The sequence below is a fragment of the Lacinutrix algicola genome (assembly GCF_001418085.1).
In the GTDB taxonomy this organism is placed as follows: domain Bacteria; phylum Bacteroidota; class Bacteroidia; order Flavobacteriales; family Flavobacteriaceae; genus Lacinutrix; species Lacinutrix algicola.
On the sequence record NZ_LIQH01000036.1, the window covers coordinates 57,672 to 115,342 of the forward strand.

Consider the following 57,671-nt stretch of genomic DNA (forward strand, 5'->3'; position numbering starts at 1 on the left):
TATTTCTATAATTTTAGAGGTAATTATATTGTAGGAATTAGTGTATTAATTGTATTTTTAGCCCTTGTTTTTCAGCTTGAAAAAAAAGAATTAAAACAATTATTAAGTAAAAAATAATATGTCATTCAGAGTAAAATCATGAATTTCATAAAAACAGTTTATTCCCTTTAGGAAAATAGAATATAAAATGGATATTAAAATTATAAATAAATCTGCTCACGCTTTACCACATTACGAAACTGTAGCATCTGCAGGAATGGATTTAAGAGCAAATATTAAAGAAAGCATTACATTACAACCAATGGAACGTGCAATTGTACCAACAGGGTTGTTTTTAGAGCTTCCAATAGGTGTAGAAGCACAAGTACGACCAAGAAGTGGTCTAGCCGCAAAAAAAGGCGTTACAGTGCTTAATGCTCCAGGAACAATAGATGCAGATTATAGAGGAGAAATAGGTGTAATTTTAATTAATTTATCTTCTGAAACATTTATTGTAGAGAACGGAGAACGTATTGCACAATTAGTAATTGCTAAACATGAAAGAGCAGAATGGCAGCAAGTAGAAACACTTTCTGAAACCGATAGAGGTGAAGGCGGTTTTGGAAGTACAGGAATAAAATAAGAGGAAATTTGTAAATACGTTTCGCTTAGCGGAAATAAAAATAATATAAGATGAAAATAATAGTACCAATGGCAGGTAGAGGATCTCGACTGCGCCCACATAGTTTAACAGTACCAAAACCATTAATTCCAGTTGCTGGACAGCCTATAGTACATCGTTTAGTAAAAGATATTGTAAAAGTATTAAACCAACCCATAGAAGAAATTGCTTTTGTTTTAGGTGATGCTGCTTGGTTTGGAGACGATGTTGTAAAAAGTTTAGAAGCATTAGCTACAGGTTTAGGTGCAAAAGCATCTATTTACAGACAAGACCAGCCATTAGGAACAGGACATGCTATTATGTGTGCAAAAGAGTCTTTATCTGGACCAGCAGTAATTGCTTATGCCGATACACTTATTCGTGCAGATTTTAACTTAGATCCAGAAGCAGATGCCGTTATTTGGGTGAAGCAAGTAGACAAGCCTGAAGCTTATGGTGTGGTTAAATTAAACGAAAATAAAGAAATTGTAGAACTTGTAGAAAAGCCAGAACAGTTTGTTAGTGATCTTGCAGTAATTGGTATTTACTATTTTAAAGAGGTTTCTGCTTTAAAAGACGAATTACAAAAAGTACTAGATAATAACATTATTAATGGTGGTGAATACCAAATTAATGACGGAATTAAAGGTATGATGGCCAATGGTAAAACCTTTAAAACTGGTGAAGTTAGTGAATGGATGGACTGCGGAAATAAAGCTGTAACGTTAGAAACCAACCAACGTATGCTTGGATTTTTAAAAGCCGACGGAGAGGAGCAATTAATAGCCGATTCAGTTAAAAACGAAAACTCAACTATTATAGAGCCTTGCTATATTGGAGAAAATGTAATCTTAAAAAATGCAACAGTAGGACCTCATGTTTCTATTGGAAATAATTGTATTATCGAAGACAGTACAATTAAATATAGTTTGATTCAGAATGAAACTACAATTAAAAACGCTAATTTAGATGAAGCCATGATTGGTAACCATGTTAAGTACGATGGTAAATTTACTAAAATTAGTATTGGAGATTACTCTATTTTAGAATAATCTAGTTCCTGAAAAATCAGGAATATTGTAATTTTTTGGAATAATTTTTGAACTGTAATTCAGAGCGAAAGCGAAGAATCTAACATAAATGAATAAACTAAGCTATATATTACTTTTTATCTTCGGAGTACTCCTATTTCCGGTAGTTACTTCTGCGCAAGTAGACTTTAATGCAACACCAAATGACGATTTAGGAAATGTATCGGATGAGTTTCAGGAATTATTCTATAAAGCATTACAAGAAAAGGCAATCGAGAACTACGATAAAGCCATTAATGCATTGCAAAAGTGTATTGAAATAGACGATTCGGAATCTATTTTATATTTTGAGTTAGGTAAAAACTACAATAAACTTAAAAACTTTGGAGCAGCAGAAGATGCACTTAAAAAGGCAGTAAGCAAAGAACCAGATAACGAGTGGTATTTAGACGAGCTTTACGAAAGTTATGCACAGCAAAAAGATTACGACAAAGCCATAAAAACAATAAAGCAATTAGTGAAATATCATCCTGATTATAAGGAAGACTTAGCTTCATTGTACGTAAGGACTAAAAAATACAAAGACGCTTTAAAAGTATTGGATGATATAGATGAGGAAATGGGTGTCTCAGACGAAAGAGACCGTTTAAGGAATCAAATTTATAATGCTACTGGGCAAAAAAAACAGCAAATAAAAACGCTAGAAGAACGTGTAGACGAAAATCCTGAAGCCGAAAAAAACTACTTAGCTTTAATTTTTAGATACAGCGAAAGTAACGATACTAAAAAGGCATTTGAAACAGCTAAAAAACTATTAGAGGTTCATCCAGAATCGCAATTAGTGCATTTAGCATTGTATAAATTCAATTTAGATGATGGTGAAGCAGCAATGGCTATAAAATCGATGAAAGTAGTTTTAAATAGCAGGCAAATTAAACCTGAAGCTAAGTTAAAAGTGCTTGCAGATTTTGTAAACTTTGTAAATAAGAATCCGCAGTACGAAAAAGATTTAGTTGAAATAACATCTTTGGTTAGCGAAAGCGCTGCCGATACCAAGACTTTTATCGAGATTGCTCAATATTATTTAGCTAAAAAAGATAAAACAACGGCGATAGAATATTACACAAAAGCTCAAGCTCTTGAACCTGATAATTTTGGAATATTAAGGAATATTATTTTATTGCATATCGATTTAAAAGCCTTTGATAAAGCGGAACAAAAAAGTAAAGAAGGATTAGAAAAATATCCTTCGCAACCAGTACTTTATCTTACTAATGGTGTTGCTTTAAACCAATTAGCTAAATACGATAATGCTATCGAAACACTTGAAACTGGCTTAGATTATATTATAGAAGACAATAAAATGGAAGCCGATTTTTATAAACAGTTAAGCAAAGCTTACACTGGTTTAAACAATTTAGCTAAAGCAAAAACGTTTAGTGATAAAGCCAAAAAGTTAGAAACTCCTAAGTAAATGACATTTAAACCTCAAATAGTATCGCTAATACTTATACTTTGTATTGGTTTAGTAAGTTGTAGATCTGCTAAAACAATCACAGATAATGGTACCTTAAATGCTAATTTTTCTGCACGTCAAATTATAAAAAACAACGATAAGAGTAATTCGAATTTTAATACGTTAAGTTCAAGATTAAAAATTGAATCTACCGATGGTGATAAGTCACAATCTGTTTCGGTTTCTTTAAGAATGGAAAAAGATAAAACCATTTGGATGAGTAAACTCGGTATAGTAAAAGCATTAATTACACCAAAAAGAGTTGCGTTTTATAACAAGTTAGATGGTACTTATTTTGATGGAGATTTTACTTATTTAAGTGAGCTATTAGGTACAGAATTAGATTTTTATAAAGTACAGGCTTTACTTTTGGGAGAGCCTATATTTAAGCCAAATACAAAAGACTACGAAGCTTCAGTTTATGAAAATTCGTATATGCTACAGCCTAAAAACCAAGAAGATTTATTTGAAGTCTTTTTATTGTTTAATCCTACCCATTTTAAAATGGATTCTCAACAAATAGCGCAATCTAAAGAGCAACGTCATTTAGAGATAAACTATTTAGCATATCAAGAAGTAGAGAAAGAAATTCTTCCTGAGCGCATTAAAATTATTGCAATCGAAAACGATAAAGAACTAAAAATTGACCTTGAATATAAAGGTATACAATTAAACCAAGATCTAAGGTTTCCGTTTAAGGTTCCTTCAGGATACGATCTAATAGAATTAAAATAATGCGAGAGTTTCAACATAAAATATTAGTGTTTAGCGTGCTGTTTTTTTGCAGTGCTTTTGTTTTTTCGCAAAGTGGAAAGCAAAAGGAATTAGAGGCTAGACGTATAGAATTGTCGCGAGAAATTCAGCAAATAAATGCACTGTTAGCTTCAAATAATTCTAAACAAAAATCGGAAGTTTCACAAATAGAAGATCTTAATCATAAGGTTAGTGTTCGAGAGAATCTTATTAAAGTAACGAACCAGCAAGCAAATTTATTAACGCGAGAAATTAATACCAATCAAAAACAAATTACAGCAAATCGTGATGAGCTAACGGTTTTAAAAGATGGTTATTCTAAAATGCTTCAGAAAGCATATAAAAATAAGAATAAGCAAAGTCGTATTATGTTTTTATTGTCTTCAACAAACTTTAAACAAGCCTATAAACGTGTTCAGTATTTAAACCAATATGCAGATTACCAAAAGGAGCAAGCCGATAAAATAAAGCTTAAAACCATTGCACTTCAAGAAGCAAACACCAATCTATTAGTTCAAAAAGAAGCAAAGAGCAAACTAATTACAGAAAATAAAAAAGAACAAAAGACTTTAGAAATTGAGCGTAAGCAGCATGAAGTTATTATGGCGTCTATTAAAAAAGACTTAAATAAATATACGGCTCAAATTAAAGCTAAGCAAAAAGAAGCAAAAAGAATAGATAACCAGATAGATAAGTTAATTAGAGATGCTATTGCAGCTTCTAATAAAAAAGCTGGTGCTAAAACAACAACAAAGTCTAAGGGTTTTGCATTAACAGCAGAGGCTAAGGCGCTTGCTGCAGACTTTTTAGGTAGTAAAGGGAAGTTGCCTTGGCCTGTGGAAAAAGGTGTTGTAAAACTACGTTATGGTAAGCAGCCGTCTCCTGTAGATAGAAATTTAACTATTAATAGTAATGGTGTAAGAATTTCTACCGAAAAAGGAGCGAAGGTGCGTGCCGTGTTTAATGGAGAAGTTATGGGTATTTTAAAACCTAAACGTAGTAATCCTATTGTAATGGTAAAGCATGGTAACTATATTACTACGTATCAAAATCTTGGTAAAATATTTGTTAAGACTGGCGATAAGGTAACTACTAAACAGGAAATTGGAGAGGTTTTTACTAATCCTACAACAGGTGAAACCATTTTAAAATTTAGGATTGATAAGGATAATAAAACTCAAAATCCTTCGAGTTGGATTTTTAAGATGTAGCATTCCTGAGAACGGAGCAATATTATCCTTTTTATCTTAATTTATTATCAAAATATTTTAAAGCTATATTTCTACTCAAATAAAGCCTTCAGCTCTGTTGCATCATGTGGCTTCATTTTTCCAGCTAAAACTAAACTTAGTTGTTTGCGTCTTAAAGCGCCTTCAAAACGTTCAATTTCTAATTCTGTTTCGGGAGTTAATTCTGGTACACGAACAGGTCTTCCTGTTTCGTCTACAGCAACAAAAGTATAAATAGCTTCGTTAGCCTTTGCTTTTACACCAGATTCTCTATCTTCTATCCAAACATCTATATAAATTTCCATAGAGCTTTTAAAAGCGCGAGAAACTTTTGCGTCTACAGTAACAACACTTCCTAAAGGAATAGCACGATTAAAAGCAACATGATTAACCGATGCTGTTACTACAACACGTCTAGAGTGGCGACGCGCACTAATACCTGCAGCACGATCCATTCTTGCTAATAGTTCGCCACCAAAAAGGTTATTAATTGGGTTGGTTTCACCAGGTAAAACCATATCCGTCATTATTGTTCTTGAGTCTTTTGCTGTTCTTGCTTCCATAATATTCCCTGCAAAAGCAGGAATCTGTTTAATGAGTTTTTCTTAATAGACACTTTGTGAATGTAGTATTTAGAAAAATTTCAAATTTAAAAATGCAAAGGTAAGCCGATTTAAAAATTCAGCCTTAAGTTTTAGTAAATATTAAGAAAAAGAGTTTAGTTTAAGTTTTTAACTAATAACCAAGCAGATTCATTATTGTTTTGACGAATAGAATTTAACTCACGTAGCGCTTCATTTCTATCATTAAAACTAGCGTAAGCAACTTGATGTAAACCGTATTTGTTAATACCAATTTTTCTAGCTTTAAAACCTTGATCTTGAAGTTGTTTTACTTTTGTAAGACAGTTTTCTTCTACTCTAAAAGCACCTGCAACTATATGGTAATTTCCAGATTGCTTACTTACATTTAATGTTGCAGCAGGCAATGGATTACTAATAATAAATGTAGCTTCTTGAATTTTAGTTTCTAACTGTGTATTAGCTTCTTCTTGGGCAACCTGGTTTTGAGATTTAATCTCATTTACATAGTAATTTCCAGAAACTAAGCCACTAATAGTTAATGCAATTAATGCAATAGCTGCATATTTAAGATAAGGCTTTGTTTTTCGTCTTTCTGGAGTAATTGTTAAAGGAATTACTTTCTCTATTGCTTCTACTTCTTCCTTGTAAACTTCACGTGTTACAGCAGGAGAAACTAGTTGAGATAATCCAAAAGCATCAGTTAAGTAATTTAAGTTATAACTAGGGTCAAATTCAATTTTACCTTCAATATTAAGCTTTAAATCACCAATATTTTCAAGAGAAAGAGTATTACCTTCAGTTAAATTAGATTTAAGAGATTTTACACGTTTAGCAATTTTTTCGTTAGCAGTTTCAAACGGAATTTTTTCTATATCGGCAATGTAACGTGCTAATAAGCCATCGTTAGTTTGTATTTGCTCATTAAACGATAATCGTTTTTTTGGCGGATAAAAGGCATTTGTAGTTTCGTGAACAGTTGCAGATACGCGTTGTGATAAAAATGCACCAAACTCAGGTACAGTAACACATTCGTAACGGTATAATAAATCGCTTATGTAAGTCTCTAATTGCATAGAAACAAAGTTAAGATTTTTTGTTAGCCAATAAAATGTAGGCTCTATTAGTTATTAACACCGTTAAAATTCTTTTATTGTAGTCTCAAAATCAATTAGATAAAATGACGGAAAATGACTTAATATACATATTAGCGCTACAAAATGTCATTAAAATTGGTGATGTAACAGCAAAAAAACTCATATCGCACTGTGGTTCTGCTGAAGCTGTGCTTAAAGAAAAGAAACAAAATCTTTTAAAAATTGACGGCATTGGGAGTGTTACAATTTCCGATTTATTTAGTCGAAACCATTTTGAAGCAGCAGAAGCTGAGCTTAATTTTATTAAAGCTGAAGGCATAAAAACGCACTATTTTAATTCCGATTCATATCCTGAAAGATTAAAACACTGTATAGATAGTCCTATTTTACTTTTCGAAGCTGGAAATATAAACCTTAATAAAAAACATATTATTAGTATTGTAGGTGCACGTAAAATTACAACTTCGGGTATTGCCTTTTGTAAAAAATTAGTAGAAGAGCTTGCTATTTACGATCCTGTAATTGTTTCTGGTTTTGCTTATGGTACAGATATTACTGCGCAAAAGGCAGCCATAAAACACAATTTGCAAACTATTGGCTGTTTGGCTCATGGGTTAAACCAAATCTATCCTAAAACTCATAAAAAATATATGGCAGAGGTAGAAGGTAATGGTGGTTTTTATACCGACTTCTGGAGTACTGCTAAATTCGATCGTAATAATTTTTTAAAACGTAATCGCATTATTGCAGGTATTAGCGAAGCAACTATAGTTATCGAGTCTGCTAATAAAGGAGGTAGTTTGGTAACTGCTGATATTGCAAATTCGTACAATCGAGATGTGTTTGCAGTTCCTGGTCGCACAACAGATTCGCAGAGTGTTGGTTGTAATAATTTAATTAAACAGCAAAGAGCACATTTATTATCTACGCCATTAGATGTGCCTTACATACTTAATTGGCAATTAGAAGACAATAAAAAACCGGTAATACAAAAACAGTTGTTTATAGAGCTTGATGATAACGAAAAAGTAATTTACAATTATTTAAAAGATAAGGATAAAGTAATGTTAGATATTATAGCACTAAACTGTAATATGCCTACTTTTAAAATTGCTGGTTTGTTGTTAAATATGGAATTAAAAGGTGTTGTTAGACCTTTGCCAGGAAAATTGTTTGAGGTTATTTAGTTATTTGTGGGTTCCTGCCTCCGCAGGAATGACAAAATCTAATCTTCAAAATAATCCATACTTTCATGTGTTTTTTCCCATTCAGCTTTGCGAGAAAAGAATGCTTCCAAATAGGTGTTCTCAAAAGCGATTTTTTCTTCTTTGGTGAAATTAGGATGGTATTCTGTAGCAAGTTTTTTGAGCTTTACTTTATTGTCTAAAATTCTTTGGTAAGTAATAGTTTTATCATTGTCAAATAATAGAATAATGGTGTTCTTATCAATGCTTGATATTTGCATACCTGTTAGTTTTGTATTATCTAAATCAATTAAATGGAGTATATTATCTTCGTAAACATAGCTATATCCATGGCTCATTCCTATTGGGTAACTGTATTTAAAAAAAGACTCTTCGTTTATAAAAAATTCATTATAGTATAACGCTTCTCCTGAATTTGTTGCTTCAAGATACCAATTGCCAGTAATGTCAATTTCTTCCTCTTGAGCACTGCAAGAGAAAACTAAAAGCATTAATAATATTGAAAGAAATTGTTTCATAATTATCTAGTTAGTATGAATAATATATAATTTGTTACTTAAAGAATAAAATTATTAATTTTCAGACAATAGTATTTCGTTACCTCTAATAATTATTTTCTTTTTATTCGATTTTTCTATATTAACTTTCGTTTTTGTAATCACTGTAACTAGGTTGATTTCTGTGTTTTTTTCAGAAGTTTTTAACTTGTTAACTATAATTCTTAAAACAAATGTCTCATCAATTAAATAACTGTCGTAGTCTTCCGAAATTATTTTGTCATCAATTTTAAAGATAATTGGATTCTTGTTTAAATTGAGGTGTTTTGCAGAAAGAGTATTTAATGATATAAAGTTTGACTTATATCCTGCCTTCATTTTTATTAAAATCTTTCCATAATATTCTTTGCCTTCTATTTTAAAGGTCGTTTTCTCAATATTAAGACTTTCAATTTGTTCTTGATTTATAGTTATTAGTGATAAGTTAGTGCTAATAAATTTACTATTCAAAAAGACTCCTGTTGGTTTATTGTTTTTTTTATATGTTATACTATCATTATAATATACTGTTATTTCTGAGTTTTTAGAATATTTAAACTTTTTAAGTGCTTTTTTACCTGTTAGTGTTTGACTAAAGGATAAAGAAGTGATAAGTAAGATTATTAATAATGTAGTATTTCTCATTGTATTAATTTTTAACAAAGATTGAATATTTATTAAAACTAAACGAGAGCCAATGAGTGAAAGGCTCCTTTGAGTGAGTGAAAGTTTACTCCATAAAAAAAGCCACTATTTCTAGTGGCTTCTGTAAACTTGCTCCTCTTCTTAGGCTCGAACTAAGGACCCTCTGATTAACAGTCAGATGCTCTAACCAACTGAGCTAAAGAGGAGTGTTTTTCGCTATTGCGAGTGCAAATATATATTCTTTTTTAGTATCTGCAAAATTATTTTTAATTTTTTTAATTAAAAATTGCTTTAAAGATGTCATTTCCGTTCGCAAACAGCACCAGGCCTATTAAAATAAAGAAACCAGCAGTTTGTGCATATTCCATAAATTTATCACTTGGCTTGCGTCCAGAGATCATTTCGTACAGTAAAAACATAACATGCCCTCCATCTAAAGCAGGAATTGGTAATAAATTAAGTACACCTAACATAATCGATAGAAAAGCTGTAATGCTCCAGAAAGTTTGCCAGTGCCAGTAATCTGGAAAGACATTTAAAATGGCGTAAAAACCACCAACACCTTTGTAAGCACCAGTCTCTACATTTCCTATTTCTTTAAGCTGTCCAAAGTATTTACCCATTTGGCCAGTAAACTTATTATAACCTCCTGCAAAGCTCTCTCCAAAAGAGTACTCTTTAGTTTTCATTTTATAATAGCCAAGCTTCTCCATTGTTTTAGAATCTGCTCCCGAATAATATACAATACCTAGGTTAGCATTATCATCTATTTTTAATTTTTCAGTAATTAACTTTTCGTCTCTTAAAAGTGTAACCTCTACTTCTTGACCTTTTAAATCGTTTAAAACAGGTTTTAATTGATCTATATATTTTATTGTTTTTCCTCCAACAGTTCTAATAACATCTTTGTCTTTAAGGTTTGCTCCTTTATTTGCAGATGTGTCTGAAGCTTTAACAACCATCAATGGATAGCGCATTTCGAATAAATCTCTACGTTTACTATCTGAAAACTGACCTAAGAAATCTACAGGCATTGTAATGGTTTGCTCTACACCATCCCTAATAAATGTTATTGTTTTTGCTCCAATAAAATTTCCTTTTATATCCGAAACGTTTTCAACTACATAATCACCAACCTTTGTAATATTATCTCCAGTTTTAAAACCTAAATCTGTTAATAATGGATTTTCAACTAAATAACCATCTTGAATAGTGCTAGCGTCTCTAAACTGATCTCCGTAAATAAAAGACAGGAAAAAGTAAATAACATAAGCCAATACAAAGTTTACAAACACACCACCAAGCATAATAATTAAACGTTGCCAAGCTGGTTTAGATCTAAATTCCCAAGGTTTTGGTTCTTCGGCCATTGCTTCGGTATCCATGCTTTCGTCTATCATTCCCGAAATTTTCACATAACCACCAAGCGGTAGCCATCCAATTCCGTAGACAGTTTCTCCAATTTTTTTCTTAAAAAGAGAAAATTTTACATCAAAAAACAAGTAGAATTTCTCTACTCTTGTTCCAAATAATTTTGCTGGTATAAAGTGCCCAAGCTCGTGAAGTATGATTAATAGTGAAAGACCCAGTAAAAACTGAGAGATTTGTATAATAATTCCCATGTAGTTTATCTATTCATTTTTATAACGCCCAAAAGTAAGTATTTAGACTTAGTTTTAAAAGCTATTGCTTAATTGCTTTGTCTTTTAATAGCAATTTATGAGCCAAAAAAATGGGTTAAGAAACGTTTGCGTTGTATTTTTGCAAAATATCCACTAAATTTTGCTTTTATGCTTTCTTTTTTTAAAGATTATAAAAAATTTGCGATTGGATTTTTTATCCTCTCAGCTGTAATTGTTTTAATAATATATAACATTCTTAATGTTGAAAAACCATTACCTATCTACCAACCCAATAACGTTGAAACGACTTTGGTTGACAGTACAATTCAGCATGTAAAAAGGTATCATAAAATAGCCGATTTTAGTTTAATAAACCAAAACGGAAAAACCATCACCCAAAACGATTACAAAGATAAAATTTACGTAGCCGATTTCTTTTTTACTACTTGTCAGACTATTTGTCCGATAATGACAGATCATATGGGTGTTATTCAAAAAGAAATATTAAAAGATGATGATATTATGTTGTTATCTCATTCTGTTACTCCGGTTATCGATAGTGTTGCTCAGCTTAAAAAGTATGCAATAAAAAAAGGAGTTAACGATGCTAAGTGGAACCTTGTAACAGGAGATAAAAAACAAATTTACGAGCTTGCAAGAAAAAGTTACTTAGCTGTAAAATCTGTAGGTAACGGAGATAAGTACGATATGATCCATACCGAAAATTTTATGCTTATCGATAAAAAACGTCAAATTCGTGGTTTTTATGATGGCACAGATCCAGAAGCCATTTCTCAGCTCTTAAATGATATAGAAAAGTTAAAACGCATGGAAAAACAATAGTTTTTAGGTTTTAAATTTTTAGCTTAAGTTTTTTCTCTTACTTTTGCTTCTTTAAAATCAATCTAAATAAGCTTGCAACATACAATAGCACATTTAAAACGCGGAGAAAAAGGAATAATTACAGATGTCTCATCAGTATTAATACCTTTAAAACTTCTTGAAATGGGATGCCTTCCTGGTAATCTTGTCGAGTTAGTACAAGTTGCACCTTTTTCAGATCCATTATATCTAAACATTAATGGAAGTCATTTAGCAATTAGAAAAGAGACTGCTATTCACATTTTAATAGATAGAATAGATGAGTAAGCAATTAAATGTAGCCTTAATAGGAAATCCTAATACCGGAAAAACATCAGTTTTTAATGCTCTTACTGGTTTAAACCAGCAAGTTGGTAACTATCCAGGTATTACCGTAGAGAAAAAAGAAGGTATTTGTAAGCTACCACGTGGCGTAAAAGCTCACATTATAGATTTACCGGGTACGTATAGTTTAAATGCATCGTCTTTAGACGAAAACGTAGTTATAGAATTACTTTTAAATAGAAACGATAAAGATTTTCCAGACGTAGCTGTTGTTGTTAGTGATGTAGAAAATCTTAAACGTAACCTTTTACTTTTTACACAAATTAAAGATCTCGAAATTCCTTGTTTGCTAGTGGTAAACATGGCGGATAGAATGCGTAGAAAAGGTATTACCTTAGATATCGAATATTTAGAACAGCAATTAGAAACTAAAATAGCGGTTATTAGTACGCGTAAAAACGAAGGTATAGATAACTTAAAACAACAAATTGCTAATTATAAAGAACTCTCTATTAAGCCTTGTTTAAGCGCATCGGATATTGATGTAGAGTACTTTAATAGATTACGTAATGCTTTTCCTAATCAACTGTTATATAAATTATGGTTGGTTATTACTCAAGATGTAAATTTTGGTAAAACAGATAGAAAAGTTATAGATGCCATTGCTAGTTTTAAAACAAAATCTGAAGGTGACTTAAAAAGACTTCAGCAAAAAGAAACTATAAAACGCTATCAGTTTATTAACAATGTTCTTAAAAAAGGACAAACTATAGATGCGTCTCAAGCAACAGATGTACGTGCAAAATTAGATCGTATTCTAACGCATAAAATTTGGGGATATGTTATTTTCTTTTTTATTCTTTTAACTATTTTTCAAGCTATTTACGATTGGTCAAGTATACCTATGGACTGGATAGATTCCTCTTTTGCATCATTAAGTAATTGGGTGAAAGATACCTTCCCGGGAGGAGGGAAGGTAACAGATTTAATTGCCGAAGGTATTATTTCTGGGCTTGGTGGAATTGTTATTTTTATACCTCAAATTGCATTCTTATTCCTTTTTATCGCCATCTTAGAAGAAAGTGGGTATATGAGTCGTGTGGTATTTTTAATGGACAGAGTCATGCGTCGTTTTGGACTAAGCGGTAAAAGTGTTGTGCCCTTAATTTCGGGTACTGCTTGTGCTATTCCTGCAATAATGGCAACACGAAATATAGAAAGCTGGAAAGAACGTTTAATTACCATTTTAGTGACGCCTTTTACAACCTGTTCTGCGCGTTTACCGGTATATTTAATTATTATTTCATTAGTTATTCCGGAAGGACGAATATTAGGTTTAAGCTATCAAGCATTAACATTAATGTTATTGTATTTAATAGGTTTTGGTGCAGCAGTTGGTTCGGCTTGGGTTTTAAATAAAATTCTAAAAATAAAAAGTAAGTCGTTTTTCGTTGTCGAAATGCCAAACTATAAAGTGCCACTTTTAAAAAACGTAGCATTAACGGTTTTAGAAAAAACAAAATCTTTCATCTTTGGTGCGGGAAAAATAATTTTAGCAATTTCAATTGTCCTTTGGGTATTGGCTTCTTATGGGCCAGGTGAACAATTTAATAATGCCGAAAATATTATAACAGAACAATACGCTCAAGATAATTTAAGTACAGACGATTTAGAACATAAAATAGCATCACACAAACTAGAACATTCTTTTATTGGTATTGCAGGACATGCTATTGAGCCAGCCATTAGACCTTTAGGTTACGACTGGAAAATTGGTATTGCCATTGTAAGTTCTTTCGCAGCACGTGAGGTTTTTGTAGGTACGCTAGCAACTATTTATAGTGTAGGTAGTGATGACGAAGAAACCATAAAAAACAGAATGGCAGGCGAAATAAATCCAATTCTTGGCGGACCATTATTTAATTTTGCTTCAGGAATTTCACTACTATTATTCTATGCTTTTGCCATGCAATGTATGAGTACTTTAGCAATTGTAAAAAAGGAAACCAATAGTTGGAAATGGCCAGTTTATCAATTTACAATCATGACGGCTATTGCATATATTTTTGCATTAATAGCATATCAATTCTTAAAATAATGAGCACAACACTTCAAAATATTATCGTTTTAATAATCTTAAGTTTTGCTGTAGGATTTCTTGTAAAGAAGTATTTCTGGAAAAAGAAGTCTAAAAAAACTTGCGGAACAGATGATTGCGGGTGCCACTAAACAGTTCAAAAAAATAGAATAACATTTTTTTTAAGCTATAAGTTTTGGGCGTTTTAACAGGCTGTCACTACTCGCTTTTTTTGAGAAAAACAAAAAAGAGCTCAAACAGACCGTTCCATCCTTAACGCACTTACTCAAACATAAAAAAACCTCATAAGTTTTAAGCTTATGAGGTTTTTCTATTTTATTTAAATAAAAATTAGTTTCTAATATCTAATTGAATATAGTAGTCTTCAGGCTTAATTTTAATATTATGTTTTGGATACGGAGCAATATTTAATCCAGAAATGTTAAGTGTTTCAGATGAAAATAAATTACCGGTTAAAATTTTTTTTCTATTAGGAAAAGTAATTTTCTTTTGTTCTAATTTTTGACCATTTTTATAAACATCTACTATTGCTATAGCTTCACCAGCCCAAACACATTGCACGCCTGTAGGGCAGCGAGAATCGCTTTCTAAACTAATAAATTTTAATTCTAAATCATCTATACTAATGGTTTTACCATAGATTAATTTAGAAACAATTTTAGGTGTTTTTACTTTAACCGTTGTAGAGTCTTGAGCAAACGAAAATAGCATGGTAAAAAATACTAAAACGGAAAGTAAATATTTCATAATTAAACAGTTTTTAAAAATAGATTTTTAGCAACATTTTGAGAGACTGTAATTTCACGATTATTTATTTCAATTTTAATAGACTGATCAAAAGGTTCTTTATGTAGTAATACAATTTCTGTTCCTAAAGCTATAGCATTAGCGTCTAAATAATTTAAAAAAGCAGAAGATGTATCTTTAACACCAACACATTTGTATTTGTTTCCTAAAATGGCTTGTGATAATAATATTTTTTCAATTTGTTTAAAATTACCATCTCTATCTGGTATTGGGTCACCATGTGGATCGTGAGTTGGGTGTTTTAAATAAGCATCTAATTGGTCAATTAGTTTTTCAGATTTTATATGCTCTAAATCTTCAGCAACTTGGTGCACTTCATCCCATTTAAAATTTAGTTTTTCAACTAAAAAAACTTCCCAAAGGCGGTGTTTTCTAATAATGCCTATTGCAATTTTCTTTCCTTGTACAGTTAAATTTACACCTTGGTATTTTATGTAATCGGCATAACCTTTCTCTGCTAATTTCTTTAACATATCTGTTACCGATGAGGCTTTAGTTTGTAAAGCTTCTGCAATAGCATTTGTATTTACCGTTTCTACACCTTGTTTTCCAAGGTGATAAATAGCTTTAATATAATTTTCTTCAGTAAGTGTAATCATAGGTTTATATAACAGAAACAAATATAGTAATATAATTTTCTAAAATTTAAATTTAGATTAGTCTAAATTTTTATTTACATTTGTGCAAAATATAAATTTCATGAAACGAATAACTACTTTTATTTTTTGTTTAGGCTTGTTTTGTCAAGCTCAAAATACAGTCGCTATTTCTGGAGTAATAACTTCCGAAGGAGAAACATTACCATATGCTAATGTTTATTTACAAGGCACAACCTTAGGAACAACAAGCGAAGAGGATGGTTCTTTCGAGATTAAAAATGTGCCTTCAGGAGAATATAAAATTATTGCTTCGTTTACAGGTTTTAACTCAAGAAAAAAAAGTATAATTGTTTCTAATGCTAATAGTATTGTTAATTTCGATTTACTAGAAAATCAAGCTTTAGGTGAAGTTGTAATAACAGGAACGTTAAAAGCGGTTAGTCGTTTAGAAAGTCCGGTGCCTGTTGAGGTGTATACACCTGCTTTCTTAAAAAAGAATCCAACGCCAAACATTTTCGAAGCACTTCAGAATGTAAACGGAGTAAGACCACAGCTAAATTGTAATGTTTGTAATACTGGAGATATTCATATTAATGGTTTAGAAGGGCCTTATACTTTGGTTTTAATCGACGGTATGCCTATAGTAAGTGGTTTATCTACTGTTTATGGTTTGTCAGGAATTCCAAATTCTTTAATCGAACAAATTGAAATTGTAAAAGGTCCTGCGTCATCACTTTACGGCAGTGAAGCTGTTGGTGGTTTAATAAATATAATTACAAAACTTCCAGAGCATGCGCCTATTGTTTTTGCAGATAGTTATGTTAGTGGTTGGGGAGAAGTAAATGCAGATATTGGTTTTAAAACAAAAGTTGGTGAAAAAGCGACACTTTTGTTTGGTACAAATTATTTTAAATATGATAATCCAATAGATAATAACAACGATAATTTTACAGACTTAACGCTGCAAGACCGTATTTCGGTATTTCAAAAATGGAGTTTTAGTAGAGAGAGTAAAAAGAAATTTTCTCTTGCAGGACGTTTTTTTTACGAAGACCGTTGGGGAGGAGAATTACAATGGAATAAAGGTTTTAGAGGTGGAGACGAAGTTTATGGTGAAAGTATTTATACCACACGATACGAGTTGCTTGGAGAGTACCAATTACCAGTAGAGGAAAACATGAATTTTCAGTTTTCATATTCAGATCATGACCAAAATTCGGTTTATGGTAATGTGCCTTATTTAGCACAGCAGCGTATAGGTTTCGGGCAGATAACTTGGGATAAACCTTTAAAAAATCATGATTTACTTTTTGGCGTTGCAGGACGCTATAATTATTATAACGACAATACTACAGCAACTGTAGAAGCAGATAATATTATAATTCCATCTGTTTTTGTGCAAGACGAAATTACCTTAACTAAAAAACAAAAAGTACTTTTAGGACTGCGTTATGATTACGATAAACGTCATGGTTCTATTGTAACGCCGCGAGTGGCATATCGTTATAAACCTACAAGCGATGATATTTTTAGAGTAAACGCAGGAACAGGGTTTAGAGTGGTTAACTTGTTTACCGAAGAGCATGCAGCCTTAACAGGTTCTCGTGATGTTATTGTAGAAGAGGAGTTAAAACCAGAGCAATCGTTTAATGTAAATGTTAATTACTTAAAAAAAATATACACTAAAAATGGAATGCAATTTACAATAGATGCTTCTGCTTGGTATACTTATTTTTCTAATGCTATTATTCCAGATTACGGCACCAATCCAAATCAAATTATTTACGATAACCTAGATGGTTTTTCAGAGTCAAAAGGTTTTAGTTTAAATGTTGATGCAGTTTTTGGTAGTGGAATATCAGGAGGTTTGGGTGTTACGGTTCAAGACGTTAATCAAACAGAAAATGATGTAAAAACTAGGTAAATATTAACAGAACGCTTTACAGGTACTTGGTCGTTTTCTTATAAAAATTATCCAACAAATTTAACGTTCGATTATACGGGAAATATTTATGGCCCAATGCGATTACCAACTTTAGGTGATTTAGATCCAAGACAAGAGTATTTGCCAACATGGAGTATTCAAAACATTCAAGCTACGTACGATGGTTTTAATAATTTTGAAATATATGGTGGTGTAAAAAATATTTTAAATTGGACACCAAATAATAATAATCCATTTATTATAGCAAGAGCAAATGATCCTTTTGATGAAGAGGTGCAGTTTGACAATCAAGGAAACGCACAAGTAACAGCTAATAATCCTTATGCGCTTACTTTTGATCCTTCGTATGTTTATGGACCAAACCAAGGGAGACGTGTTTTTCTTGGTCTGAGATATACTTTAAACTAATTGCATCATTTTTAGTACCTTCACAACAAATTTTTAGACTCATGAAAAAAAACATAATAATATTACTATTAGCCGTCATTACATTTGCTTGTAAAAACGATGTTAAAGAAGATACAGGTAAACTAAATGTGGTCACTACAACAACAATGATAACCGATTTGGTTAATAACATTGGTGGCGATTTAGTAAATACACAAGGTTTAATGGGAAGTGGAGTAGATCCGCATTTATTTAAAGCAAGTGAAGGTGATGTGTCTAAATTAGTAAATGCAGATGTTATCTTTTATAATGGCTTACATTTAGAAGGAAAGCTGGTTGAGGTTTTCGAGAAAATGGGAAGCAAAACTACAAATACAATAGAGCTTGGTGCAGCTTTAGATAAGTCTCAATTAATAGGTTCGGAATATTTTGCTTCAAATTACGATCCGCATGTGTGGTTTAATATTGCTTTTTTTAAGCAATTTGCTAAAAAAGTTACTGCGGTTTTATCTGAAAAAGATCCTAAAAATGCTGCTACTTTTTTAGAAAATGAAACACTATTTCTTAAAAAATTAGAAACGTTAGAAGAAAAGGTTTTAACAACTATAGAAACACTTCCAAAAGAAAAAAGAATACTTGTTACTGCGCATGATGCTTTTAATTACTTTGGGAAAAATTACGGTTTTAATGTTGTCGGTCTTCAAGGTATAAGTACAGCTACAGAAGCCGGAGTACAAGATGTTCAAAAATTAGCTACCTTTATAATAGAAAATAAGGTAAAAGCTATTTTTGTAGAAAGTTCTGTGCCAAAACGTACTATTGAAGCATTGCAAGCAGCTGTTAAATCTAAAGACCACGAAGTTGTTATTGGAGGTACTTTGTATTCTGATGCGCTTGGTAGTGCAGGAACTGTAGAAGGAACTTATATAGGAATGTTTGAGTATAATGTGAATACAATTGTAAATGCCTTGAAATAAATTAATGAAAATAATTTTTAAATTACTAGTTTGTATTGTTTCTATGTTTGCCTATTCACAAGAATATACTTGTGATGTAGATTCAAACATTTTAGATCTACATGAATTTGTAAATTTAAACTTAGATTCTATTCAGAAATATTCTAAGGTTAAAATAATTAAAGCTACAATTGAGTTTGATGCTGAAGGTGGGAATACAATAGATTCTGTTTCTTATTTAGGTTTTTCAGATTTGAAAATAAATGAGAGTAGCTTATCTTTAGAAGTCAAGATTTGGAGAAAGTTAGATTTATATATAAGGCAACAATATAGATTTTGTCCTAATTTAAATATGGATAATGAAGATTCTCATATTAGTAATATTGAGTTTTACTTTACCGTAGATAAAAGCGAGTTGCCAAATGCTATAGCTAGTATAAAAAAGAATTATAAAGGAACAAATGAGTATTATAGAAACGAAATCAAAGAGGTTTTCAAAGACAGTCGTTATAAATTAAAAGTAAAGGAGTTTTTTATTAATAGAGATAATAAAGGCTTCAGTTTAGACAGTCAGCTAGATTTTTACAATTCTAAAGTATTAGAAATAGCTCCAAATTATTTCGTTCTATTCAAGATAATTATTACTTCAGAAGACGGAATACTAAGTCAATATTTAGATTATAAATTATATAAAGCAGGAGCAAACTTCTCTAATTTAATATATAAAGACTCTGTATCTGTTAATGAATCTAACTTAGCAATACTAGAGTACGGAATGAGGAATAAGAATGCTAAAGAAAGATTTCAAATTGAGATTAATTTTGAATAACATGAGTAAACAAATAGCAGTTAAGGTAGACGATTTAACAGTAGCTTACAACTATAAACCTGTACTTTGGGATATTGATTTAGAAATTCCGGAAGGTGTTTTAATGGCTATTGTTGGACCAAATGGTGCTGGAAAATCAACCCTTATAAAGTCTATTTTAGGTATTTTAAAACCTATTGCAGGTAGTGTTACTATTTATGGTAAACCATACCAAAAACAGAGGCAATTAGTTGCATACGTACCACAAAAAGGAAGTGTTGATTGGGACTTCCCAACTACAGCCTTAGACGTTGTTATGATGGGAACGTATGGAAGTTTGGGGTGGATTAAAAGACCAAGACAAAAAGAAAAAAAAGCAGCTTTAGAAGCTTTGGAAAAAGTTGGAATGTTAGCCTTTAAAAATAGACAAATTAATCAGTTGTCTGGTGGACAACAACAGCGTATATTTTTAGCACGTGCTTTAGTGCAAAATGCATCTATTTATTTTATGGATGAGCCATTTCAAGGTGTTGATGCAACAACAGAAATTGCTATTATTAATATTTTAAAAGAATTAAGGAAAGCAGGTAAAACCGTAATTGTTGTACATCACGATTTACAAACGGTTCCTGAATATTTTGATTGGGTAACGTTTTTAAATGTAAAGAAAATTGCTACAGGTCCAGTTAAAGACATTTTTAATGATGATAATTTAACAAAAACCTATGGTATTAATTTTAAAGTAAGTGTTCAAGAATAATGGATATCCAAGAATATTTTTCATTAGTCTTTAGTGACTATACACTAAGAACCATCACACTAGGAACTGCAATTTTAGGAGCAGTAACAGGAATGCTTGGTAGTTTTGCAGTGCTTAGAAAACAAAGTTTACTTGGTGATGCTATTTCGCATGCCGCTTTACCAGGAATTGCAATCGCTTTTTTAATTACTGGAGCAAAAGATTCTAATACATTGCTTTTAGGTGCTTTGGTTAGTGGCTTAGTTGGTACGTTTTGGATTAGAAGTATCGTTAAAAAAACACATTTAAAAAGTGACACCGCTTTAGGTTTAATTTTATCTCTATTTTTTGGTTTTGGTATGTTATTATTAACGTTTATACAAAAACAACCTAATGCTAATCAAGCTGGTTTAGATAAATATCTTTTTGGACAAGCAGCTACTTTAGTAGAAAGCGATGTTTGGTTAATGGCTATAGTTACTGGCTTGTGTTTGTTTGTTTTGTTATTGTTTTGGAAAGAATTTAAACTTTTATTATTTGATGCAGATTACACTAAAACATTAGGTTTCAATACTAAATTTATAGATATATTAATTACTAGTTTTATTGTATTAGCCATTGTTTTAGGTTTGCAAACTGTTGGTGTAGTTTTAATGAGTGCTATGCTTTTAGCACCTGCTGCTGCGGCAAGACAATGGACAAATAGTTTGGCAACAATGGTGTTTTTGGCTGCTATTTTTGGAGCTTTTTCTGGTGTTTTTGGAACAGCAATTAGTGCAAGCCAAACCAATTTATCTACAGGACCAGTAATTGTGTTGGTAGCTTCGGTTTTTGTATTGTTTTCTTTTGTGTTTTCACCAAGTCGTGGATTGCTATTTAAGCAAATACGATTTATTAAAAACAGACGCGATTTAGAGTTACATAAAACGTTAGCCTTTATGCATCATATTGCAGAAACACATGAGAATGTTTCGCATCCTCATGCTATTAAATTATTAAATAGCTTTCAAGGTTATACGCGTAAAACACTTCAGAAATTAGTTGAAATGGATTATGTAGAACTAGAAGGAAATATGTGGAGTTTAACCAAAGTTGGTTTTGAAACTGCCGAAAATTTATATACTAAACAATCTACAGAAGATGAATAACGCTCAAATAGAAATACAGCTTATTGCGAGTTTAGTGGCCATTGCCTGCGCTATTCCTGGTACATTTTTGGTGTTACGTAAAATGGCGATGATAAGCGATGCTATAAGTCATTCGATACTTCCGGGTATTGTTATTGGTTTTTTTATAACACAAGATCTTAATTCGCCTTTATTAATTTTATTTGCTGCTTTTACTGGTATTATTACAGTTGTTTTGGTAGAGTATATTCAAAAAACAGGATTGGTTAAAGAAGATACTGCTATTGGTTTAGTGTTTCCTGCACTGTTTAGTATTGGTGTTATTTTAATTGCCAAAAATGCCAATGATGTGCATTTAGATGTTGATGCAGTGCTTTTGGGAGAATTGGCTTTTGCACCTTTTGATAGGTTATTAATTTCTGGAGTAGATGTTGGACCAAAAGCGTTATGGATTATTGGTGTTATTTTGTGTATTACGGTTGCGCTTCTTATTGCTTTTTTTAAGGAATTAAAAGTAAGTACGTTTGATGCTGGTTTAGCTGCTTCTTTAGGGTTTTCTCCTGCAATTATTCATTATGGGCTTATGAGTGTAGCTTCGGTGACAACTGTTGGTGCTTTTGATGCCGTAGGTGCTATTTTAGTAGTCGCTCTTATGATTGCACCTGCTGCTGCTGCCTATTTGTTAACTACCGATTTAAAGAAGATGTTAGGGCTCGCTATCACTTTTGGCGTTATGAGTGCTATTTCTGGTTATTGGTTTGCGCATTGGTTAGACGCTTCTATTGCTGGTTCTATTACTACTATGTTAGGTTTATTGTTTTTGCTCGTGTATTTGTTTGCACCAAGTAAAGGTATAATTGCTGTTATGTATCGCGAAAAGCAACAACGTACTGAGGTGTCTTTATTAACGTTTTTACTGCATTTAAAAAACCATAATGAGTTAGAAGAAAGACATGTTAATCATTTACGAGAACATATTAATTGGCAAAAAGTACGTGCCAAAACTGTTTTGGAATTAGCACTTAAGAATAATATGATTGTTGTGGATAAAAATATTGTTTCACTTACCAAAAAAGGTGATACGTTTACCTCTAAAGCGATTGATTATATTATTACCAATGAAGATACCCAGATTGAAGACATGAAAGATGACTTCTTTTTGTTTAGAGGTTAATTAATGCTTTTACAAATAAAAAACCAGCTACAAAATTGTAACTGGTTCTAATTTATATTTACTGTCCTTGGTCTGCGTTAGCGATTGAAGCATTGTTGAAGCTCCTCGCAGAGAGCGACTGCGGAAAGCGCGACCTTTAGGTAACGCCCAAATTATTTTTATTTATCCGAATAAATACTGTATTACTGCGACTGTAAATTGCTTACTAAATTTCCGTAACTCTTAATGTGTTTACCATTCCTTTTTCTTGAATTGGCATGGCTGCAAGACTAATAAGCATGTCTCCTTTTTCAAGGTAGCCCATGTCTTGAGCTAATTTATTTACATCTTCTATCGTTTCGTCTGTACTTACAAACTTATCGTAATAGAATGCTGTAACTCCCCAAAGTAGGTTAAGTTGCGTTAAAATTCGCCTGTTAGATGTGAATACTAATATATGAGATTTTGGTCTCCAAGCCGAAATTTGAAAGGCTGTATAACCACTATTTGTTAGTGTTGATATGGCTTTTGCATTGATATCGTTTGCCATATGCGCTGCATGATAACAAATAGATTTCGTGATGTAACGTTTTGTACGAATATGTGGAGGCTCTCCGGGTACGTTAATTAAATCACTATTTTCAACGCTGCGAATAATGTTTGCCATTTGCTTAATAACTTGTACTGGGTATTTACCAACACTTGTTTCTCCAGATAACATTACTGCATCAGCACCATCCATTACAGAGTTTGCAACATCGTTAACTTCTGCACGCGTTGGCGTAAGGCTATCGATCATTGTTTCCATCATTTGTGTAGCAATAATTACTGGTATTCTTGCTTTTTTAGCACGTAATACTAATTGCTTTTGTACTAATGGTACTTCCTCTGCTGGAATTTCTACTCCTAAATCTCCACGAGCTACCATTAGACCATCGCAATAAGCAACAATTTTATCGATGTTTGCAACACCTTCTGGTTTTTCAATTTTAGCAATAATTGGAATTTTATGTTCACTATGCTTTTTAATAAGCTCTTGTAGTATCATTAAATCTTCGGCATGACGCACGAATGATAATGCTAACCAATCTACTTTTAATTCGCAAGCAAATTTAGCATCTTCAATATCCTTTTCTGTTAGAGCAGGTTGAGAGATGTTTGTGTTTGGAAGGTTTACACCTTTTTTAGACCGTAATGGACCACCTTGTATAACTTTAGCCTTTACTTCTGATACTTTATCTGAAGAAATAACTTCGAAAATTAATTTTCCATCGTCTAAAAGAATACGTTCTCCTGCTTTTGCATCTTGAGGAAACTTGTCGTAAGTCATGTAAACACGTTCTTTCGTGCCTTCAAAACGTTCTCCAGTTGCGAAAATAATTTCATCTCCTGGTTGTACGTATACTTCGCCTTTCATTACACCAACGCGTAATTTAGGACCTTGTAAATCTGCTAAAATAGAAGCGTTGTAACCAAATTCATCATTAAGTTCACGTATCATTTGTACGCGTTCTTTTACATCATCATAATCTGCATGCGAGAAGTTTATTCTAAAAACGTTAGCACCTTCGTCTAACATACCTTTTAAAACTTCTTTGCTACTTGTCGCAGGACCTAAGGTCGCTACTATTTTGGTTTTCTTTCTTAACATTAGTTGAATATTAGTTGATCTTTAGATTTTAAGCTTTCAGGAGTTATACTGTAAGCTGTAATAACTTGATCTATTTTTAGTATTTTTTCTAAAATGAGTTTTTCTTTTTTAGAATTAAACTCATTATTAATCTTTAACAAGTAATTGGCCTTGCTAAACTCTGGCACCAAATGGTGTGTTTTTGTTACAGTTGGATTAAAACTAAATAGTGAATCGGTATTGTTATCCGTTTGGCTTGTAGTTACTTTACAAGTGTTAGATACTAAATTCCAAGTTTTAAATTGTGTATCGTCCTGCCATTCAAAAATAGAAAAAGCTGTTTTATTATTGTTGTTATCGATATCATTGTCTTGCCTTACTAGCTTCAATTCTAAAGCTTTATTAAGTAAGTAAGCTAAGCGATAATCTTCAATAGTGCAATGAATACCAATAAGCGAGAAGTCTTCCTCTTCTAAAAAATCATCTAAAACGAGTTTTTTAATTGCCATATTGATACTAATTTTTTCTTTGACAGAAATGTAAATATAGTATTTAAAATGGTTTGAAGTGGCTAATTTTAGTGAATCTTAACAAGAACATAACACGAAAACGTTATAGTTCACTTTTAATTTATTTTGAAGTAAGAAAAGTAACAATAACTTATGAAAAAGCTTTCGAAATTTGATTTTGAAACACAAAAAAAGCGCGTTTTGATGCTTTTTCTTCTGCTTTCTTTTTAGAAGTTGCTCTACCTTTTGATACTATTTTATCGTCTATAGATAGTTTTACAGAAAAATGACGAATATTATCGTTGCCAGTATCTTCGTAAACATTATAATCGAACGTCTTTTTTTCTTTTTGGCACCATTCAATCAATAATGATTTATAACTAATAACCTTTCCTTCAAGCTGCTCTATATCTACAAAAGGTGTAATAACACGTTTGTAAATAAATTTCTCACAAGCTTTATAGTTACCATCTAAATAAATAGCACCTACTAAGGATTCGAATAAATTACCATGAATATTATCACCAAACTGCCCTTTTGGAATTTTACTTTCTACTAATTTGATAAGTTTTAAGTCACGACCAAGCTCATTTAAATGTTCTCTACTTACAATTTTAGAGCGCATTTTTGTTAGATAACCTTCGTCACCACTAGGCACTTCAATATACAAGTGATGCGCTATTACAGAACTTAGCATAGCATCGCCTAAAAACTCCAAGCGTTCATAATTTATAATATGACCATTCTCGTTTTTAATATTCATAGAACGATGTGTAAACGCTGTTTTAAAGTGTTTAATCGTTTTAGGTTTGTAGCCTATAATCTCTGAAATGGTTGTAAAGAATTCTCCTTTTTCTTTTTTAGATTTTGAGAATATGTTTCGAATTCTTTTCATTAAAGCTTTAATCTAACTTTTTAAATAATACACAAGCATTATGTCCGCCAAAACCAAAGGTGTTACTCATCGCGACTTTAATTTCGCGTTTCTGAGGATGGTTAAGCGTTAAGTTTAAACTAGGATCTATTCTTTCGTCAACAACTGTATGGTTAATTGTTGGAGGCACGATACCATGTTCCATTGCTAAAATAGATGCAATAGACTCAATAGCACCAGCTGCACCTAATAAGTGACCAGTCATTGATTTTGTAGAATTTATATTGATGTTTTTAGCGTGATCACCAAAAACTTCAGTAATAGCTTTAAGTTCTGCAACATCACCAAGCGGTGTAGATGTTCCATGTGTATTAATGTGGTCTACATCTTCAGGTTTTAAACCAGCGTTTTCTAAACAGTTTTTCATAACTGCAATAACACCTATTCCTTCTGGATGTGGAGCTGTCATGTGGTAAGCATCACTAGACATACCGCCACCTAATACTTCAGCGTAAATTTTTGCGCCTCTTGCTTTTGCATGTTCGTATTCTTCAAGAATAATTGCTCCAGCACCTTCACCTAAAACAAAACCATCTCTAGTTCCATCAAAAGGTCTTGAAGCTGTTTCTGGGCTTTCATTTCTTGTTGATAATGCATGCATAGCATTAAATCCGCCCATTCCTGCAATAGTTACAGCGGCTTCACTACCACCTGTAACAATAACATCGCAATGTCCTAAACGAATATAATTTAAAGCATCTATCATTGCGTTAGCAGATGATGCGCAAGCAGATACAGTTGTGTAGTTAGGTCCCATAAATCCATTTTTAATAGATATGTTTCCTGGTGCAATATCTGCAATCATTTTTGGGATAAAGAAAGGATTAAATCTTGGTGTACCATCTCCAGCGGCAAAGTTTAATACTTCGTTCTGGAACGTTTCCAATCCTCCAATTCCTGCTCCCCAAATAACACCAACTCTTAATTTGTTGATGGTATCTAAATTTAGGTTTGAGTCCGCAATAGCCTCATCAGATGCGACCATTGCGTACTGCGTAAACCTGTCCATTTTTCGCGCCTCTTTTCTATCTAGAAAATCGGTTGCGACAAAGTTTTTTAACTCACAAGCGAATTTTGTTTTAAACTTTTCAGTATCAAAATACGTTATAGGCGCAGCACCACTTTTACCTTTAAGTAGGGCATCCCAATATTCATCTTTGGTGTTTCCAATAGGTGTAAGTGCTCCTAGACCCGTAACTACAACTCGCTTTAGTTCCATAAATATTAGTGCTTATTTTGCAGCTTCAATGTATGATACAGCTTGACCAACTGTTGCTATGTTCTCTGCTTGATCGTCTGGAATTTGGATATCGAATTCTTTTTCGAATTCCATAATTAATTCAACTGTGTCTAATGAATCTGCTCCTAGGTCGTTCGTGAAGCTAGCTTCAGTTACAACTTCGTTTTCATCAACACCTAATTTGTCTACGATTATCGCTTTTACTCTTGATGCAATGTCTGACATAATTTTAATTTTTTTAGTTTTAATTAAGAGGCAAAAATAAAAAACTTTATTTTAAAACCGATCTTTCTATTAAAAAAGACTCCGAAAGTTAATAATTTATTTCGAGGAATTTCTGTTTTAGCCCGTAATTGTTAATAATTATTCTTTTTTTGTTTGAAGATTTAACATTGAATTCTAGAAAATGAAACGTGTAGTAATTTTTGCGTCCGGAAGCGGAAGTAATGCTGAAAATTTAATAAGGTTTTTTCAAAATAGCGACAATGCGTCTGTTATTCAAGTATTAACTAACAATCCGCGTGCCAAAGTTTTGGACCGCTGTAAAAAACTGAAAGTTAGCGCCTTATCTTTTAATAAAATAGCCTTTAGTGAAACCGAAGATGTGCTTAATATCCTAAAGTCTGCTAATCCAGACCTAATAGTTCTTGCGGGTTTTCTTTGGAAATTCCCAGAGAAGATCTTAAGACATTTTCCTAATAAAGTAATAAATGTACATCCAGCTTTGCTTCCAAAATTTGGAGGAAAAGGCATGTATGGAATGCATGTTCATGAAGCCGTTGTTCGAGAAAAAGAAATTGAAACGGGCATAACAATTCATTACGTAAATGAACATTATGATGAAGGTGCAATCATTTTTCAAGCAAAATGTAAGGTTTTAACTACGGATAATGCGGAGGATATCGCTAATAAGATTCATGAATTGGAAATGAAACATTTTCCTGAGGTTGTAAATAGTTTATTAATTTCAGAAAATAAATAAGATTTCCATTTTCACGGAAACGTAAGAGATGAGTAAAAAGAAAAAATATTATACCGTTTGGAAAGGACATAAAACTGGCGTTTTTAAATCCTGGAAAGATTGTAAAGTGCAAATTAAAAATTACGATGGTGCACAATACAAATCTTTTGCTACTGAAGATGCTGCTAATGAAGCTTTAAATGGAAACTATTTCGATTTTATAGGAAAAAACAAAAGTTTTAAGACAGAATTGTCTGCAGAGCAACTAAAAAAAATAGGTAAGCCTAATTATAATTCTATTGCTGTAGATGCTGCTTCAAGTGGAAATCCAGGAATTATGGAATACCGTGGTGTCGACACAAAATCTAAAAAACAACTCTTTATTCAGGGTCCTTTTGCGCAAGGCACAAATAATATTGGTGAGTTTTTAGCTTTGGTTCATGGTTTAAGTTTTCTTAAAAAACACGATAGTGATCGTATTTTATATACAGATTCTAGAACAGCTATGAGCTGGGTGCGTAAAAAAACATGCAATTCTAAATTGCAGCGTACTGCGAAAAATAAACCTGTTTACGATCTCGTTGATAGAGCTGTGATTTGGCTAAAAGAGAATGAATATAAAACTACCATTGTAAAATGGGAAACTAAAGCTTGGGGAGAAATACCTGCAGATTTTGGGAGAAAGTAGTTTAGTTAAGCCAAATTTTAAAGTCTTTTGCTCTTTCTCTACTCACTATAATTATAGTTTCGTTGTAGTTTTTTAATTCAATTTTAAATCTACTGTTTGTGTGCGTAGTTACATTCTCTATCGATTCCTTGTTGATAATAAACTTTCTATTGACTTTAAAAAACTGATTGCTATTTAATTTTGTTTCTAAGCTAGAAAGCGCATCGTTTATTATATAATTAGAATTCTCGCTCCTTAAGTAAGTGGTATTGTCTTCACTGTAAAAGCAATCAATAGTTTTAGTTTTTAATATTTTAATTTTCTTTCCTATTCTTACAGCAAATTCTGTTTTGTAAACCTGAAGGTTTTCGTTTTCAATAACCTCTTTTAAAGTCATTAATTCTTTTTCGTTTTTATAGAATGTATTAGCTTTTATTATTGACTTTTCAAGTTCATTTTTATTAATAGGTTTTAATAAATAGGAAATACTATTGTAATCGAAAGCTTTTATACTGTATTCGCTAAATGCTGTTGTAAAAACAATTGGACTCGTAATTTTAACCTGTTTAAAAATTTCAAAACATAAACCATCAGCTAAATGAATATCTAGAAACAATATATCTGGATGTTTATTATTTTGAAACCATTGTATTGCAGATTTTACCGAAACTAAACTAGCCACAATTTCATAATTAAAAGTATTTAGCATGCGTTCAAGTCTTCTGCTTGAAGCTAATTCATCTTCTATAATTACTACTTTCATTACGCTTCTGGTTTTAATAATGGTAATTTTATTGTGAATTGATTATCGGTTTTAATAATAATCACTTTTTCATCTGTAAAGTAAGCGTATCTGTTTTTAATGTTTTCTAATCCTGTAGGTTTGGAGGTTTCAATTGATATTTTTGGATGTAAAGTATTTGAAACTGTTAGAAAATTTTTTTCGATAAACAGCGTTATGGTTACTAGTTTTTCCTCACTTAGTTCGTTATGTTTTACAACATTTTCGAACACTTGTTGTAAAGCCATTGGTAGCATATAATACGATTTGGTTTCTTTTACATTAGAATTGAATATTAAAGCATTTTCGAAACGTACTTTTAACAACGCAATGTATTTGTTTGCAAAAGCTAGTTCGTCTTTTAAAGTTACTAAATCTTGAGTCTCTTGGTCCAAAAAATAACGATACACTTTAGATAAGTCTTCTGAGAATTTCACTGCTTTTTCTTGGTCTTCTTCAATTAAGCCTGTTAAAACACTAATATTATTAAATAGAAAATGCGGACTTATTTGCGATTTTAACTGTTGATATTTTAATGAAGCTTCAACACCTATTTGTTTAAGGACTTGTTTCTCTTGTTTGTTGATTAGATAGATGAAATAGGTGTGAATTGAAACAGTAATAACTAAAGGAAAAGGAATAGAAAGGGCTACAGAAAGTAGAAAACTTGTTTCAAAAATTCTAAATCCTAGAAATACAGTTGGAAATAAAATCAGATTTGCAAAATATACTATTACTATAGCTATAATTTTTTTTGACTTAAAAAAACCTTTATAAACGTAAAAAAAGGAGAAACAAGTAATTGAAGAAGTTATAAGATAAAAAAATATTGTTTTTGTTAATTGTCCATCTGCATATTTCGGCGGATTATTAGACATTAAAGGAATGCCAATAAGTATAAATATTGTTACAAGAATGATAATAATTAGGATTATTACAGAGCTAATACTTAGCTTTTTAATTTTCTTCGATTTTGTTTCGCTTTTACCTATATAAATAATCAAAATATTTAATAAAAGCATAATTACAGATCCTACAGCGTTATTTAAAGCAAGACCTGCTGCTCCATGATAAGAAGTTTTGTCATAAGGTATCATACTAAATCGTATTATTAAATAAACAGTTGCAAAACAAATTAATGTAGGAATTAAAAAATGTTTTATTCCTTTAAAACTTCTTTTCTATAAAACAGTATAGACAAGAAAGTTGGTATAAAGAAGAGGGCGATTGTTATTCTAGATATTTTTTTAAAATCTGTAATTGTAGATTCTAAGCCTGCATTACTAACAGCAGCCAAAAAACCAATTCCATTAATTACAACAGTTACAATCAACGCATAAACAAAAGCTTTTTTTAATTTTTTCATATCAAGTTTTATTAATTCAAAGCAAACATCTAAGATTTAAAGCTTCAAAAAAAATAAAGAATAGCGAACTGTTCTTTTTTGTAAGTGAATTGCTAATATCTGTAAAATAACTTAATAGATTTCAATTTTATTCCGAAAGGAAAATCAAAAAAATGCGACTAAAAAACCTATATTTGCACTTTAATTTTTAAGAACGCTTTATGAGCAAATTAGTAATAGTAGGTACAGTAGCTTTTGATGCTATTGAAACACCATTTGGTAAAACAGATAAAATTCTTGGAGGAGCAGCAACTTATATTGGTTTGTCTGCATCAAACTTTGATAACGTAGATTCTGCTGCAGTTTCTGTAGTAGGTGGCGATTTTCCGAAGGAATATTTAGACCTTTTAACCGATAGAAAAATAGATATTGAAGGTATAGAAATTGTAAAAGATGGTAAAACTTTCTTTTGGAGTGGAAAATACCATAACGATATGAATACTCGAGATACATTAGCAACAGAGCTAAATGTATTAGAGCATTTTACACCTGTTGTTCCAGAAGCATATAAGGACGCAGATATTGTAATGCTTGGGAATTTACATCCATTAACACAGCAAAGTGTTTTAGATCAAATGTCTAAAAAACCTAAATTGGCTATTTTAGATACCATGAATTTCTGGATGGATATTGCTATGGACGATTTAAAAGCAGTATTAAAAAACGTAGATGTTATTACCATTAACGATGAAGAAGCTCGCCAATTATCTGGTGAATATTCTTTAGTGAATGCTGCAAAGAAAATTCATGAAATGGGACCACAGTATGTAGTTATTAAAAAAGGAGAGCATGGCGCTTTACTATTTAATAACGGAGATATGTTTTATGCACCAGCTCTACCTTTAGCAGAAGTTTTTGATCCAACAGGAGCAGGAGATACATTTGCAGGTGGTTTTTCTGGATATCTTGCTAAAACAGGAAACATCTCTTTCGAGAACATGAAAAATGCAGTAATATACGGTTCTGCTCTTGCATCCTTTTGCGTAGAGAAGTTTGGTACAGAACGTATGCTAACTTTAACAGATGCAGAAATCTTCGAGCGCTTACAGCAATTCAAGGATTTAACACAATTCGAAATAGAATTAAAATAAAATAAAAAACGCGCTCAAAACTGAGTGCGTTTTTTATTTCATATAATTTAATAAACATTATTTTTTACAATATTTTTGTAAATTAACATACAACTCTCAACAACACAACACAACAACAATGAGTGATGCTTTAAAACACGAGTGCGGAATTGCACATATTAGGCTTTTAAAACCATTAGAATTTTATAAAGAAAAATACGGAAGCGCTTTTTACGGAGTGAATAAGATGTATTTGCTAATGGAAAAACAGCACAATCGTGGACAAGATGGTGCAGGATTTGCCAGTATTAAATTAGATACAAAACCAGGCGAACGTTATATAAGTAGAGTGCGCTCTATCGAGCAGCAACCAATTCAAGATATTTTTGCTCAAATTAATGAGCGTATTAATAATGAATTAGAAGCGCATCCAGAGTATAGTGATGATGTCGCTTTACAAAAACAAAACATACCATACATTGGCGAAGTACTTTTAGGTCATGTGCGTTATGGTACTTTTGGAAAAAATAGCGTAGAAAGTGTACATCCGTTTTTACGTCAAAATAACTGGCAACATAGAAATCTAATTCTAGCAGGTAACTTTAACATGACAAATGTAAAAGAGTTATTTAGTAGTTTGGTAGAACTTGGTCAACATCCAAAAGAATACACAGATACTATAACCATTATGGAGAAAATAGGACATTTTCTTGATGATGCTGTTAGTAAAATTTACAAGACACTTAAAAAAGAAGGTTATAAAAAAAGTGAATGTTCTCCATTAATTGCAGAGCGCTTAAATGTTGCAAAAATACTTAAGAGGGCTGCTAAAAATTGGGATGGAGGTTATGCAATGGCAGGAATGTTAGGGCATGGTGATAGTTTTGTTTTAAGAGATCCTTCTGGTATTCGTCCAGCTTATTATTATAAGGATGATGAGGTTGTTGTTGTTGCTTCAGAGCGACCAGTTATTCAAACTGTATTCAATGTAGAGTTTGATGATGTAAAGGAGTTAGATCCTGGACATGCCATTATTACTAAAAAATCAGGAGAAGTTTCTATTAAGAAAATTTTAGAGCCTTTAGAGCGTAAAGCGTGTTCTTTTGAACGTGTATATTTTTCTCGTGGTAGTGATGCAGAAATATACCAAGAGCGTAAAATGCTTGGAAGGTTGTTAATGCCAGAGGTATTAAAAGCAATTGGAAACGATACAGCAAACTCTGTGTTTTCGTATATTCCAAATACAGCTGAAACATCTTTTTATGGAATGATTGAAACTGTAGAAGAATACCTTAACGAGCGTAAAACTCAAGCGATTCTAAAAGGTGATGGAAAGCTAGCAAAACAGCAGGTTATCGATATTTTAAAAGAAAGACCACGTATAGAGAAAATAGCAATTAAGGATGTTAAGTTAAGAACGTTTATTACTGAAGATAGTAGTAGGGACGATTTAGTAGCACACGTTTATGATGTTACTTATGGTGTAATTAAGCCAACAGATAATCTTGTTATTATTGATGATAGTATTGTTCGTGGTACAACATTAAAGAAGAGTATTATTAAAATGATGGATAGATTACATCCTAAAAAAATAGTAGTAGTTTCTTCTGCACCACAAATTCGTTTTCCAGATTGCTATGGTATTGATATGGCTAACTTGGAAACGTTGGTAGCTTTTAATGCGGCTTTAGAGTTGTTGAAGGATAATGATAAATACGATTTAGTAGAAGAAGTTTATCATAAGTGTATAGCACAAGTAGATTTACCAGATAAGGATGTTAAGAATTTTGTAAATGAAATTTATAATCAATTTACACCAGAGGAAATTTCGGCTAAAATATCTCAATTATTAAGTGATGAGTCTGTAAATGCTGAAGTAGAAATTATTTTCCAATCTGTAGAAAATTTACATAAGGCTTGTCCTAAAAATTTAGGAGACTGGTATTTTACGGGAGATTATCCAACAGTAGGAGGTAATCGAGTGGTAAATAGAGCCTTTATTAACTTTTTCGAAGGAAACAAAGAGCGTGCCTATTAAAGGATTATTTCGCTTTAACTAACTTTAGTACTTTTAGTCTAAAAGATTACTTAGGTAACTATTTTTAGTATACATTTATAATACCATAACATAAGTAGGTTAAGTTCATGGTAGATTTGGGGCAAAAAAGGTGAACTCTCGTTCACCTTTTTTCATGTCTTATTGTTTGATAGATTATATCTTGCTGATAATCAATTTATTCAGAGTATTCAGTTAGGTGTTATTCATCAGGTATATTTACCATTTGTCTAAAAAAATAATTTTATTACAAACACTTCGCTATATTTGAGCTTACCATAACATAAGTAGGTTAAGTTCATGGTAGATTTGGGGCAAAAAAGGTGAACTCTCGTTCACCTTTTTTATTTGTAAAAAATTGAGATTTCTAAATGTTTTAGTAATGCACTTGGGATTATTAAAAAAGCTGCTCATGGCATAGAACAGCTTTTAAATAATTATTGATGCTTAATTATAATTGAGATACTAGATATAAGTTTAACCAACTAAATAACTTAAAAACTAAAATTTATAACTGATACCAGTATATACACCAATAATATATGGTTTAAAATTTCCTGAGGTTTCATTATAAGCATTAATTTGATACTTAAAAGTAGGAGTAAAACTAAACTTGACAGTATTGTTAAATTTATAATCTATTCCTATTCCAGCATTTGCACTAAAGCTTACGTTGTTAATATTATTTGCTTCACCAATTTTAGTTTTTCTTCCTTCTACTTCTGTTACAACTTCATTATCATTTAAAAAGAAGGTGCTAAAACCACCAATTAAGTTTAAGCCAAAACGTTTTCTTGCAACTGTGTACTCAAGTTCTAATGGTACCTCTACATAGCTTAAACGTTGACTTAGTGCTGCATTTAAGTTGTTGTTAATAACACCACTAATTTGTTGTACAGAAAAACTATTTGTGCTTAATACAGATATATTTTGGCCATTACTAGTTGGTGCAAAATTAATGTTACGCAAAGGAGAACTATTGGGAGTAGTACTAACATTCTCGTAAATAATTACGTTTGCGGTATCATAACTTAAGTTTAATTTATTAATACCAGAACGTATTTTTAATTTGTTGTTTAGAGCATAACCAACATTAATACCATAACTAGTATTAATTTCTCCATTTTTAGGGTTGTCGATAAATTGATCATGAATGTGAGAACCTTTGCCAAGAGTATTGTAGTAAACAGGTGCGATATTTGCGTTTACAGACCACCTGTTTACATTTTCTTTTTCCTCTTCATCAAGAGCTTCATTCTTGGCAAGAGCCTCTTCGATAGTGTTAGACGTGTTTGCGCTGTCTGAGTCTACCATTTTTTCTTTTTCCTTTTCACTATCTGTTGACGCAACTGTTGTATTAGACGTTGCAATATTATTTTCTAAACCATCTAATGCTTTAGTGTTTATTTCATTTTTATTATCAGCTACACGGGTATTATTTGTAGTCGTATTCTTCGAATTATTACTGTTTACAACAATGTTTTTTGTAGCTGTATTGCTGTTATTAAAATTAGTTTTATTAATGTTATAAGTAGTGTTGTTCTTATTCTTTAGAGTGTTATTTTGTGTATACTCCTGCGTATTGCTCAAAGAGTTTTTAATATTTTCTTTTTCTGAATTATCAGCAATGTTATTCCTATTATTGTTGGCGTTATTTTTATTTGCTAGAGATGTGTTGTTACTTTCTTTAGAATTGTTTTCAGTGTTATGCAATTGAGAACTTAGGTTGTTACTTCTCTCTTTATTTATTTTTGATGTATTATTATCTAAACTAATTTTGTTTGAGGTAACTACCGTATTGTTTTTTAATTTGTTTTCATTACTAACTTCATTATCTATGTTTTTCTTGTTTTTACTTGCAACAGATTTATTTGCAGTGGTTTTAACCTTGTGAAGGTTCTTTGTATTGTTGTTGGTGTCAATAACCGTTGTATTAGTGTTTTCTATGCTTTTGTTAGTAAACAGTAAGTTTCCAACTGCAAAGAGTAAAATTAATGCAGCAGCAGCAGCTCCTACAAGTCGTAACCAAATAGGAAATTTTGTTTTGGTTTCTTCTTTTGGTTGTTCTATTTTATTTTGAATATTATCCCAAACATTAGCATTTGGTTTAACTTCAAAATCCTTAAACTTTTCTTGAAAAAGTCTATCTATATGTTTTTTATCACTCATTTATAAAGATTGAGAATGTGACCTCGTTTTATACTCTGTTATTTTATCTTTTAAAATATGTCTAGCTCTAGCTAAGTTAGATTTAGACGTTCCGGTTGTTATTTTAAGCATTTCTGCTACATCTTGATGCGAATAACCATCCATTACATAAAGGTTGAATACTAGCCGATAACGGTCTGGTAATTCTTGAATAATTTGTAATAAATAATCTATCGAAATGTTATCTTCATCTTCAATTGTTATAGCCTCATCTTCAATTAAATCTTCGTTTACAATATCAAAAACACCTTGCGTTCTATAGCACTGTAGTGTTGTGTTTATAGTAACTCGTTTTAACCAACCTTCAAAAGAACCTTTGTTTTTATATTGTCCTATTTTTTTAAAAATAGTAATAAAAGCATCCTGTAAATTATCTTCAGCTTCAGCATAATTCCTTGAATACTTCAAGCATAAAGAAAATAATTTACTCGAAAAGAGTTTATATAATTCACTTTGTGCTTTAGCATCATTAATCTTACAATTATGTATGAGTTTGTCTAAGCTCAAAATTAATTACACGTTTTAATTAGTATTTATTCTAATACAGGAACTTCTATTGTTAGGTAAATGTCTTCTTCGTTATCATCTTTGCCTTGCCAAAATTTAAAAATATAAGAGCCTTCTTCTGTTGCTTTAAAATTAAAAGATGCTTCTAATTCTGTTCCCAAATCTGTACAATTACCATTGCTTTGAAAAACTGTACCAATTATAACAACAGTTCTTTCATTATTATGCTTTTTATATATAATATCGTTAAAAGCATGGCAGGTTGTAGGTCTAAGATACGTAAGGTTAATTTCGTAAATTTCATCTAACACAAACGCGTCTGGTAATACAGCCGTTTCAATAGGCATTGGGTCTTGATAGGTAACAAGAGAATCATCACTTACACTACAGGAAAAAGTCGCAAAACCAATTAATAAAATAAGGATCTTTTTCATTTTTAAATTTCGTGTTTTAATACGTGTGTTTCTATATAGATGTATAAAAGTCTGAAAGGTTGCGTCTAAAAACAAAAAAATCCCGAAAATTTTCGGGATTTTAATTAATATACTTAAAAAAGCAATAAAAAATAAGATGCAATTCTATTGCATATCGTCTTTAATAGCTTGTTTTATTTTTTGTTCAAGTTCGTCAAAAAGCTCAGGATTGTCTTTTATTATTGCTTTTACAGCATCTCTACCTTGACCTAATTTTGTATCTCCATAGCTAAACCAAGAACCTGCCTTTTTAACAATCTCTTTTTCTACTGCTACATCTAGTATCTCACCTACTTTACTAATACCTTCTCCGTACATAATGTCGAATTCAGCTAGTTTAAATGGAGGAGCGACTTTGTTTTTAACAACTTTAACTCTAGTCTTGTTACCAAGAACACCACCGTCTGTGTTTTTTATTTGAGTAGAACGTCTAATATCTAAACGAACAGATGCGTAAAATTTTAAAGCATTACCACCAGTTGTTGTTTCAGGGTTACCAAACATAACACCAATTTTTTCACGTAATTGGTTAATGAAGATTACTGTACAATTAGTTTTGCTAATTGAACCTGTTAATTTTCTTAAAGCCTGAGACATTAAACGTGCATGAAGTCCCATTTTACTGTCACCCATTTCACCTTCAATTTCACTTTTTGGTGTCAATGCAGCTACAGAATCTATTACTACAATATCAATAGCTCCAGAACGAATTAAATTATCTGCAATTTCTAAAGCTTGCTCACCATTATCTGGTTGTGAAATAATTAAGTTATCTATATCTACGCCAAGTTTCTCTGCATAAAAACGATCGAAAGCGTGCTCTGCATCAATAAAGGCAGCAATTCCACCCGCTTTTTGAGCCTCAGCAATGGCGTGTAATGTTAATGTTGTTTTACCAGAAGATTCTGGCCCGTATATTTCAATAACACGACCTCTTGGGTATCCACCAACGCCTAAAGCGATGTCTAAACCTAGAGATCCAGAAGGTATTGCTTCAATATCTACTACTGCAGCATCACTCATTTTCATTACCGTTCCTTTTCCGTAAGCTTTATCTAATTTATCTAAAGTTAGCTTTAGTGCCTTTAGTTTTGCTTCTTTTTCATTGCTCATAGTATGTTTTTTTTGCTTTTATTCGTGCTAAAATACTACTTTTTTAATCTTTTTTTTAATTTCTCACGCAACCTTTTAAACATTTTTGCATCTATTAATAAAGGTGGGAAAGTTTTGGCTATGAAAAAGAAAAATTAACCTCATTTTTTAAGAGTTCATGTTTAATTTATAAATGTAATCATGAAATATTTAAAAAAAGTACTAACATCAAATGCATTAGGCGTTTCAATTACTGTTTTACTCAACAGTAGCTGTAAAGCCGATGGAGGTTAACTCGTTTATTTTTTAGAAATAAAAAATTAATAACGAGTTAGTCTATTAAAAGTCCTTTGCAGAGCGCAAAGGACTTTTTTTTGTTTAAAATTTGATTTCATAAAATCAAACTTGGTAATATAATATAAATCAATACCTTTGTAGCTTAACCTCAAAACACTTCCTCTTTAGGTAGTTAGTTGAGAATTCTTTAACCTTAAAAACTAAGTATAGCATGCAACTGTACAACAAATTAAGCGCCAAAGAGAGGGCAGAGCTTATAGAAGAAGCTGGAAAAGACCGTTTAACATTATCGTTTTACGCCTATGCCCAAATTGGCAATCCACAACAATTACGAGATAATTTATTTATTAAATGGGATAGTTTAGACGTTTTAGGACGTATTTACGTGGCCCAAGAAGGGATTAATGCACAATTATCTCTACCGGCAGAAAATTTTGAAGCATTTAAAAACCATTTAGATAGCATAGATTTTTTAAACGGAATTAGATTAAACATTGCCGTGGAGCAAGATAATATGTCTTTTTTAAAGCTTAAAGTAAAAGTAAGAGACAAAATTGTTGCAGATGGTTTAAATGATGAAACGTTTGATGTAACAGACAAAGGTGTTCATCTTTCTGCTAAAGATTTTAATGCTATGTTGGCAAACCCAAATACGGTTTGTGTAGATATGAGAAATCATTACGAAAGTGAAATTGGTCATTTTGATGGAGCTGTAACACCAGATGTAGATACATTTAGAGAAAGTTTGGATATTATTGAAGCCGATTTACGTGAGCATAAAGAAGAAAAAAACCTTTTAATGTATTGTACAGGTGGAATACGTTGCGAAAAAGCAAGTGCATACTACAAGCATAAAGGTTTTAAAAATGTGTATCAGCTTGAAGGTGGAATTATAGAGTATACAAGACAGGTAAATGCAGACGGTATTGAAAATAAATTTATTGGAAAAAACTTTGTTTTTGATGATAGACGTGCCGAAAAAATAAGCGACGACGTAATTGCTAAATGCCATCAATGTGGTGATCCATTCGATATCCATACCAATTGTGCAAACGATGCTTGCCATTTGTTATTTTTACAATGTGATGCCTGTAAGGAGGAAATGAATAATTGTTGCTCAACAACCTGTCAAGAAATTCATGCCTTACCTTTTGAGGAACAAAAAGAATTAAGAAAAGGGCAAGGGAATAGTAACGATATCTTTAAAAAAGGAAGAGCAGACCATTTGCCTTATAAAAAGGATTTAAGGAATATTTTCGAAACCTTTAAAAAAGACTAATACATTCAATGTTTTAGATATAAACCTGAGAAAGCTTTCTCAGGTTTTTTTATATTTTATAAGTCATAATAATAATCTTATCTTTACCGTTAGATTTTATTGTAAGCTGATGGCAGAATATTTCAGCTTCAATTAAAATATTATTAATCGTCTTCTGATGTTTTAATCTAACTTTTATTAAGTGGTAAAACATTCAGAATCAATATATCTACACATATGGCTTGCGCTAGTTGCACAACTAAAGACGGCTCACCTAAGGGCTGCAAAAATAATGGTACTTGTGGTACAGACAGTTGTAATAAGTTAACCGTCTTCGATTGGTTAGCAAATATGTCTGTTCCTAACGGAGAAAAACCTTTCGATTTTGTTGAGGTTCGTTTTAAAAACGGAAGAAAACATTACTATAAAAACACTGAGAATTTAACATTAGCCATTGGAGACATTGTAGCTACTCAAGCACAATCTGGTCACGATATTGGTATGGTAACCTTAACGGGTGAATTGGTTCGCGTACAAATGAAACGCAAAAAAATCAATGAAAAGCCAGAAGATGTTCTTAAAATATACAGAAAAGCATCTCAAAAAGATATAGACATTTGGAGCGATGCACGTGATAAAGAAGAGCCAATGAAGGTTCGCGCTCGACAATATGCTATCGAGTTAAAACTTCACATGAAAATTTCTGATATAGAATTTCAAGGAGATGCTAGTAAAGCAACATTTTATTATACAGCCGAAGAACGTGTAGATTTTAGAGATTTAATTAAAGTCTTTGCTCGTGAGTTTAGAACGCGTATAGAAATGAAACAGGTTGGCTTTAGACAAGAAGCTTCACGACTTGGTGGTATAGGTTCTTGTGGTCGCGAATTATGTTGCTCTACTTGGTTAACAGATTTTAGATCTGTAAGCACCAGTGCAGCACGTTACCAACAATTATCTTTAAATCCTCAAAAATTAGCAGGACAATGTGGTAAGTTAAAATGTTGTTTAAATTACGAGTTAGACTCGTATCAAGATGCTTTAAAAGCATTCCCGAAAACTGATATCAAATTATACACAGAAAAAGGAACTGCTGTTTGCCAGAAAACAGATATTTTTCAAGGTCATATGTGGTATGCCTATGAAGGAGAATGGATGAATTGGCATAAGATAACCACAGACCAAGCCAGAGAAATTATTGATATTAATAGAAAAAAAGAAAAAGTTGCTAGTCTTGAAGAATATGCATCAGAGCTAGAAGAGGAAGTTGCTGTAGCTTTCGAAAATGTGGTTGGTCAAGATAGTTTAACACGTTTCGATGGCCCAAAAGGCAATAAAAAACGTAAAAACAATAAGAGCCGCAATCGCAATAAGAATAATAACGCAAATAGTACAGATAAAAAGCCTCAAAGTGGGCAGCAAAATAAACCAAAGCCAAAACCTAAGCCTAGGCCAAATCCTCAGGCTAAGTCAAAACCAAAACCAAAGCCAAAACCGAGATCAAATCCTCAGGTTAAGTCAGAAACAAAACCAAGACCTAAACCAAAACCGAGGCCTAAACCAAGACCAAGACCAGAAAGTAAGTCTCAAAACAAGCCTCAAAATAAAGATAAAGATGCAAAATAAGTTGTTTTATTGTTTTTTATTATTGTCTTTAATTTTAGTGTCTTGCGATACTAAAAGTGTGTTCGATAATTATGAAACTGTTCCAGAAGTATGGAATAAAGATAAAACCATAAGCTTTAAAGTTAGTCCTCCAGACTCAACAAAAGCCTATGATTTGTTTGTTAATTTGCGCAATACTAACGCCTATAAATACAATAATCTTTTTTTAATTGTTGAAATGAATTTCCCACACGGAAAAAGAATTGTCGACACATTAGAATATAAAATGGCGAAGCCAAATGGTGAGTTCTTAGGAAAAGGCCTATCTAGTGTAAAAGAAAATAAATTGTGGTATAAAGAAGGCGTAGTGTTTAATGAAACAGGCGAGTATACAGTAAATATAAAACACGCTATGCGTGAAAATGGAGAAGTTAATGGTATTGCTAATTTAAAAGGTATTACAGATATTGGCTTTAGAATAGAAAAAACAGAATAAAACAAAGGCTTTTAGCGTTTTGTGTTAAACACAACGGTAGTAGTACACATAATAACTTTAAATACATTAGGCACTTATTTAAATGGCAAAGAAAAACACAAAAACAAAAGAAACACAAGATCATCAAGGCTTCGAAAAATACGTTCGTTGGTTTTGGATGTTATTTTTAGGCGGTATCCTTTCTGTAGCATTATTGTTTTTATTAGCTTCTTGGAGTGTATTTGGTGAATTACCAGATTATACACAATTAGAAAATCCAGAAACTAATTTAGCAACAGAAATTGTTTCTAGTGATGGTGAAACTTTAGGTAAGTTTTATTTCGATGATAATAGAACTCCAGTAAAATATGGAGATTTATCAAAAACCTTAGTAGATGCATTAATTGCTACAGAAGACGCTCGTTTTCATGAACATTCGGGAATAGATGCAAGAGGAACTTTAAGGGCTATTGCCTATCTAGGTTCTAAAGGTGGAGCAAGTACTGTGTCTCAACAATTATCTAGACAATTATTTGTTGGTGTAGCTTCTAAAAATATTTTTGAAAGAATTACTCAAAAAGCCCAAGAATGGGTAATAACTACAAAATTAGAGCGTCAGTACACTAAAGAAGAGATTATCACTCAATATTTTAATATTTACGATTTTGGTAATAATGGAGATGGAATTCGTTCTGCTTCAAATATTTATTTCGATAAAGAACCAAGCGAGTTAAGTATTAAAGAAGCAGCGATGTTGGTCGGGATGTTTAAAAATTCATCGTTATATAACCCAAGAAGAAATCCAGTTGGTGTAAAAAATAGAAGGAATGTTGTGTTATCCCAAATGGAAAAATACGGATACATAACTGAAGAAGTAAAAGATTCACTTCAAAAAACTGAATTAGATTTAAAATATTCACCACAATCTCATAGAGACGGTACTGCTACATACTTTAGAGAGTATTTAAGAAGCTGGATGAAAGATTGGACAAACGAGAAAGCGAATAGAAAACCAGACGGTAAAAAATACAATATTAATAGCGATGGTTTAAAAGTATTTGTAACTATAGATTCTCGTATGCAAAAGTATGCCGAAACAGCAGTTGGTAGACATATGCCTAGATTGCAAGCCGAATTTTTTAATCAAAATACACCAGAACGTAATGCTACAGCTCCATTTCTAGATTTAGATAAATCTGAAGTAGAAAAACTCTTAAAAGATGGGATGAGAAGAGGTGAGCGTTGGAGAATACTTAAAAAGCAAGGAAAAAGTAATAAGGAAATAGAGGCATCGTTTGAAAAGCCAACAAAAATGACTGTTTTTAAATGGGTAGATGGTAAGGCTAGTGAAGTAGATACTATCATGAAGCCTATAGATTCTATGCGTTACTATAAATCATTTTTACGTACCGGGATGATGAGTATGGATCCACAAACAGGACATGTAAAAGCATGGGTTGGTGGTATGAATTACAGACATTTTCAATACGATATGGTAAAACAAGGTAAGCGACAAGTAGGTTCTACCTTTAAGCCATTTGTTTATGCAACTGCTATAGATCAATTACACATGTCGCCTTGCGATAAGTTACCATTATCTCAAATAACAATTGAGGCTAATAAATACGGTAATCCAGAGCCTTGGTCTCCAGGTAATGATGGAGGTGATTATGGAGGAGAGAAAACACTTAAAGAAGCATTAGCAAAATCGGTTAACACTATTACAGCGCGTTTAATGGATAAAGTAGGGCCACAGCCAGTTGTAGATTTAGCTAGACGTTTAGGTATTACTTCAGAGATTCCAGAAGTGCCATCAATTGCGTTAGGAACTCCAGATATTAGTGTTTACGAAATGGTTGGAGCATATTCTGCTTTTGCAAATCAAGGTGTTTATACTAAGCCGGTAATGATTGAGCGTATTGAAGATAAAAACGGAACGGTTTTATACCAATTTACACCAGAAACTAGAGATGTTTTAAGTGCCGAATCTGCTTATGTAACTGTTAAGCTAATGGAAGGTGTTACTCAAAGTGGATCTGGAGCTAGATTACGTAGAACATGGATGCCAAAAAAAGGAGTTTATCCTGAAATTATAACAGGATATCCGTATGCGTTTAAAAACCCAATAGCAGGAAAAACAGGAACAACACAAAACCAAAGTGATGGTTGGTTTATGGGTATGGTTCCAAACTTAGTAACAGGTGTTTGGGTTGGTGCAGAAGATAGAGCAGCACACTTTAAGAGTGTAACATATGGTCAAGGAGCAGCAATGGCACTACCTATTTGGGGAATGTATATGAAAAGTTGCTACGAAGACGAAACCTTAGAAGTTTCTACAAAAGCTTTCGAGAAGCCTAAAGATTTATCTATAGAAGTAGATTGTGATAAATACCAAGAAGATAATCCTGATGGAGATAACGATACACCAACAGAAGCAATTCCTGATGGTCTAGAGTTATAGATTATAATTTATTTAGCAATTCGTTTTGCTTGAAAATTTACAAGCCATTCTTTTACAGAATGGCTTTTTTATTATATTAAAAATCGTGTTTTTATAAAATTACGGTTTTTACCGTAACGCAAGTTTACTAAAAACCAATGTTTTCGATAAAACACACAAAATTTTCAACAAAAATTTCTGTTGCTCTCTATGTTTTATATAAGTTTATAAAATATTCAATATTAGTATGAGATTTAAGCAGTCTTAAATTAATAGAGAACACAGTAACCTATGTAGGTTTATTTATCAGTAATTTCTAGCTTCTTAAATTTTATTAACCAGCCAGTATAAACTAAAAACTGGTTTAAAATTTTAAATTATGAAAAAATTAAAGAAATTTTTCGGAGTATTTGGTGTGGTTTTACTTTTGATGAGTATGGATTCGAATGATGTTGTTAAAAAAGAAACTTGTCGTGAACTAGCATCTATTCATGCAAATAATTTATGTTGTTATTATGCTGGAGAAAATTATACGACAGCTCAGTATAATGCTGTTTATCAGGAAATTGTAAAAAGTTGTCCATAATAAAATAATATGAATATTGATTATTGTATCTAAAACGAGATTTTTTTAAGTATAAACTTAGGAAGACTTTGAAAACAAATACGAACTTAATTATCCTAATAAAATTATTAGGATTTTTTAATATATATATATATATATATAATGAAAAAAGAATTTATAAATCTTTGTTTTGCTCTTTTTTATATAAGTGTCAATGCTCAAAATATTGTTGTAGATTATTCAGTAATGTTAAACAAAGAAGAAAGAACAATCATTGATGAAATATTAGAAACCTTTGTTTTTAAATTACAAGCAAATGAAACTGAAAGCCTCTTCAGACTTGAAGAGAACTTACAGATAAAAGAAGAATTTAATTATAATTTAGCAAAAGCATTAATAGTTGATGGTGATAATGAATACTATACTAGTAAGGTATCTAAAAGAGCTATTACACAAAAAAAGTTTGCTGATAACTTTTTTATAATAGAAACAGAACTAAATGGTTATAATTGGAAGATAACAAAACAAACCAAAAAAATTAAAAATTATACATGTTATAAGGCAACTAGAATTATACAACAAACTCTTCATAAAAAACAACAAATTATTGATGTAGAAGTAGTAGCATGGTTTTGTTCTGAAATAAATTACTCTTTTGGTCCAATAGGAAATTATGGTTTACCTGGTTTAATTCTTGAATTAAATATAGGGAATTTAAATTTTTATGTTAAAAAAATTGAATTTAATGACGATTGTATTACTATTGAAGAACCTAAAAAAGGACAAAAAGTAAGTGAAATTGAATTCAATAATATTGTTAAAGAATTTGTTGAAAATTAGAACTATTGTATTTATGGTAAAAATCCTGCTACTCATAGCAGGATTTTCTCTAAACGCACAAAACATAACAGTTTCAGGCAAAGTACAAGACAGCCTTAAAACACCATTAGATTACGCTAATATTTTAGCAGTACCAGAAAGTGATAGCGAACTCCGTTTTGCTATTACTAAAGACAATGGCGACTACCAATTAAAATTAGAGCAAAACCAAACCTATAAAATAACAGTAAGTTATTTAGGCTATTTACCTCAAGATATAACAGTAAATACTACCACAGAAAACCTCACCAAAAACTTTACACTAAAAGTAAACCATAACCAACTCGATGAGGTAACATTAAACTACACACCACCAATTACAGTAAAAAAAGATACTACTATTTATCGTGTAGATAAATTTACAACAGGAGAAGAGCGCAAACTAAAAGATGTTTTAAAAAAATTGCCAGGAGTAGAAGTCGATCGTGCTGGAAATGTAATGGTTCAAGGTAAAAAAGTTACCAAAGTATTAGTAGAAGGCAAAACCTTTTTTACTGGTAATAGTAAGCTTGCAGTAAACAACATTCCAGCAGATGCTGTAAACGAGATAGAAGTTTTAGACAATTACAACGACGTTGCCATGCTAAAAGGTTTACAAGACAGCGAAGACCTTGCTATGAATATTAAACTAAAAGAAGATAAAAAAAACTTTGCTTTTGGAGATGTTGAGGTTGGAGCAGGTATTAAAAACCGTTATATAATACACCCAAACTTGTTTTATTACAGCCCAAAAACCAATATAAACCTAATAGGAGATTTAAATAATACAGGCACAAAAAGTTTTACGTTTAGAGATTATTTAGAGTTCGAAGGTGGTTTTGGGAAACTAATGAGCGATTCTGGTGGCTACTTTAATTTATTTAATAGCGATTTTGCGCAGTATTTAGCAAATCAAGATTTTAAAAGCAATACTAACCAATTTGGTGCTTTAAACATAAGGCAAGCTATAAGCGATGTTACAGATATTTCTGGTTATGTTATTTCTAGTAAAGCAAAAGTAGAAACCCAAAACAACACCATTAACCAATACAATTTTGGAGAACCTTTTACAGAAAACAGAATAACTACAAATAATGCCAATACCTTTTTTACAATTGGTAAAGTAACCATAGATTACGATCCAACATACAAAGAAGACTTTGCTTATAATAGCTTTGTAAAAGTAACCAATAACACTAGTAATGGTTTAATAAATACTAATAGTATAAACCAGAACAATTCTATTAATACACTTACAGATATTGTAGGATTAAATCTTAAGCAAAACGTAAGTTATAGTAGAAAACTTTCTAAAAAACACACAGGAACGTTAGAAGCAACTTACAATTATAAAAACGATGAGCCTCTAGTAAACTGGCTTACCAATCAAGAAATTTTACCAGGATTAATACCATTACAAACCGATGCCGTTTTTAATATTTTGCAAACAAAAACCGTAAAAACGCACAATGCAAGTGCTATTGTAAAAGACTATTGGGTTGTAAATAATTTTAACCATTTGTATACGAGTTTAGGTGTAAATGCAGCATTCAATAGTTTCGAGAACCAAGATGTACAAGAGTTAAGTAATGGAGAAATTAACAATTTTAACTCAGCTGGTTTTGGTAACGCTTTAAAGTACAATTTTATAGATACGTTTGTTGGTTTAGAGTATAAATTCCAAACAGGTATTACTACTTTTAAGCCAGCTTTATATTATCATTTTTACAATTGGCAAGTTAACCAGCAAGACTCTCAAATTAGTAAAACAAAAGCTCTGGTTTTACCACAGCTTATCATTAAAACGGAGTTTAATTCTAGTCAGAAATTAAATTTCAAGTATAAATTAAATGCACGTTTTCCAACCGTAAACCGTTTGGCAAACAATTTTATGTTATCTAGTTTTAATAGTGTGTCTCGTGGGAATCCAGATTTAGATAATACGTTATATCATTCAGCAAGTTTAACATATTACAAATTTAGTTTGTTTAAAAACTTAAATTTAAACTTGAGTACAAGCTTTAATAAAAAGGTTAAGGATTATAAAAATGTAACGCAGTTAGATGGTATTAATCAATTTAACACATCAATTTTATTCGAGCAGCCAGAACACAGTTGGAACGTAAGTGGTAGAATAGCAAAAAAGATAAAGAAAATTAAATATAAGTTTAGAGGCAGTTACCGCTATCGCGATTTCTTTCAAATTGTAAATACCGAAACCAAAAAAAACATATCTAAAAATGTATCTGGAACATTAAGTGCAGAAACATCTTTTAAAAAGCATCCAAACATAGAAATTGGGTATACTAAAGATTTTAATAATTATCGCTCAAGCGGAAGCATTTCTAAGTTCGAAAACGATGCTTTCTTTGTAAACATTGAATACGATTTTTTAGAAGATTTTATTTTTAAAGCTGACTATAATTTAGATAACTACCAAAATAAAAGTTTAAACATTAAAAACACTTTCGATAATGCAAATGCATCACTTTTTTACCAAGTAGAAGATAGCGCTTGGGGATTCGAGATTAATGCAACCAATTTGTTTAACACAGAATTTAAACAAGGCAATAGTTTTAGCGACTTTTTAATTAGTGACAGTCAAACTTTTATTCTACCAAGAATTATCATGTTTAAAGTGGCTTATAAATTGTAAATGCTGCTCGCGAAAAGGATGGAACAGTTTGTTTGAAATCCTTTTTTTTGAAAAAAAGATTGAGTAGTGATAGCCTGCTTTTTGCTTTTTCAGCAAAAATTCGCCAAAATAAGAAACTAAAAAACCTCACTATTTCTAGTAAGGTTTTATATTTATAAGCGTAAGCAAGTGCTTAATTTTATAGTATATTAATATTGAGAACCGTCATGTTTTCCAACTTCAAAACCATGTTTTCCAAGGTATTGGTTTCCACTATCAATGGCACCACCTTCCATAGTTGTTCCCATAGAATCGTTCCAACGGTTTAAGTATCCAAATAAAGAAATAACACCTAGCATTTCTACAATTTCACCTTCCGTCCAATGTGCATGTAAACGTTCTTTTATATCTGCATTAACTGCATTTGGTACTTGCGAAGCTGCTAGTGAAAAATCTAAAGCAGCACGCTCAGCATCGCTAAAAGCTGCATGTGTTCTATACTCCCAAATATTATCTAACTGCTCTTGTTCTGCACCATAACGCTCTGCAGCTCTAATAGCATGTGCTTGACAATAACGGCAACCTGTGGCATTACTAGAAACCCAAGCAATCATGCGTTTTAAGGCCGAGGTTACTTTACCTTCGTTAGCCATTACGGCTTTGTTTAAATTTATAAAAGCTTTAGAAATGGCCGGTCTGCGTTGCATGGTAAGCACAGAGTTTGGACAAAAACCTAAAGTTTCATTAAAGAACTCTGCTAGTTTTTTAGTTTCTAAATCGTGTTCGGCATCTAATGGCGTTACTAATGGCATATATTTGTTTTTTAATAGTATTTTTGAATGTATCAATTAACGAAAAAATATTCAATTATGGCAGATAAAGTAACAACTGTTTGGAAAGAAAAAATGATTTTCGAAAGCGATAACCCAAGTGGTTATAGTTTTAATTTAGGTGTGTCGGAAGAAGATAACGACCCTTACAAGTCTTTAAGGCCTAAAGCAGCAATGCTATCATCTTTAGCAGCATGTTCTGGTTTAGATGTTGTTTCTGTTGCCGAAAAAATGAAAACAGAGTTTAGCGATTTTAAAATAGAAGTTGTTGGAGAACTAACAGACGAGCATCCAAAAATATACCATACAGTAACTGTAGATTATCATTTTTATGGTAGCGATTTAGACGAGAAAAAGATAACAAAAGCAGTAAACCTTTCGGTAGAGAAGTATTGTGGTGTTATGGAAATGTTTCGTCAGTTTTCTAAAGTGGAAACTAAAATCAATTTTCATAATAACTAAACTTTTAATCATTCAGAGCGAATAGAGGATTCTCATCTAAAGAAAAGATTTTTCGCTGCGCTCTGAAGGTTATCTTAAACGAACATGAGTTCGAGTAAGCAAACTATTTACTTTTTACTTAACTATGCGTTGGACTTTAAAACCGAAACCAAATCTTGAAACTGTACAATTTTTACAGCAAGCATTGCAGGTCGATGAGCCCGTTGCAGCACTTTTAGCGCAAAGAGGAATAGAAACTTACGAGCAAGCTAAAGATTTTTTTAGACCAAGCTTAAGTCATTTGCACGATCCTTTTTTAATGAAGGACATGCAAAAAGCGGTCGAACGTATTGAAAAAGCGATAGCAAATAACGAAAATATATTGGTTTATGGCGATTACGATGTAGATGGTACAACAGCAGTATCGTTAATGTCTTCATATTTAAAAAGCGAATATCCCAATGTTGCCACTTACATTCCAGACCGTTATGGAGAAGGTTACGGAGTTTCTTTTCAAGGTATCGATTTTGCCGAAGACAATGAGTTTTCTTTAATTATTGCGCTAGATTGTGGTATAAAAGCTATTGATAAAGTCGCTTACGCAGAAGAAAAAAACATCGATTTTATAATTTGCGATCACCACAGGCCAGGAGATCAAATACCTAATGCAGTAGCCGTTTTAGATCCTAAACAAAACGATTGTAATTATCCTTATAATGAACTTTGTGGTTGTGGTGTTGGTTTTAAACTAATACAAGCCTTAGCTTCTAGAAAAGGAAAAACGATTGAAGATTTAGTGGAGTATCTAGATTTGGTAGCCACAGCAATAGGCGCAGATATTGTACCTATTACTGGCGAAAATAGAATTTTGGCTTATTTTGGTTTACAAGTTATTAACCAGCAACCAAGAGCTGGTTTTAAGGCGATAATAAATCAAATTAAAAAAGAAACACTAACTATTACAGATGTTGTATTTGTTATTGCACCAAGAATAAATGCTGCTGGCAGAATGAAACATGGTCAATACGCGGTAGATTTATTAACCGAAACCAATGTTGAGGCTGCTGAGATTTGTGCAAAAGAAATAGAAGATTTTAACACCGATAGGCGTGAAACAGATAGACAAATTACAATTGAAGCTCTCGAGCATATTGAAAAACAAAAAGAACAGAAAAGGATTACTACTGTTGTTTATAGCGAAGACTGGCATAAAGGTGTTATTGGTATTGTTGCTAGTAGATTAATAGAAACGTATTACAGACCAACATTAGTGTTTACTAAAAGTGGCGATAAATTAGCCGCTTCTGCACGCTCTGTAAAAGGATTCGATGTTTATAACGCGTTAGAGGCTTGTTCTGAATTTATCGAGCAATTTGGAGGCCACAAATACGCTGCTGGTTTAACGCTTAAAGAAGAAAACTATGAAGCCTTCAAGCAAAAATTTGAAGAAGTAGTAGAGGCTACAATCGATAAAAGATTATTAACTCCAGAAATATCAATAGACAGACAAATAGAACTTAATGATATTTCAGATAAATTTTACAGAATATTAAGTCAGTTTGCACCATTTGGACCAGGTAATATGTCGCCAGTTTTTATGAGCGATAATCTTAAAGATACCGGTTTTGGTAAATGTGTTGGCGAAGATGATAAGCACTTACGAATTACTGTAAAACAACCCAATAGTAATCAAATAGTCTGCATCGGTTTTGGGTTGGGCGATAAGTTAAGTGTGGTTAAAAGTACTAAACCTTTTAAAGCTACTTATTCTATAGATGAAAACGAGTGGCAAGGTAATGTGTCTTTGCAGTTGAAATTGCGAGATATTCAAGAATAAAAAATAGTGTTTTAATACAATGAATAAAATTAAAAACGACCCGTACGCGGCATTGCGTTTTAAAGAATTTAATACCTTTTTAACCATGCGTTTTTTCTTAGTTTTTGCATGGTCTATGCAATTTATTGTTATAGAGTGGCAGGTGTATGCTTTGACTAAAGATCCTTTATCGCTTGGTATTATTGGTTTAATGGAAATTATTCCGGCTTTTACTATGGCATTATTTGCTGGGCATATTGTAGATCAGCGCGAAAAACGAAATCTACTCGCTATTTGTTTAGCAGCTTTTTCTATTATAAGTTTTGCTTTGTTTTGGCTTACTTCAGAAACGGTATCTCAAACGTGGTCTAAAAACAGTTTATTATATTCTATTTATGCTTTAGTGTTTTTTGGTGGTTTTTTACGTTCGTTTTTTGGACCAACTATTTTTTCTTTGGTGGCTTTAATTGTGCCAAAAAAAATATACCCAAACGCTGCAACGTGGAATAGTTCTACTTGGCAAATGTCGCGTGTTTTAGGTGTTGCTTTTGCAGGTTTCTCTATTGGTTGGATTGGTGTACATTTATCTTTGTGTATTGTCTTTTGTTTAGTAATGGCAGCGTTAGTTATGGTGTTTCAAATTTCTAAAAAGCCAATATTAAATCCTAAAATTGGTGAACCTATAATGCGAAGTTTAAAAGAAGGAGTCAGTTTTGTATTTAAAACAAAAGCAATATTAGGCGCTATAACGTTAGATATGGTTTCAGTTTTATTTGGTGGAGCTGTAGCACTTTTGGCTGTTTTTGCAGAAGATATTTTAAAAGTAGGACCACAAGGTTTTGGTATTTTGGTTGCAGCACCTTCAGTGGGTGCCTTTTTAACAATGTTGGTTACAGCGTATATTCCTATAAGTAAAAATGCAGGTATAAAGTTACTTGTCGCTATTTTTGGATTTGGTATTTGTATTGTAGTCTTTGGTTTATCGTCTACATTTTGGATTTCGGTGGTTGCACTGTTTTTTAGTGGTGTTACAGATGGTGTTTCTATGGTTATTAGGCAAACCATTCTTCAGCTTAAAACACCAGATAATATGCGTGGTCGAGTATCTTCAGTAAATTCTATGTTTGTTGGTAGTTCTAACGAGTTAGGTGCTTTTGAAAGTGGTGTAACAGCAAAACTAATGGGAACTGCAACTGCAGTTGTTTTTGGAGGAACCATGACGTTAATTACAGTGGTAACTACAGCTATTGTATCTCCAAGTTTTAGAAAACTAGATTTAACTAAAGATTTCGAATCTAATGAGGAATCTTAATGGTTACAGCAGTTTGTAAATTCAAATTCTCTTATATTTGTTTTCGCTAATAATCTGTTTTTATTTTAAATAAATACCTCCATGAAAAAAATACTTCTTGTTATACTTACTGTTATTGTTTTAGTTTTCGGATACTCTCAATACAAAGAATACCAGCGTTTTCATCCTAAAAACGCAAATATAGAAACCTCTCAAAATGTAGATGTCAACTACCATAATCAAGAAACAGTTTTTAATTATTATGCAGCCTTAGAGAAAGCAAATAATTACATGCAAATGCAATGGAGTGCTAATGGTATAGATGTAAGGAGTCCGGAAAACGACGATGAACAAACTACATTGGTAATTACAGAGTATGGAAAAAAACTAGCAGAAATAAAATATTATCAATCTATTTTGGAGCAATCAAAAACATTGAAATCTCAAGGTTTAGATAACGATGGTATAAAGTTTTTAGAAACCAAAGGTCTATCAGTAGATAATTATAACAAAGCAGAAGATAAGCGTAAGCAAAAACAATTATTACTCGATATGATGCCGCAAAAAGCATTGTTTATGGGAGAAAAGAGTCCATTTGTATTCGAGATACAGAAATTATTAGTAAAAAAAGGTTACGATATTTCATTAGATGGGGTTTATCAAATTATTACATCTGATGCACTTAAAAGTTTTGAAGAAAAGAACAATTTGTTTCCAGATGGTAAAATAGACTTAATGACTTTAGATTTATTGCTAAATTAAATGACTATATTTATAGTGTATCTTAAATTATTACCCGTAATTTTTAAATTGTAAAAACCTATAAAACTGATACCTAAAGTAATTTTTAAAAACCTCGCATTTTTGTTAGGTAGTTTTAGCATCGCTATTTCTATGACAACATATAGTTGGCTCGAGTTTTACTCTAAACCATTATTTCATGTTGTTCTATTAGTTGCCTACAGTCTTTTTTCAAAAAAAATTAAGCCTTTATTTTATTTGTTTTATCTAAGCGCTATAACTGTAGAGTTTATGGATAAGTCTGCTATCGTTTTTAATATTATATGGGTTATACTAGTATATTCAGTATGTTTTATTAGCGGTGTTGTGTTATTATTTCCATTATTAAAAAAAGGAAAACTAAGGCTTATAGGTGTAAATCGTCTCTTTGTTATTATAATAATTGTTTCTTCAGCGTATATTATTCTCTCTACTTATTTAACATTTTTTAGTGAGCTTAATACTAGTTTGTTTTTTGCTTTTGGAATACTTCCGTTTACAGCTTTTTTAGCGAGTTGTTTTTATATCACCTCTGTTTACAGTCACTCTAAGAGTATTTATTTGTTTTTAACAGGTATTGGATATAGTATAACGTGTATTCTTGGTCTTATTATTTTGGCTTTGCAAGTGAAGAATGTAATGCTTTTGGGATTAGTAAATTTAAGCACAACAATAGCCCAATTTTGTTTTGTCTTTTTTATGATTGATTTTGACGAAATACTTAACCATAAAAATTTTACAGCTTTCGAAGTTTAGTAGTTTTTTAATTTCATAGTTTCACCATCAAACACACCGTAGGTATAATAACTTACCCAATCTCCCAGGTTTACGTAGCGCGATTTGTCGTTTAGTTTAATATCTAAAGGCAAATGTCTGTGACCGAAAATAAAGAAATCTCTGTGCTTGTTCTCTAATTTACGTTTGCAATATTGTGCTAACCACTCATTGTCTTCTCCAAGAAATTTAGCATCATCGTCTCCCGAAATCATTTTATTTTTAACCGAAAGGTGTTGCGCTATGCGTATACCAATATCTGGATGTAACCATCTGTACAGCCATTTAGAAACAGGATTTGTAAACACTTTTTTCATGCGTTTATAACCTTTGTCTCCAGGACCTAAGCCATCGCCATGACCAATAAAAAATGAAGTGTTATTAAAAGTGAATTCTTGTGGTTTGTGGTAAACAGGAATATTTAGTTCTTCTTCAAAATAACCATTCATCCATAAATCGTGATTTCCAACAAAGTAATGGATTGGGATTCCAGAGTCGCTAATTTCGGCTAGCTTACCTAAGGTTCTTGTAAAACCTTTAGGAACTACGGTTTTATATTCCATCCACATATCGAACAGATCACCAAGTAGAAAAATTACAGCAGCATCTTTTTTTATCTCATCTAGCCAAGCAACAAACTTTTGCTCGCGAGGAAAAGATAACTCCTTTGTAGGAGCTCCTAAATGATTATCTGAGGCGAAATATATTTTTTTTCCTTTTGGAATTTGCATGTTGTAAATATAATTAATTACTGAAATCGAAGGAATTTATAATTATTTGGGCGTTACCTAAAGGTCGGGCTTTCGCAAGTCGCTCTCTGCGAGGAGCTTCAACAATTGCTCAATCCCTAACGCATCTACTTGCCGTTTTATTTACCTTCACAAAAACTATAACTTATTAATAAAGAGATTCTTGCCTTCGCAGAATTCTAGTTTTCACTTGCATACCACTCCGCATAAGAACTATCGGTTTCCTGAAGTTTTAAAGAGTGTAGTTGTATGTTTTCTGGTAAGCGATTTTTAATTTTCTTAGCAAAATCAATAACCATCATTTCACTTGTTGGCTGGTAATCTACTAAAAGTACATTGTGACCTCTATCTTGAAGTTCTTTTGCTAGCTCTACATGTGGTGTGTTTTTATTAAACACAGTGGCATGATCGAAGACGTTTACAATTTCTTCTTTTACAATCTTTTTAAGATCGGTAAAGTCTATAACCATCCCGAATTTTACGTTTGTACTGTCCGATATTGGTTGTCCAAAAACGGTTACAGAGAGTTTGTAACTGTGTCCATGAACGTTTTTACATTTTCCGTCGTAGCCATAAAGTGCGTGACCAGTTTCGAAAGAAAAAAGCTTAGTTATACGTATGTTTCCCATTATCTACGGTTCTTGTATCTATTGTAAATATAGATTATAATAATAACGAAGGCTAAGATGGCAAAAAAGCCACTTCCTCCTAAAAAGTTTAATATTTCCATTTTATTTTATTTTTTTGGGCCAGAGGCTTGCGCCAAAGTTAATTCTTTTGTGATAGTGGTAAAAATTCTTTTCTAAATTTTATGATTAATGGTAATCCACGAACCGCAATCCATAGCGTTAATGCTATAAAAATGCCTGTTAATTTTAAATTGTAGTGGTGCAGAATGTAAAGTGTAGGTAGGAAAACTAAAAATGTAGATGCTAATAGTAGGTTTCTTAAATCGGCCATTTTACCAAGCCCTTTAAACATGCCGTCGAAAATAAAAGCTAAAGCACATAAAGGTTGCATGGCTAAAACAATCCAGAAAATGCTGTAAAATTGGTCTAAAACTTTTGGTTCTTTTATAAATATTTCACCAATAGAATAGTAAAAAAGAGCACCCAAAACAGCGATAATTAATCCTATAGCAATGCCATATTTTATAAGTCTATTACTTAAAAGTATTAGTTTATTGAATTCTTTACCTCCTATTAGTTTTCCGGAAAGAATATTGCCTGCGCTGGCGTAACCATCTATTAAAAAAGCACCTAGAAACCATAAATTTATGGCAATGGTGTATGCTGCAATATATTCTTTACCATATCCTGTTGCAAATCTAGTCGCGAAGTAAAGTGTTGCGTTTAAGGCTACAGTTCTAATAATTAGATTACCAATCATTAGTAAAAAGCGTTTTATTTCTTTGTTAAAAGGGAAACTAAAAACTAATGGTATGTCTGTTTTTTTAAGAAGATAATAAGCCGATAGTAATGCCATTAAAAATTGAGCCGTTATACTTGCATAAGCAGCTCCTTTAATATGCATTGCAGGAATAATGTTTGCTACGCCATAAACAAATGCATAATCTAAAATAATGTTTGTAACTGCACCAATTATTGCAATAACCATTGGGTAATAGGTGTTTTGTAAACCTCTAAAGGCACCAAAAACAGCAATAGTAAATAATGTAAAAGGAAAACCAAATACACGAATATTATAATAGTCTACAGAATAATCTAAAATTAAATTTTCAGCATTATAAAGTTTAAAAATAGATTCGGCAAAAGGATAAGTGGTCGCTATAATTAATATACTTAGTGATGTAATAATAAAAATTGCTTGGGCTGGTAGGTTTTTTATTTCATCTAATTTATTTGCTCCTAAATATTGCGAAACTATAGACGAAATAGCACTTCTTGTTTGTCCAAATACCCATATTAACATAGATAAAAAAGTAGAGACAATACCAACAGCAGCAAGAGATTCTGTTGCATTTAGGCTTACATTTCCAACTATTGCAGCATCGGTAAGTGATAGTATAGGTTCAGACACTCCTGCAATAAGTGCTGGAATAGCTAATTTGTTTATATGTTTTATGCTTATATTAGTACTCAAAAGGAAATGGTTTTTAGAGAATGCGAATGTCGGAAGATTTAGTATAAAAACTGTATTTTTGTAGTCTAAATAGTCTTAAATTTATATATCATGAAAAATATTTTAGTACCTGTAGGATCATCAAAAAACGCTAAAAGTCATTTGCAATATGCCGTTGATTTTGCTAGAGCAACAGGCGCTAAACTATTTGTTGTGCAAGTTTATAACTTCTATACAAAAGCAGGAACAATGATTAAAATAGATCATATTCTTGAGCGAGAAAGTAAAGCTTTTTTAGAGCATCATGTGTCGCAAATAGACCATAAAGGAGTGGAGGTTGTTACTAAAACGTTTAAAGGAAAATTAATTGATACCATAAACTTAATTAGCAAAGCTTTTGATATTGATATGATTATTTTAGAGCCAAGAACAAACTCTATTAAAGATGAAGTTTACTTAGGAAAAACATCTGGAAGAATTATCAAGCAAACTAATATTTCAGCTTTAATTGTACCTGAAGACTACGTTTTTAAGCCAATTGATTCTGTTTTATTTGCTTTAAAATCTGCAGTTATTAAAAGAGAAGAAGCTTTAAATCCATTAAAATCTATACAAAAGAGTT

58 protein-coding genes and 1 tRNA gene (2 of these 59 cut by a window edge) are annotated in these 57,671 nt (G+C 31.8%); 35 read left to right on the forward strand and 24 right to left on the reverse strand.

Features of this window, described 5'->3' with window-relative positions:
- The 6 genes from ASC41_RS08720 to ASC41_RS08745 form a co-directional block, all read left to right on the forward strand.
- Positions 1-117 carry the 3' end of an oligosaccharide flippase family protein gene (locus ASC41_RS08720; RefSeq protein ID WP_055436257.1) on the forward strand. Its footprint begins 1,344 nt before the window's first position, so the window shows 117 of its 1,461 coding nt (coding positions 1,345-1,461); its start codon lies off the left edge, out of view; the stop codon is at positions 115-117.
- A 70-nt stretch (positions 118-187) separates the two neighbouring features.
- Positions 188-622, forward strand: a complete 435-nt coding sequence (gene dut, locus ASC41_RS08725; RefSeq protein ID WP_055436258.1) for a dUTP diphosphatase — start codon at positions 188-190, stop codon at positions 620-622.
- Positions 623-672: 50 nt separating this feature from the next.
- Positions 673-1,692 carry a sugar phosphate nucleotidyltransferase gene (locus tag ASC41_RS08730; protein ID WP_055436259.1) on the forward strand — a complete coding sequence of 340 codons (1,020 nt, stop codon included), beginning with the start codon at positions 673-675 and terminating at the stop codon, positions 1,690-1,692.
- Positions 1,693-1,780: 88 nt separating this feature from the next.
- The gene (locus ASC41_RS08735) at positions 1,781-3,145 is read left to right on the forward strand and encodes a tetratricopeptide repeat protein (protein WP_055436260.1); all 1,365 of its coding nucleotides are present in this window, start codon (positions 1,781-1,783) and stop codon (positions 3,143-3,145) included.
- A complete protein-coding gene (gene lolB1 / locus ASC41_RS08740) occupies positions 3,146-3,922 on the forward strand; it encodes a lipoprotein insertase outer membrane protein LolB1 (RefSeq protein ID WP_055436261.1) in 777 nt (258 codons plus the stop codon).
- On the forward strand, positions 3,922-5,151 hold the full coding sequence (locus tag ASC41_RS08745; protein ID WP_055436262.1) for a murein hydrolase activator EnvC family protein: 1,230 nt from the start codon (positions 3,922-3,924) through the stop codon (positions 5,149-5,151). The genes lolB1 and ASC41_RS08745 overlap by 1 nt, the downstream gene beginning before the upstream one ends.
- Before the next feature lie 71 nt (positions 5,152-5,222).
- Here ASC41_RS08745 and ASC41_RS08750 read toward each other — a convergent pair whose 3' ends face one another.
- Positions 5,223-5,732, reverse strand: coding sequence for an acyl-CoA thioesterase (locus ASC41_RS08750; protein ID WP_055436263.1), 510 nt, complete (start codon positions 5,730-5,732; stop codon positions 5,223-5,225).
- Between the two features lie 155 nt (positions 5,733-5,887).
- Positions 5,888-6,826, reverse strand: a complete 939-nt coding sequence (locus tag ASC41_RS08755; RefSeq protein WP_055436264.1) for an HU domain-containing protein — start codon at positions 6,824-6,826, stop codon at positions 5,888-5,890.
- Positions 6,827-6,930: 104 nt separating this feature from the next.
- Between ASC41_RS08755 and dprA the strand changes: the two genes are divergently transcribed.
- Positions 6,931-8,034: a DNA-processing protein DprA gene (gene dprA, locus ASC41_RS08760; RefSeq protein ID WP_055436265.1), complete on the forward strand. Its 1,104-nt coding sequence runs from the start codon at positions 6,931-6,933 to the stop codon at positions 8,032-8,034.
- Between the two features lie 38 nt (positions 8,035-8,072).
- On the opposite strand, the gene ASC41_RS08765 is transcribed toward dprA, so the two are convergent.
- From ASC41_RS08765 to rseP, 4 genes are all read right to left on the reverse strand, one after another.
- Complete coding sequence (locus tag ASC41_RS08765) at positions 8,073-8,570, reverse strand: hypothetical protein (RefSeq protein WP_055436266.1); 498 nt, start codon at positions 8,568-8,570, stop codon at positions 8,073-8,075.
- A 54-nt stretch (positions 8,571-8,624) separates the two neighbouring features.
- Positions 8,625-9,233, reverse strand: coding sequence for a hypothetical protein (locus ASC41_RS08770; RefSeq protein WP_055436267.1), 609 nt, complete (start codon positions 9,231-9,233; stop codon positions 8,625-8,627).
- Positions 9,234-9,365: 132 nt separating this feature from the next.
- A tRNA-Asn gene (locus tag ASC41_RS08775) sits at positions 9,366-9,439 on the reverse strand.
- 69 nt (positions 9,440-9,508) lie between these two features.
- Positions 9,509-10,855: an RIP metalloprotease RseP gene (gene rseP, locus ASC41_RS08780; protein ID WP_055436268.1), complete on the reverse strand. Its 1,347-nt coding sequence runs from the start codon at positions 10,853-10,855 to the stop codon at positions 9,509-9,511.
- 168 nt (positions 10,856-11,023) lie between these two features.
- Between rseP and ASC41_RS08785 the strand changes: the two genes are divergently transcribed.
- The 4 genes from ASC41_RS08785 (at position 11,024) to ASC41_RS16805 (ending at position 14,230) form a co-directional block, all read left to right on the forward strand.
- The gene (locus ASC41_RS08785; RefSeq protein ID WP_055436374.1) at positions 11,024-11,698 is read left to right on the forward strand and encodes an SCO family protein; all 675 of its coding nucleotides are present in this window, start codon (positions 11,024-11,026) and stop codon (positions 11,696-11,698) included.
- A 72-nt stretch (positions 11,699-11,770) separates the two neighbouring features.
- Complete coding sequence (locus ASC41_RS08790; RefSeq protein ID WP_055436269.1) at positions 11,771-12,004, forward strand: FeoA family protein; 234 nt, start codon at positions 11,771-11,773, stop codon at positions 12,002-12,004.
- A complete protein-coding gene (feoB, locus tag ASC41_RS08795) occupies positions 11,997-14,099 on the forward strand; it encodes a ferrous iron transport protein B (RefSeq protein WP_055436270.1) in 2,103 nt (700 codons plus the stop codon). Before ASC41_RS08790 ends, feoB begins: the two co-directional genes overlap by 8 nt.
- Positions 14,099-14,230 (forward strand): FeoB-associated Cys-rich membrane protein, encoded by a 132-nt coding sequence (locus ASC41_RS16805; protein WP_152971447.1) that lies wholly within the window; start codon positions 14,099-14,101, stop codon positions 14,228-14,230. The genes feoB and ASC41_RS16805 overlap by 1 nt, the downstream gene beginning before the upstream one ends.
- Before the next feature lie 199 nt (positions 14,231-14,429).
- Here the strand turns inward: ASC41_RS16805 and ASC41_RS08800 are convergent, their stop codons facing one another.
- On the reverse strand, positions 14,430-14,846 hold the full coding sequence (locus tag ASC41_RS08800) for a hypothetical protein (RefSeq protein WP_055436271.1): 417 nt from the start codon (positions 14,844-14,846) through the stop codon (positions 14,430-14,432).
- Between the two features lie 2 nt (positions 14,847-14,848).
- Entirely contained in the window at positions 14,849-15,502 is a 654-nt protein-coding gene (locus ASC41_RS08805) for a metal-dependent transcriptional regulator (RefSeq protein ID WP_193786895.1), read from the reverse strand.
- Positions 15,503-15,605: 103 nt separating this feature from the next.
- On the opposite strand from ASC41_RS08805, the gene ASC41_RS08810 reads away from it, so the two are divergent.
- The 7 genes from ASC41_RS08810 to ASC41_RS08835 all read left to right on the forward strand — a co-directional run bounded on the left by ASC41_RS08810 (position 15,606) and on the right by ASC41_RS08835 (position 22,641).
- Positions 15,606-17,429 (forward strand): TonB-dependent receptor domain-containing protein, encoded by a 1,824-nt coding sequence (locus ASC41_RS08810; RefSeq protein WP_152971448.1) that lies wholly within the window; start codon positions 15,606-15,608, stop codon positions 17,427-17,429.
- Between the two features lie 96 nt (positions 17,430-17,525).
- A complete protein-coding gene (locus ASC41_RS17295; RefSeq protein WP_152971449.1) occupies positions 17,526-17,858 on the forward strand; it encodes a TonB-dependent receptor in 333 nt (110 codons plus the stop codon).
- Between the two features lie 41 nt (positions 17,859-17,899).
- A complete protein-coding gene (locus ASC41_RS08815) occupies positions 17,900-18,814 on the forward strand; it encodes a metal ABC transporter solute-binding protein, Zn/Mn family (RefSeq protein WP_055436273.1) in 915 nt (304 codons plus the stop codon).
- 4 nt (positions 18,815-18,818) lie between these two features.
- A complete protein-coding gene (locus ASC41_RS08820; protein WP_152971450.1) occupies positions 18,819-19,622 on the forward strand; it encodes a hypothetical protein in 804 nt (267 codons plus the stop codon).
- 1 nt (position 19,623) lies between these two features.
- The gene (locus tag ASC41_RS08825; protein ID WP_055436375.1) at positions 19,624-20,361 is read left to right on the forward strand and encodes a metal ABC transporter ATP-binding protein; all 738 of its coding nucleotides are present in this window, start codon (positions 19,624-19,626) and stop codon (positions 20,359-20,361) included.
- On the forward strand, positions 20,361-21,488 hold the full coding sequence (locus tag ASC41_RS08830; RefSeq protein ID WP_055436275.1) for a metal ABC transporter permease: 1,128 nt from the start codon (positions 20,361-20,363) through the stop codon (positions 21,486-21,488). Before ASC41_RS08825 ends, ASC41_RS08830 begins: the two co-directional genes overlap by 1 nt.
- Positions 21,481-22,641, forward strand: coding sequence for a metal ABC transporter permease (locus ASC41_RS08835; protein WP_055436276.1), 1,161 nt, complete (start codon positions 21,481-21,483; stop codon positions 22,639-22,641). Before ASC41_RS08830 ends, ASC41_RS08835 begins: the two co-directional genes overlap by 8 nt.
- A 205-nt stretch (positions 22,642-22,846) precedes the next feature.
- Here the strand turns inward: ASC41_RS08835 and pyk are convergent, their stop codons facing one another.
- From pyk to ASC41_RS08860, 5 genes are all read right to left on the reverse strand, one after another.
- Entirely contained in the window at positions 22,847-24,271 is a 1,425-nt protein-coding gene (pyk, locus tag ASC41_RS08840; RefSeq protein WP_055436277.1) for a pyruvate kinase, read from the reverse strand.
- Positions 24,271-24,759: an IPExxxVDY family protein gene (locus tag ASC41_RS08845; RefSeq protein ID WP_055436278.1), complete on the reverse strand. Its 489-nt coding sequence runs from the start codon at positions 24,757-24,759 to the stop codon at positions 24,271-24,273. The genes pyk and ASC41_RS08845 overlap by 1 nt, the downstream gene beginning before the upstream one ends.
- Positions 24,760-24,910: 151 nt before the next feature.
- A complete protein-coding gene (gene rnc, locus ASC41_RS08850) occupies positions 24,911-25,654 on the reverse strand; it encodes a ribonuclease III (protein WP_055436279.1) in 744 nt (247 codons plus the stop codon).
- Positions 25,655-25,661: 7 nt separating this feature from the next.
- A complete protein-coding gene (gene fabF / locus ASC41_RS08855; RefSeq protein WP_055436280.1) occupies positions 25,662-26,912 on the reverse strand; it encodes a beta-ketoacyl-ACP synthase II in 1,251 nt (416 codons plus the stop codon).
- A 12-nt stretch (positions 26,913-26,924) separates the two neighbouring features.
- On the reverse strand, positions 26,925-27,158 hold the full coding sequence (locus ASC41_RS08860; RefSeq protein WP_013869581.1) for an acyl carrier protein: 234 nt from the start codon (positions 27,156-27,158) through the stop codon (positions 26,925-26,927).
- A gap of 181 nt (positions 27,159-27,339) precedes the next feature.
- On the opposite strand from ASC41_RS08860, the gene purN reads away from it, so the two are divergent.
- On the forward strand, positions 27,340-27,915 hold the full coding sequence (gene purN / locus ASC41_RS08865) for a phosphoribosylglycinamide formyltransferase (RefSeq protein WP_055436281.1): 576 nt from the start codon (positions 27,340-27,342) through the stop codon (positions 27,913-27,915).
- Between the two features lie 28 nt (positions 27,916-27,943).
- Entirely contained in the window at positions 27,944-28,582 is a 639-nt protein-coding gene (locus ASC41_RS08870; protein WP_055436282.1) for a ribonuclease H1 domain-containing protein, read from the forward strand.
- A 1-nt stretch (position 28,583) separates the two neighbouring features.
- On the opposite strand, the gene ASC41_RS08875 is transcribed toward ASC41_RS08870, so the two are convergent.
- From ASC41_RS08875 to ASC41_RS08885, 3 genes are all read right to left on the reverse strand, one after another.
- On the reverse strand, positions 28,584-29,324 hold the full coding sequence (locus ASC41_RS08875; protein ID WP_055436283.1) for a LytR/AlgR family response regulator transcription factor: 741 nt from the start codon (positions 29,322-29,324) through the stop codon (positions 28,584-28,586).
- Positions 29,324-30,439: a sensor histidine kinase gene (locus tag ASC41_RS08880; protein ID WP_055436284.1), complete on the reverse strand. Its 1,116-nt coding sequence runs from the start codon at positions 30,437-30,439 to the stop codon at positions 29,324-29,326. Before ASC41_RS08880 ends, ASC41_RS08875 begins: the two co-directional genes overlap by 1 nt.
- 62 nt (positions 30,440-30,501) lie before the next feature.
- Positions 30,502-30,708, reverse strand: coding sequence for a hypothetical protein (locus ASC41_RS08885; RefSeq protein ID WP_055436285.1), 207 nt, complete (start codon positions 30,706-30,708; stop codon positions 30,502-30,504).
- A gap of 200 nt (positions 30,709-30,908) precedes the next feature.
- Between ASC41_RS08885 and ASC41_RS08890 the strand changes: the two genes are divergently transcribed.
- Positions 30,909-31,838: a PfkB family carbohydrate kinase gene (locus tag ASC41_RS08890; RefSeq protein WP_055436286.1), complete on the forward strand. Its 930-nt coding sequence runs from the start codon at positions 30,909-30,911 to the stop codon at positions 31,836-31,838.
- A gap of 118 nt (positions 31,839-31,956) precedes the next feature.
- A complete protein-coding gene (locus ASC41_RS08895) occupies positions 31,957-33,855 on the forward strand; it encodes an amidophosphoribosyltransferase (RefSeq protein WP_055436287.1) in 1,899 nt (632 codons plus the stop codon).
- 519 nt (positions 33,856-34,374) lie between these two features.
- On the opposite strand, the gene ASC41_RS08900 is transcribed toward ASC41_RS08895, so the two are convergent.
- From ASC41_RS08900 to recA, 4 genes are all read right to left on the reverse strand, one after another.
- Positions 34,375-36,042: a hypothetical protein gene (locus ASC41_RS08900; protein WP_055436288.1), complete on the reverse strand. Its 1,668-nt coding sequence runs from the start codon at positions 36,040-36,042 to the stop codon at positions 34,375-34,377.
- Positions 36,043-36,588 (reverse strand): RNA polymerase sigma factor, encoded by a 546-nt coding sequence (locus ASC41_RS08905; RefSeq protein WP_055436289.1) that lies wholly within the window; start codon positions 36,586-36,588, stop codon positions 36,043-36,045. It lies immediately after the preceding gene.
- Between the two features lie 26 nt (positions 36,589-36,614).
- Complete coding sequence (locus ASC41_RS08910; RefSeq protein WP_055436290.1) at positions 36,615-37,022, reverse strand: hypothetical protein; 408 nt, start codon at positions 37,020-37,022, stop codon at positions 36,615-36,617.
- A gap of 144 nt (positions 37,023-37,166) precedes the next feature.
- A complete protein-coding gene (recA, locus tag ASC41_RS08915; protein ID WP_055436291.1) occupies positions 37,167-38,174 on the reverse strand; it encodes a recombinase RecA in 1,008 nt (335 codons plus the stop codon).
- Positions 38,175-38,661: 487 nt separating this feature from the next.
- Here recA and trhO point away from each other — a divergent pair, with 487 nt between their 5' ends.
- The 7 genes from trhO (at position 38,662) to ASC41_RS08950 (ending at position 48,307) form a co-directional block, all read left to right on the forward strand.
- Entirely contained in the window at positions 38,662-39,729 is a 1,068-nt protein-coding gene (trhO, locus tag ASC41_RS08920) for an oxygen-dependent tRNA uridine(34) hydroxylase TrhO (protein ID WP_055436292.1), read from the forward strand.
- Between the two features lie 216 nt (positions 39,730-39,945).
- Complete coding sequence (locus ASC41_RS08925; protein ID WP_055436293.1) at positions 39,946-41,334, forward strand: PSP1 domain-containing protein; 1,389 nt, start codon at positions 39,946-39,948, stop codon at positions 41,332-41,334.
- Positions 41,324-41,809, forward strand: coding sequence for a gliding motility lipoprotein GldH (locus ASC41_RS08930; RefSeq protein WP_055436294.1), 486 nt, complete (start codon positions 41,324-41,326; stop codon positions 41,807-41,809). Before ASC41_RS08925 ends, ASC41_RS08930 begins: the two co-directional genes overlap by 11 nt.
- Before the next feature lie 82 nt (positions 41,810-41,891).
- On the forward strand, positions 41,892-44,249 hold the full coding sequence (locus ASC41_RS08935; protein ID WP_055436295.1) for a penicillin-binding protein 1A: 2,358 nt from the start codon (positions 41,892-41,894) through the stop codon (positions 44,247-44,249).
- A gap of 358 nt (positions 44,250-44,607) precedes the next feature.
- A complete protein-coding gene (locus ASC41_RS08940) occupies positions 44,608-44,814 on the forward strand; it encodes a hypothetical protein (RefSeq protein WP_055436296.1) in 207 nt (68 codons plus the stop codon).
- Positions 44,815-44,955: 141 nt separating this feature from the next.
- Positions 44,956-45,633, forward strand: coding sequence for a GLPGLI family protein (locus ASC41_RS08945; RefSeq protein WP_055436297.1), 678 nt, complete (start codon positions 44,956-44,958; stop codon positions 45,631-45,633).
- Positions 45,634-45,646: 13 nt separating this feature from the next.
- Positions 45,647-48,307, forward strand: coding sequence for a TonB-dependent receptor (locus ASC41_RS08950; protein WP_055436298.1), 2,661 nt, complete (start codon positions 45,647-45,649; stop codon positions 48,305-48,307).
- Between the two features lie 188 nt (positions 48,308-48,495).
- Here ASC41_RS08950 and ASC41_RS08955 read toward each other — a convergent pair whose 3' ends face one another.
- The gene (locus ASC41_RS08955; protein ID WP_055436299.1) at positions 48,496-49,098 is read right to left on the reverse strand and encodes a carboxymuconolactone decarboxylase family protein; all 603 of its coding nucleotides are present in this window, start codon (positions 49,096-49,098) and stop codon (positions 48,496-48,498) included.
- A 57-nt stretch (positions 49,099-49,155) separates the two neighbouring features.
- Between ASC41_RS08955 and ASC41_RS08960 the strand changes: the two genes are divergently transcribed.
- The 5 genes from ASC41_RS08960 to ASC41_RS08980 all read left to right on the forward strand — a co-directional run bounded on the left by ASC41_RS08960 (position 49,156) and on the right by ASC41_RS08980 (position 54,200).
- Positions 49,156-49,578, forward strand: coding sequence for an OsmC family protein (locus ASC41_RS08960; RefSeq protein ID WP_055436300.1), 423 nt, complete (start codon positions 49,156-49,158; stop codon positions 49,576-49,578).
- A 124-nt stretch (positions 49,579-49,702) separates the two neighbouring features.
- A complete protein-coding gene (gene recJ / locus ASC41_RS08965) occupies positions 49,703-51,394 on the forward strand; it encodes a single-stranded-DNA-specific exonuclease RecJ (protein ID WP_055436301.1) in 1,692 nt (563 codons plus the stop codon).
- 19 nt (positions 51,395-51,413) lie between these two features.
- Positions 51,414-52,685, forward strand: coding sequence for an MFS transporter (locus tag ASC41_RS08970; RefSeq protein WP_055436302.1), 1,272 nt, complete (start codon positions 51,414-51,416; stop codon positions 52,683-52,685).
- Positions 52,686-52,766: 81 nt separating this feature from the next.
- Complete coding sequence (locus ASC41_RS08975; protein WP_055436303.1) at positions 52,767-53,426, forward strand: peptidoglycan-binding domain-containing protein; 660 nt, start codon at positions 52,767-52,769, stop codon at positions 53,424-53,426.
- A gap of 270 nt (positions 53,427-53,696) precedes the next feature.
- Positions 53,697-54,200 carry a hypothetical protein gene (locus ASC41_RS08980; RefSeq protein WP_152971451.1) on the forward strand — a complete coding sequence of 168 codons (504 nt, stop codon included), beginning with the start codon at positions 53,697-53,699 and terminating at the stop codon, positions 54,198-54,200.
- Here ASC41_RS08980 and ASC41_RS08985 read toward each other — a convergent pair.
- The 3 genes from ASC41_RS08985 to ASC41_RS08995 all read right to left on the reverse strand — a co-directional run bounded on the left by ASC41_RS08985 (position 54,197) and on the right by ASC41_RS08995 (position 57,070).
- Complete coding sequence (locus ASC41_RS08985; protein WP_055436305.1) at positions 54,197-54,949, reverse strand: UDP-2,3-diacylglucosamine diphosphatase; 753 nt, start codon at positions 54,947-54,949, stop codon at positions 54,197-54,199. The two genes, ASC41_RS08980 and ASC41_RS08985, sit on opposite strands and share 4 nt — an antisense overlap.
- 197 nt (positions 54,950-55,146) lie before the next feature.
- A complete protein-coding gene (locus tag ASC41_RS08990) occupies positions 55,147-55,596 on the reverse strand; it encodes a 6-pyruvoyl trahydropterin synthase family protein (RefSeq protein WP_055436306.1) in 450 nt (149 codons plus the stop codon).
- Positions 55,597-55,735: 139 nt separating this feature from the next.
- Complete coding sequence (locus tag ASC41_RS08995; RefSeq protein WP_055436307.1) at positions 55,736-57,070, reverse strand: MATE family efflux transporter; 1,335 nt, start codon at positions 57,068-57,070, stop codon at positions 55,736-55,738.
- 90 nt (positions 57,071-57,160) lie between these two features.
- On the opposite strand from ASC41_RS08995, the gene ASC41_RS09000 reads away from it, so the two are divergent.
- Positions 57,161-57,671, forward strand: the 5' portion of a protein-coding gene (locus tag ASC41_RS09000) for a universal stress protein (protein WP_055436308.1). 287 nt of this gene lie beyond the right edge of the window; the window shows 511 of its 798 coding nt (coding positions 1-511); the start codon lies at positions 57,161-57,163; its stop codon lies beyond the right edge, outside the window.

Coding starts and splice junctions, on each gene's coding strand:
- dut (WP_055436258.1), top strand. CDS start 188: ATGGATATTAAAATTATAAATAAATCTGCTCACGCTTTACCACATTAC.
- ASC41_RS08730 (WP_055436259.1), top strand. CDS start 673: ATGAAAATAATAGTACCAATGGCAGGTAGAGGATCTCGACTGCGCCCA.
- ASC41_RS08735 (WP_055436260.1), top strand. CDS start 1,781: ATGAATAAACTAAGCTATATATTACTTTTTATCTTCGGAGTACTCCTA.
- lolB1 (WP_055436261.1), top strand. CDS start 3,146: ATGACATTTAAACCTCAAATAGTATCGCTAATACTTATACTTTGTATT.
- ASC41_RS08745 (WP_055436262.1), top strand. CDS start 3,922: ATGCGAGAGTTTCAACATAAAATATTAGTGTTTAGCGTGCTGTTTTTT.
- ASC41_RS08750 (WP_055436263.1), bottom strand. CDS start 5,732: ATGGAAGCAAGAACAGCAAAAGACTCAAGAACAATAATGACGGATATG.
- ASC41_RS08755 (WP_055436264.1), bottom strand. CDS start 6,826: ATGCAATTAGAGACTTACATAAGCGATTTATTATACCGTTACGAATGT.
- dprA (WP_055436265.1), top strand. CDS start 6,931: ATGACGGAAAATGACTTAATATACATATTAGCGCTACAAAATGTCATT.
- ASC41_RS08765 (WP_055436266.1), bottom strand. CDS start 8,570: ATGAAACAATTTCTTTCAATATTATTAATGCTTTTAGTTTTCTCTTGC.
- ASC41_RS08770 (WP_055436267.1), bottom strand. CDS start 9,233: ATGAGAAATACTACATTATTAATAATCTTACTTATCACTTCTTTATCC.
- rseP (WP_055436268.1), bottom strand. CDS start 10,855: ATGGGAATTATTATACAAATCTCTCAGTTTTTACTGGGTCTTTCACTA.
- ASC41_RS08785 (WP_055436374.1), top strand. CDS start 11,024: ATGCTTTCTTTTTTTAAAGATTATAAAAAATTTGCGATTGGATTTTTT.
- feoB (WP_055436270.1), top strand. CDS start 11,997: ATGAGTAAGCAATTAAATGTAGCCTTAATAGGAAATCCTAATACCGGA.
- ASC41_RS16805 (WP_152971447.1), top strand. CDS start 14,099: ATGAGCACAACACTTCAAAATATTATCGTTTTAATAATCTTAAGTTTT.
- ASC41_RS08800 (WP_055436271.1), bottom strand. CDS start 14,846: ATGAAATATTTACTTTCCGTTTTAGTATTTTTTACCATGCTATTTTCG.
- ASC41_RS08810 (WP_152971448.1), top strand. CDS start 15,606: ATGAAACGAATAACTACTTTTATTTTTTGTTTAGGCTTGTTTTGTCAA.
- ASC41_RS17295 (WP_152971449.1), top strand. CDS start 17,526: ATGCGATTACCAACTTTAGGTGATTTAGATCCAAGACAAGAGTATTTG.
- ASC41_RS08815 (WP_055436273.1), top strand. CDS start 17,900: ATGAAAAAAAACATAATAATATTACTATTAGCCGTCATTACATTTGCT.
- ASC41_RS08820 (WP_152971450.1), top strand. CDS start 18,819: ATGAAAATAATTTTTAAATTACTAGTTTGTATTGTTTCTATGTTTGCC.
- ASC41_RS08825 (WP_055436375.1), top strand. CDS start 19,624: ATGAGTAAACAAATAGCAGTTAAGGTAGACGATTTAACAGTAGCTTAC.
- ASC41_RS08830 (WP_055436275.1), top strand. CDS start 20,361: ATGGATATCCAAGAATATTTTTCATTAGTCTTTAGTGACTATACACTA.
- ASC41_RS08835 (WP_055436276.1), top strand. CDS start 21,481: ATGAATAACGCTCAAATAGAAATACAGCTTATTGCGAGTTTAGTGGCC.
- pyk (WP_055436277.1), bottom strand. CDS start 24,271: ATGTTAAGAAAGAAAACCAAAATAGTAGCGACCTTAGGTCCTGCGACA.
- ASC41_RS08845 (WP_055436278.1), bottom strand. CDS start 24,759: ATGGCAATTAAAAAACTCGTTTTAGATGATTTTTTAGAAGAGGAAGAC.
- rnc (WP_055436279.1), bottom strand. CDS start 25,654: ATGAAAAGAATTCGAAACATATTCTCAAAATCTAAAAAAGAAAAAGGA.
- fabF (WP_055436280.1), bottom strand. CDS start 26,912: ATGGAACTAAAGCGAGTTGTAGTTACGGGTCTAGGAGCACTTACACCT.
- ASC41_RS08860 (WP_013869581.1), bottom strand. CDS start 27,158: ATGTCAGACATTGCATCAAGAGTAAAAGCGATAATCGTAGACAAATTA.
- purN (WP_055436281.1), top strand. CDS start 27,340: ATGAAACGTGTAGTAATTTTTGCGTCCGGAAGCGGAAGTAATGCTGAA.
- ASC41_RS08870 (WP_055436282.1), top strand. CDS start 27,944: ATGAGTAAAAAGAAAAAATATTATACCGTTTGGAAAGGACATAAAACT.
- ASC41_RS08875 (WP_055436283.1), bottom strand. CDS start 29,324: ATGAAAGTAGTAATTATAGAAGATGAATTAGCTTCAAGCAGAAGACTT.
- ASC41_RS08880 (WP_055436284.1), bottom strand. CDS start 30,439: ATGATACCTTATGACAAAACTTCTTATCATGGAGCAGCAGGTCTTGCT.
- ASC41_RS08885 (WP_055436285.1), bottom strand. CDS start 30,708: ATGAAAAAATTAAAAAAAGCTTTTGTTTATGCGTTGATTGTAACTGTT.
- ASC41_RS08890 (WP_055436286.1), top strand. CDS start 30,909: ATGAGCAAATTAGTAATAGTAGGTACAGTAGCTTTTGATGCTATTGAA.
- ASC41_RS08895 (WP_055436287.1), top strand. CDS start 31,957: ATGAGTGATGCTTTAAAACACGAGTGCGGAATTGCACATATTAGGCTT.
- ASC41_RS08900 (WP_055436288.1), bottom strand. CDS start 36,042: ATGAGTGATAAAAAACATATAGATAGACTTTTTCAAGAAAAGTTTAAG.
- ASC41_RS08910 (WP_055436290.1), bottom strand. CDS start 37,022: ATGAAAAAGATCCTTATTTTATTAATTGGTTTTGCGACTTTTTCCTGT.
- recA (WP_055436291.1), bottom strand. CDS start 38,174: ATGAGCAATGAAAAAGAAGCAAAACTAAAGGCACTAAAGCTAACTTTA.
- trhO (WP_055436292.1), top strand. CDS start 38,662: ATGCAACTGTACAACAAATTAAGCGCCAAAGAGAGGGCAGAGCTTATA.
- ASC41_RS08925 (WP_055436293.1), top strand. CDS start 39,946: ATGGCTTGCGCTAGTTGCACAACTAAAGACGGCTCACCTAAGGGCTGC.
- ASC41_RS08930 (WP_055436294.1), top strand. CDS start 41,324: ATGCAAAATAAGTTGTTTTATTGTTTTTTATTATTGTCTTTAATTTTA.
- ASC41_RS08935 (WP_055436295.1), top strand. CDS start 41,892: ATGGCAAAGAAAAACACAAAAACAAAAGAAACACAAGATCATCAAGGC.
- ASC41_RS08940 (WP_055436296.1), top strand. CDS start 44,608: ATGAAAAAATTAAAGAAATTTTTCGGAGTATTTGGTGTGGTTTTACTT.
- ASC41_RS08945 (WP_055436297.1), top strand. CDS start 44,956: ATGAAAAAAGAATTTATAAATCTTTGTTTTGCTCTTTTTTATATAAGT.
- ASC41_RS08950 (WP_055436298.1), top strand. CDS start 45,647: ATGGTAAAAATCCTGCTACTCATAGCAGGATTTTCTCTAAACGCACAA.
- ASC41_RS08955 (WP_055436299.1), bottom strand. CDS start 49,098: ATGCCATTAGTAACGCCATTAGATGCCGAACACGATTTAGAAACTAAA.
- ASC41_RS08960 (WP_055436300.1), top strand. CDS start 49,156: ATGGCAGATAAAGTAACAACTGTTTGGAAAGAAAAAATGATTTTCGAA.
- recJ (WP_055436301.1), top strand. CDS start 49,703: ATGCGTTGGACTTTAAAACCGAAACCAAATCTTGAAACTGTACAATTT.
- ASC41_RS08970 (WP_055436302.1), top strand. CDS start 51,414: ATGAATAAAATTAAAAACGACCCGTACGCGGCATTGCGTTTTAAAGAA.
- ASC41_RS08975 (WP_055436303.1), top strand. CDS start 52,767: ATGAAAAAAATACTTCTTGTTATACTTACTGTTATTGTTTTAGTTTTC.
- ASC41_RS08980 (WP_152971451.1), top strand. CDS start 53,697: ATGGATAAGTCTGCTATCGTTTTTAATATTATATGGGTTATACTAGTA.
- ASC41_RS08985 (WP_055436305.1), bottom strand. CDS start 54,949: ATGCAAATTCCAAAAGGAAAAAAAATATATTTCGCCTCAGATAATCAT.
- ASC41_RS08990 (WP_055436306.1), bottom strand. CDS start 55,596: ATGGGAAACATACGTATAACTAAGCTTTTTTCTTTCGAAACTGGTCAC.